Genomic DNA, 55,214 nt, shown 5'->3' on the forward strand with positions numbered 1-55,214 from the left:
TCGGAAACCCTGAAAACTTATAATTGTGAACGTTCAAGATGTATGAAACGCCACAAATTTACGACTGCTAACGCAGCCGGTCGCGGGCAGAGCGCGCTCCTACAAGGCGCGTTACTGCGTGGTTTTGGAGCCTGCGCCAATCTGCCAGATATACGGCGGTTCGGTGCCGTTGATTTCCCAGTCGCCGATGATGCGTTCCTTGTAGATCAGCGGGTTGTGCGAGGCGGCGGTGCGGGCGTTGCGCCAGTGGCGGTCGAGCTGTTTGCCGATGCTGGTGGCCGAGGCGCTCAGGGCGTTGAACAACTCGCTGGTGGCGCGCAGCACCAGATCACTGATCACTACCTGGCCTTGGGCCGACTCCAGCTCGGCCGCCAGGTTGGCCTGGCGCTCAGCCTCGACGTCAGTGCCAAAATGCGCCAGATAAGCCCCGTGCGAGGCCTCGGCGGCGCGCACCGCGGTGGCTTCGGCGGCATACACCTGCGCCGAGGCGCGGCCCACCACCTGCTGCACCAGCGGGTCGCGGTCCACCGATGAGGCATTGCCGTGGCTGAACACGCGGGTGCGCTGGCGGACCTGGCTGGAAAAGTCACGCACCGCCGCCCGGCCACTGCCGACCAGCACAGCCAGCAACACCAGTTGGTAGAACGCGGTCTGGTACTTGAAGCGCCCGGCAAAGGGCAGGATGTCGTGTTCGGCCACTTCGGCATTGACAAACACCGACGTGCCGCTGCCGGTGGTGCGCTGGCCAAACCCGTCCCAGTCATCCTGCAGCGTCACGCCCGGTTGGGCGGTGCGCGTGACGGCGATCACGTCTTCGCCGGTGTCGTCACGCTGGGCATACAGGTCGACCCAATCGGCGAAGATACTGCCGGTGCTGTAGTACTTGGTGCCATTGACCACCCAGCGCTCGCCGTCCTGTGACACCCGGGTGATCACCTGGCCCAGTTTGACGTTGCCGACTTCGGTCCAGGCATTGCCGACCAGTTCACCCCTGACGAAGCGTTCGAACCACAGTGTCTGGTCGGTGTGGGCATGGGCGTTGAGGCGGTCCTCGACAAAGGCAAAGTGGCCGCGCAAGGCCTGGGGGATGTTGGAGTCGGCCTCGGCCAGCTCGATCAGCAACTGCAACAGTTGCGTCAGCGAGGCGCCATCGCCGCCGTGCTCACGCGGCACGCGCACCGCGCCAAAACCTGCTTGCTTCAACCAGCGAATGGGCTCATGGGGCAGGGTGCGGCTGTGCTCGCGCTCCAGCGCCGTGTCGGCGATGCGCTTGAAGATCGGGCGGAACCGTTCGGCAAGTGTCGAATAGTCGGTGCCGGTGGACAGTTGGGGCAAGTGCTGCTGGACAGACATCGGGTATCTCCTGGATCAATGAGCGATACCGGGCTTTCGCAAGCTTCGTGCCTGACTGATAATTCGTTAAAAATCATAGGCTTGAATGTTTCAAGGTCAGGAGCATGCTGTGTCCGTTGCAGCAGCTTGCTGAAGTACTGTTGCCAGGCACACAGCGGTCTTGCGTACCAGGCCTTGTCATACCCCCTGCGCACTGTTCGTGGATCAACAGTTGTTTGACACCTTGCTGTTGGACAGACATCGTCCCACTCGTGTGATTTGTTTATATCTATTTGATTTAAAAGACTTTTATTGATTGGCACGGTTGCTGCTCTAGCGTCCTGTATCGAGGCATGTGCCTGGGAGGATGAAATGAGCAAGACAATCAAGGTCGTGGTGGTCTCCGGCAGCCTGCGCACCCCATCGCGAACCCACGGCCTGTTGCAGGCCGTGGCCCATCAACTGCAGCAGCGCCTGCCGGTCGAAGTGCACTGGGTGCGCGTCGCTGAACTGGCCGGCACGCTGGCCGGTTCGCTGGAGCGCGACACGGCATCACCGGCTTTGCTGCCGCACCTGCAGGCCATCGAAAACGCCGACCTGATCATTGCTGGCAGCCCGGTCTACCGCGCCTCTTATACCGGCCTGTTCAAGCACCTGTTCGACCTGGTCGACCACCAGGCGCTCAAGGGTGTGCCGGTATTGTTGGCGGCCACCGGCGGCAGCGACCGCCATGCGCTGGTCATCGATCACCAGCTGCGCCCGCTGTTCGGTTTTTTCCAGGCGCACACCTTGCCCTACGGCCTGTACGTCGTCGCCGAGGCTTTTACCGATTACCAGTTGCTTGAGGCCGCGCACCTGGCGCGCATCGAGCGGGCGCTCGACCCGGTCATCGCCTTCTTTCATCCCGCCGCGCTCAGCGCCGCCTGATTTTCCACACCTTCAAGGAGTCATCGACATGAGCCAACAACCGATCAAGTTCGCCTACTGGGTGCCCAACGTCAGCGGCGGCCTGGTGGTCAGCAACATTGAACAGCGCACCAGCTGGGACATCGACTACAACCGCACGCTGGCGCAGATTGCCGAGCGTTCGGGGTTCGACTACGCCCTGTCGCAGATCCGCTTTACCGCCGGCTACGGCGCCGAGTTCCAGCACGATTCGGTGACCATCAGCCATGCACTGCTGGCCGCGACCACCACCCTCAAGGTCATCGCCGCCATTTTGCCCGGCCCCTGGAACCCGGTGCTGGCCGCCAAGCAACTGGCGACCATCGACCAGTTCACCCAGGGCCGGGTGGCCATCAACGTGGTGTCGGGCTGGTTCAAGGGCGAGTTTCATGCCATTGGCGAGCCGTGGCTGGACCACGACGAGCGTTATCGCCGCTCCGAGGAGTTCATTCGTGCCCTCAAGGGCATCTGGACCCAGGACAACTTCACTTTCAATGGCGACTTCTACCGCTTTCGCAACTACACCTTAAAGCCCAAGCCGCTGCAGCAGCCGCACCCGGAAATCTTCCAGGGCGGCAGCTCGCGGGCCGCGCGTGACATGGCCGCACGCGTGTCGGACTGGTACTTCACCAACGGCAATACCGTCGAGGGCATCAAGGCCCAGGTCGACGACATCCGCGCCAAGGCAGCGGCCAATGGGCACTCGGTCAAGGTCGGCGTCAATGCCTTCATCATTGCCCGTGACACCGAGCAAGAGGCCCAGGCGGTGCTGCGCGAGATCATCGACCAGGCCAACCCCGAGGCGGTCAATGCCTTCGGCCATGAGGTCAAGAACGCCGGCGCAGCCAGTCCTGAAGGCGAGGGTAACTGGGCCAAGTCGACCTTCGAAGACCTGGTGCAGTACAACGACGGCTTCAAGACCAACCTGATCGGCACCCCACGGCAGATCGCCGAGCGCATCGTGGCGCTCAAGGCGGTGGGGGTGGACCTGATTCTTTCGGGGTTCCTGCATTTTCATGAAGAAGTCGAGTACTTCGGCCAACGTGTGTTGCCGCTGGTGCGCGAGCTGGAAGCCCATAAACTCAATGCGCCGGCTGTCGCCTGATGAACGTTCAGGCGCTGACCTTGCCCGCCTGGCTGGCGCATCAGGCCGGCGCCCGGGCACACGCCATTGCCCTGCGCCATAAAACGCTGGGCATCTGGCAGGCGTTCAGTTGGACGCAACTGCAGCAGCAAGTGCTGCGCGTGGCGGCCAGCCTGCAGGCCAGTGGGTTCCGGCCCGGCCAGCAATTGGTGATCCTCAGCCGGCCACGGCCCGAAGCGTTGATCGGCGCCCTGGCCGCGCAATGGCTGGGCGGGGTGGCGGCCTTGTTCGACCCGCTGCAAGAGACCGGTGCGCAGGGTGAGGTGCTGCGCCAGTTGTCGGTTGACTTTGTGCTGGCCGAGGGGCTTGAGGAAATCACCCGTTTGCGCGACTGGCGTCTGGAGCCGCACTGGCTGGTGTATGCCGATGCGCGCGGGCTGGTAGACGAGTTGTCGCGTGGTGGGGCTGTGGAGTATGCGCGTCTGCCCGCCATCGGGGATATGCCCGTGCCGATGCAGGCGCAGGCGGTGGACATGGCCTTTGTCTTCTATCAACTGGGCGCTGCCGGCCTGGAGCGGCAGTTTTTCAGCCACGCCCAGTTGCTCAAGGAGGCCCGGCCACTGGTCGAACAGCAGGGTTTGAGCGACCAGGAGCAGGCCCTGGCCGCCCGCGCCTTTGCCGCCAGTGGTCAGGCCCGTTACCTGTTGGCGCCCTGGCTGTTGGCCGGCTTTGTGCTGAATTTCCCCGAGCGCCTGGAAACCCGTGACCAGGACCGCCGCGAACTGGGCCCGACGCTGGTGCTGGGCACCCGTGAAACCTACGGGCGATTGTACGCCCGGGTGCTGCAGCGCCTGCCGCTGCCGGGCACGTTGCACCGACGCTTGCTGGACTGGGCACTGCAAGAGGGCTCCGGGCGGCTGGCCACCGGGATCGGTGAGGTGCTGATCCGCCGGCCGCTGCGCGATGTCCTGGGGGTTGGCCGTGTGCGCGTAGCCTTGCTGGCGGGACCGCCGCTGGATGAGCGGACGCAGCGGTTCTTTGCCGTGCTGGGGGTGCAGGTGTTGGGCTGGCCTGGCCGTGAGGTACTGGATGAGTCGGGTCGCTACAGCACCGAGCGTGCCCTTGGCCTGTCGGTGGCGGTATGAGTGCGCCGCCATTGCTGGAGTTGCAGGGCATTTCGTTGGCGTTCAAGGGCGTCAAGGCCATCAGCGACATCGGCTTTGCCGTGGCCGAAGGCGAGATCTGCGCCTTGATCGGCCCGAACGGTGCCGGCAAGAGTTCGCTGCTCAATGTCATCAACGGCGTTTACCCGCCGCAGCAGGGCAGCATTCGCTTTGCCGGGCAGACCCGACGGGTGATGCGCCCCCATCAGGCCGCGCAGCAAGGGATTGCCCGCACCTTTCAGAACATTGCGCTGTTCAAGGGCATGAGCGTGCTCGACAACGTGCTGACCGGGCGCCACCTCAAGCGCCGCGCCACCTGGCTGGAACAGGCCTTGCGCATGGGCCGTGCGCCAGCCGAAGACGACCGACAGCGTGAAGCCGCCGAGCGGGTACTGGCGTTTCTGCGTATCCAGCCATGGCGCGATGCGTTGGTGGGCACCTTGCCCTATGGCCTGCAAAAGCGTGTGGAACTGGCCCGGGCCCTGGCGGCCGAGCCGCGTCTGCTATTGCTCGATGAGCCGATGGCGGGCATGAACACCGAGGAAAAGGCTGAGATGAGCCGCTTTATCGTCGACACCAACCGCGAATTCGGCACCACCGTGGTGTTGATCGAGCACGACATCGGCGTGGTGATGAGCCTGTCGGACCATGTGGTGGTGCTCGACTACGGCCGCAAGATCGGCGACGGCCCCCCGGCCGAAGTGCGGCGTAACCCGCAAGTCATTGCCGCGTACCTCGGCGTACAGGCCTATGACAGAAAACAGGAAAACACGCATGGAATTTTTCTTTGAGGTGCTGATTGGCGGGCTGTTGGCGGGGGTGATGTATTCGCTGGTCGCCATCGGCTTCGTGCTGATCTACAAGGCCAGCGGGGTGTTCAACTTTGCCCAGGGCGCCATGGTGCTGTTTGCCGCGCTGACCTTTGTCAGCCTGCTGGAGCGCGGCGTGCCGTTCTGGCTGGCGCTGCTTATCACCCTGGCGGTGATGCTGGCCCTGGCGGTCGGGGTCGAGCGGCTGGTGTTGCGGCCGCTGGTCAACCGCCCGCCGATCACCCTGTTCATGGCCACGCTGGGCCTGTCGTACGTGATCGAAGGTGCAGCGCAAGCCTTGTGGGGCGCGCAGGTGCACGGGCTGGACCTGGGCATCAGTGACGAGCCGCTGCAACTGCACGGCATGTTGCTGTCGCCGTTCGACCTGTTCGCGGCTGCCACCGCAGGGGTGTTGGTGATCGGCCTGTCGCTGGGGTTCAACCGCACCCGCATGGGCCTGGCCCTGCGCGCGGTGGCCGACGATCCGCTGGCCGCGCAAGCGGTGGGCATTCGTCTGCAGCGGGTGTGGGTAGTGGTCTGGGCCGTGGCCGGGTTTGTCGGCCTGGTCGCGGGCCTGCTATGGGGCGCACGGCTGGGGGTGCAGTTTTCGTTGTCGCTGATTGTGCTCAAGGCGTTGCCGGTGTTGATCATTGGCGGATTTACCTCGATCAGTGGCGCCATTGTCGGTGGGCTGATCATCGGCGCTTCGGAAAAACTGGCCGAGGTCTACCTGGGCCCGGTGATCGGTGGCGGGCTGGAAAACTGGTTTCCCTATGCCTTGGCGCTGCTGTTTCTGCTGGTGCGTCCGGCCGGTCTGTTCGGTGAACGCGCGATTGAGCGCGTGTAAGGAGAAGTCAGCATGTTCTACCGGGAAGCGGGTCAGTTCAGCACAGGCTATGCCCAGGATCGCCGTTTTTTTCGCCTGCGCCAGGACCGTATCGCGGTGGCGCTGCTGGTGGCGGTGGCCTTTGGTGTGGTGCCTTGGCTGGGCAATGACTATTGGCTGAGCGCGATCCTGATTCCATTTCTGGTGCTGTCATTGGCCGGGCTCGGGCTTAACCTGCTGACCGGCTACGCCGGGCAGTTGTCGCTGGGCTCGGCGGCGTTCATGGCGGTGGGCGCGTTTGCCACCTATAACGCCGGGTTGCGCGTGCCGGGATTGCCGTTACTGGTGAGCCTGATGTTCGGTGGCCTGACAGCGGCAGCGGTGGCCATTGTGTTTGGCTTGCCAAGCCTGCGCATCAAGGGCTTTTACCTGCTGGTGTCGACCCTGGCGGCGCAGTTTTTCGTGCAGTGGGCGCTGACCCGCTTCAGCTGGTTTTCCAACCACAATGCCTCCGGGGTGATCAGCGCGCCGCCGTTGCACATCGCCGGCGTCGACTTGAGCGCGCCGGCCGGCCGCTACCTGTTGACCCTGGCGGTGGTGCTGGCGCTGTTCTGGCTGGCCGGTAATCTGGTGCGCGGCGAACTGGGCCGGCAATGGCGGGCGGTGCGCGATATGGACACGGCAGCGGCGGTGATCGGCATCCCGTTGCTCAAAAGCAAGCTGCTGGCGTTTGCCATCAGCGGTTTTTACCTGGGCATCGCCGGCGCGCTGTGGGCATTCACTTACCTGGGCACGGTAGAGCCGCATGGTTTTGATCTGAGCCGCTCGTTCCAGATCCTGTTCATCATCATTATCGGCGGGCTGGGCAGCCTCCTCGGCAACTTTCTGGGGGCGGCCTTCATTGTGCTGTTTCCCTTGCTGCTGTCGAACCTGGCCGCGTTGCTGCCGGCCGGGCTGATCGCCGCCGGCCAACTGGAAAACCTGCAAAAGATCGCGTTTGGCGCGCTGATCATCGTTTTTCTCATCAAGGAGCCGGAGGGCCTGGCGCGCCTCTGCACCACATTGCGCGAGCGCGCACGGCGATGGCCGCTGCGCTACTGAGCCAACCCCTGCCTGCCACTCTGACCTCAAACCAAGGATTCAACCATGATCAAACATGTAATCGCCGGCGGCCTGGCCCTGGCGCTGGGCCTGGCCGCGTCGTTTTCGGCCCAGGCCGAGCCCGAGCAGTACTTTCCGCTGCAAAGCTACCGGGTCGGCCCGTATGCCGCCGGGGGCACCGGTTTTTTCGGCGGCTTTATCGACTACCTCAAGTACGTCAACGCCAATGGCGGGGTCAACGGCGTCAAGCTGACCTGGAGCGAGTGCGAGACCGAGTACGTGGTCGAGAAGGGCGTCGAGTGCTATGAGCGCCTGAAAAAGGGCCTCAACGGCGCGCCGGCGGCGGCCACCAATCCGTTGTCGGTGGGTATCGCCTACGCCACGCTGGAGCGCTCGACGGCCGACAAGCTGCCGCTGATCACCATCAACCACGGGCGCACCGACTCCACCGACGGCAGCGTATTTCCGTATGCCTTCCCGTTGCAGTTGAACCCGTATTCCGAAGTGTCGGCGATCATCAACTGGATTGGCGACAAGAGCGGCGGGCTGGCCGGGCTCAAGGGCAAGAAGATCGTCACCCTGTACCACGGCTCGCCGTACGGCAAGGAAACCAACGAGGTGTTGCAGACCCTGGCCGACACGTACGGCTTCGAGCTGACCCTGCTGGAAGTGCCCCATCCTGGCAACGAGCAGCAATCGCAATGGCTGAACATTCGCCGCCTCAAGCCGGACTGGGTGATCCTGCGCGGCTGGGGCGTGATGAACCCGGTGGCGCTCAAGACCGCGCAAAAGGTCGGTTACCCGGCTGACCACATCATCGGCAATATCTGGAGCAACTCCGAAGAGGACGCCCTGCCGGCGGGTGCGGCGGCCAAAGGCTTTATCGCCATTACTACTCACCCTTCCGGCACAGCCTTCCCGGTGCTGCAGGGCATCCGGCAGCAGGTGCTGGACAAGGGCCAGGGTGATCTGGCCGACCCCAAGCGCTTCGGTACGGTGTATTACAACCTCGGGGTGGTCAACGGCATCCTCAATGTCGAGGCGCTGCGCATTGCCCAGCAAAAATTCGGCCAGCAGCCGCTCACTGGCGAGCAGGTGCGCTGGGGCTTCGAACACCTGAAGCTGGACGATGCGCGGCTGGCCGCGCTGGGCGCCAAGGGCCTGGTGCAACCACTGCAACTGTCGTGCGCCGACCATGAAGGCGGCGGCGCGGTGCGCTTCCAGCAATGGGACGGCGAGAAGTGGAACCTGATCAGCGACTGGGTGCAGGCCGACCGTGCCTTGCTGCGGCCGATCATCGAAGCCTCGTCGCACCAGTACGCCCGGGAAAAGGGCATTACCCCGCGCGATTGCAGTCAGGAAGGCTGATTGCCATATACCTGGCCGGGCCGGGTGCCCGGCCTTCACGTCGGAGGGGCGCATGATGTTGCAGGTCGACACTATCGAAGTGGTATACGAACAGGCGATTCTCGCCGTGGCGGGGGTGTCGCTCAAGGTGGATGAGGGCCAGGTGGTCGCGCTGCTGGGCGCCAATGGCGCGGGCAAGAGCAGCACGCTCAAGGCCATCAGCGGGCTGGTACGCGCCGAGCGTGGCGAGGTGGTGCAAGGTCGCGTGCTCTATCAGGGGCGTGAGGTAACGCGCCGTTCATCCCAGGCACTGGCCGGCGATGGGTTGGTACATGTATTGGAAGGACGGCACTGCTTTGCGCACCTGACGGTCGAGGAAAACCTGCTGACGGGCACCTTTGCCGGAGCCCGGCTGTCGCGCCGTCAAGTGAGTGATGAGCTGGCACGCATCTACGCTTGGTTTCCGCGCCTGAAAACCCGGCGCAAGAGCCTGGCCGGCTATACCTCCGGCGGTGAACAGCAAATGATCGCCCTGGGCCGCGCCCTGATCTCACGCCCGCGCCTGGTGTTGCTCGACGAACCCTCAATGGGCCTGGCGCCGCAACTGGTCGAGGAAATCTTCGACATCATCGCGGCGCTCAACAGCCGCGAAGGCGTGAGCTTTCTGCTGGCCGAGCAGAACGTGAACGTGGCGCTCCGGCATGCGCACTATGCCTACGTGATTGAAGGCGGGCGGGTGGTGGACCATGGCGAAGCCCGGCAGATGGCCGCCCGCGAGGACCTGCATGATTTCTACCTGGGCAGCACCGGAACCCAGTAGGAGCGCGCTTGCCCGCGACCGGCTGCGTTAGCAGTCGTAAATTTTCAGCGTTTCCGAGATTTTGCGGTCATGCGCTGTAGATTTTCAGCGTTTCCGAGATTTTGCGAGCGCTACGCACTCGGTCGCGGGCAAGCGCGCTCCTACGGCGGTCCCATGTCTGTGGTGTGCCGCCTTGGGGCTCAAGATCATATCGACACCTGCACCGGCCGCTGGCTGGCGGCCGCCTGCGCCGGTTTGCGCTTGTTCACCACCAGTTCGCCCATTCGAATCAGGTGGCTGCGGGTGATATTGCGCGACAGACCCAGCAGGCTGGCGGTGTGCACCTGGTTGTAATGACTGAAACGCCAGGCCGCACGCAGCAGGCTGTCTTCGACCTTCTCATGCAGGGCGCCACTGTGTTCTTCGAACAGGCGGGTGAAGGCGCGTTGCAACAATTGCTCGGCAGTTTCTTCACGCGGCTGGCTGTCGTTCTCACGCTCAATGCGCAGGCTGGACAGGTGCAGGTCTTGGGCGCGGACCAGCCCCTCGCGGCAGATCAGCAAAGTGTGGTGAATGACGTTTTCCAGCTCGCGGATATTACCCGGCCAGCCGTAAGCGGTCAGGCGCCGGATGGCATCGTCGGCCAGTGACACCTGCGTATAGCCCAGGCGGTGGCTGTATTGATCAATAAAGTGCCGGGCCAGCGGCAGCACATCGCCTGGGCGCTCGCGTAACGGGTAGAGCTGCAGACTGACCACATTCAGCCGGTAGTACAGGTCTTCACGAAAGTGGCCGGCATTGATGGCCTTTTCCAGATGCACGTTGGTGGCCGCCAGCACCCGCACATTGATCGGGATACTCTTGCGCGAGCCCAGGCGCACCACTTCTCGTTCTTGCAACACGCGCAGCAGCTTGACCTGGATGGCCATCGGCAGATCGCCGATCTCATCGAGAAACAACGTACCGCCACTGGCTTCCTCGAACCAGCCGGCCTTGGCCGCCAGGGCGCCGGTAAAGGCGCCTTTTTCATGGCCGAACAGTTCGGCCTCCACCAGCGAGGCCGAAAAGGCCCCGCAGTTGACCGCGACAAACGGACCGCTCTTGCGCGTGCTCAGGTTATGGATATGGCGGGCCACCAGTTCCTTGCCGGTGCCGGTCTCGCCGATGATCAGCACGCTGGCTTCACTGGGTGCCACTTGCTGCACATGGGCCAGCAAGGCTTGTGACTTGGAGTCTTCGAACACCTGGGCGGTGGCCCTGATCGAGGTGGCCAGGGACGGGGACGGGGGCAGGGTCAGCAGATTCATGGGCAATCCTTACGAGTAGAAGGACGGGGTGGGGCGCTTGGCATTCAACGCCCAGTCACCCAGTTCCTGGATGCGGTAGTCCACCGGGTCGTGCAGGGTCTGGGTGCGCAGGTTGCGCCAGTAACGGTCGAAGCGCAGCGACGCATGGGTGGCCCGGGCGCCGGTGACCTCGAACAGGCGGTTGCAGATGTCCAGCCCGTGGCGGGTGGCGGCCACTTTGGCGGTGCCCACCGCCAGCGCCAGTTGCGCGCGCGCTTCAGCGCCCAGGTCATGCTCCTTGCGCCAGGCGTCGTCCAGTTGGTTGGCGGCACGCTCGATCAACAGCCGCACGCTTTCCAGTCCGACCCAGAACTCGCCGTAATGCTTGAGGATATAAGGGTCTTCCTGGCTGCTGGCGGCGTTGGAGCGAAACCAGGGCCGGCTTTCCTTGAGCGTGTACTGGCGTGCTTCGTCAAAGGCACCTTCGGCGATGCCCAGAAACAGATTGGCAAAGTGCAGTTGCGCGATCAGGGGACGCAGGCTGGCGAACGGGGTGCTCAAGGGCCCCGGATTGAGCAGCATCTCGGCGTGCTCGACCCGCACACGCTCGAAGGTGGCGCTGCCGCTGTCGGTCTGGCGTTGGCCGATATTGTCCCAGTCGTCATGCAGGCTGATGCCGGTGCGGCCGCTGGGAATGGCCGCAATCAACAGCTTGCCGCCGGCGCTTTCATCGATGGCCGAGGCAATGAGCATCTGCGAGTCGCTGGCGCCGGAGCAGAAGCTCTTTTTGCCCGAGAACTCATACCACCCCTCGAATTTGCGCAGCACCGTGCGGGTGTCCAACGGGTTAAGGGCGTTGCCCCAGAACCAGTGGTTACGCGCCGTTTGTTCGAACCATGGTTGCCACTGCTCGGGGCTGGAAAACAGCCGCACCGTGGCCAGCATCAGATGATGAAAGCCAAAGACATGGGCCAGGGAGCTGTCGACCCGGGCCACTTCGCGTACCACCTCGAAGGTATCGTACCAACTGGCGCCCAGGCCGCCATGCTGGCGGGGAATGACCAGCGCCAACAAGCCACTGTCGCGCAATGCGTCTCGCTCGGCCTTGGGCGTGCCCCCCTTGGCATCACGCTCGACGGCGGTTTCGGCAAACCATGGCGTGAGTTCACGCACAGTCTGCAACGGGTTGGTCGGCAGGGTTTGCGGATTGAGGCTCATGGGCGGCTTCCCGGGCAGTAGGGCAGGGCGGATGGCATGGGGGATGTCCTTGGATAAAGAAGGTGCCAAGAGCAGAGCAAGCACTGTTCCATCTTTATCAAAGCCTTTAAAAACAAAGACTTGACGATAAATTTTGTGAGGGCAGGGTGTTGGGCGAGCTTACAAGTGTCGATACGCTGTTGCTGGGTCAACAGCGGTCGGGGTGTTGCTGCATGGACACTGCACGGCATTGGACAACCGGATGTTTTGCAGGGCTGCGGAACGATATCGGCTCCGGCCTCGTCAGAGTTTTACAACGACCGCGTTGTATCACCCCTGTATCACTACGGAGTTGCCCATGAACGTCAAGATCTGGCTCGCTGCTGCTTCTTTTGCCTTCGCCGGTGCCGCTGTTGCAGCGGACGCCATGCCAGCCATGGAAAAGAACGGCATGTTGGTCGATGCCAAAGGCATGACCCTGTACACCTTTGAGAAGGATTCGGACGGCAAGAGCGTGTGCAACGACAAGTGCGCTGAAAACTGGCCGCCTCTCAAAGCCAGTGCCAGTGATAAGGCCAGTGGTGAATGGACCGTGATCAAGCGCGACGATGGCAGCATGCAGTGGGCCTACGACGATGACCCGCTGTACACCTACGTGATGGACAAGCAGGCCGGCGACATGACCGGTGACGGCAAGGGTGGTAACTGGAAAGTCGCCAAGCCCTGATTTTTAACGCTTGGCCAAACCCGTTCTGCCTGCACAGGGCGGGTTTGATGGCGTTTAAACAAACACTGTCGCAATACCACCCCACATGCATTGAAAACTTAAATCTTCCCAACTCCACCTGTAACCCGGTAATCAGGTCAGGGGGGTCAAGCAGGGCGCTGATCGACCCTGTCCACACACCGGCCATTTACATACAGTGCATCTTCCTGCACACAGTAAATTCCCAATGGCCCTTCACCGCCGCCCGTGCAGTCCAGTGCCATGACATTCCCCAGGCGCTGCGGACAGGGCAGCCGGGTATGGCCTACGCATACGCGCCAGACACCTTCTACTCCGGCAGGCTGCTGTCTGAGAATGCGTTCGCGTCCCCAGAGCACGGACTGTTCGATACGCGGGTCATCCAAGTGCTCGATGAACGTCTGCCAGCCGAGCGCGGCCGGGATGTCGGCATGCAGGACGCCGACGATGCCGTGTGCCGATTCGATTTCGATCACCAGTGGCAGGCTTTGCAGCTTGCCAATGATCATGCCGCGCGATTCATCGGCAATATTCAGCCACCAGCGGGCGCCGTGGGCCGAGTAAGGCACCTGCGGGTGTTCCAGCCAGGCACGGATCAACATGTGTTCATGGTTGCCTTGCACCGCATGAAACCAGGGCTGGCCCAGCAGCGTCAGGCCCTCGATCACCTCAAGACCACGGTCGATCAGGTCGCCGACGCCGATCACCCGGTCAGTGGCTTTGTCAAAGCCCAATGCTTCGAGCCCCTGCAAGAGCTCAGTGATCTTGAAATGAATGTCGCCGACCACAAAGTCCCGGCCTTGGGTATTGCGCGGCAGTTTCAATAGCTTTGCATGCATGGGACGGATGTTCTCGCAAAGGGCTGTGCGGTATTGGAGGGCTGAAGCAGGCAATAAATTGCACCACATGTTGCACCTTAGCCCTGGTCGCTTCAGCATGGGGCATTTTCAGGGAGGAGTATCCATGCTCGCTTCATTATTTGCCGTTCTGGCACCGGTCTTTATTGTCGCCAGTATCGGTTATGCATGGGCGCGCAATGGACAGCATTATCCGACCGATTTCATCGCCCGACTGGTCATGACCATCGGTACGCCGTCGCTGGTGCTCTCGACCTTGAGCCGTACGCGGCTCGATTCCAGCGCGTTTCTCAGCATGGCGCTGGCGTGCGTGCTGTGCATGGCGGCCATGGCGCTGATCGGCCTTCTGGTCAGCAAGGCGTTTCGTCAGCATTGGCGCGTGCTGGTGCCGGCCTTCATGTTCCCCAATACCGGCAATATGGGCCTGCCGATCAGCCTGTATGCTTTTGGTGACCACGGCCTGGCGCTGGCGGTGGCCTTTTTCCTGACCCTTTCGATCTTTCAGTTCACCTTGGGGCTTGCCCTGGCCGGTGGCATTGCCTCGTTCAAGGACTTGCTGCGTAACCCGATCGTGATCAGCCTGGTGCTGGCCATCCCGATCATCTTTCTCGACCTGCAACTGCCGCGGTGGATGGTCAATACCGTCAACCTGCTGGGCGGCATGAGTATTCCGTTGATGTTGCTGACGCTCGGAGTCTCGCTGGCCAGTATTCGCTTGCATCATGTGGCCAGCGGCATGCTGCAGGGCGGCTTGCGCATCGTGCTGGGCGCGGCGGTGGGCTGGCTGGTGGGTATGGCGCTGGACCTGGAGCCGCTGGCGCGGGCCGTGCTGGTCACCCAGTCAGCCATGCCGGTGGCGGTGTTCAACTACCTGCTGGCGGTGCGCGCCAACCAGTCGCCGGAAAAGGTCGCCAACCTGGTGATGTGCTCGACCGTGCTGTCGTTTGCCTGGCTGCCGGTGCTGCTGGCGGCGTGGATGTAACACAGGCACTGTTAGGAGCGCGCTTGCCCGCGACCGAGTGCGTAGCGCTCGCAGAAATCTCGGAAACGCTGCAAATCTACGACTGCTGCGCAGCCGGTCGCGGTGGTCCGGCATTCCGGCAAGCGCGCTCCTACCCCGGCCCATGCTCACTGTGCGACAGCGTCACACCGACTGACAGCAGGTTTTCGATCTGGCGCGCCGCTTCCAGCATGCGTCGAGCCGAGCATCGACCGCCGCCAAGACCCTTTCGACATCGGCACCTTGCAACGCCGGGTGTGTGGCAGGCACCTCGCTGAACGAGTGCAGTGACAACATGATGCGCACCACAAGCAGGCGCATCAGGCCGTCACGTCAATCCGTGCCCGACCAGCGCTCTTTATAAGCTGGCGTTGATAGTCGTTGGGCGTGGTGCTGATCAGTTGCTTGAAGTCGCGCAGGAAATGCGACTGGTCGGTAAAGCCCAGATCCTGCGCCAGGTCGGAAAACGACAGCTCGAATCCGTTGCTGATGCAGCTCAATGCGGCCTGGCAACGGATGATGCGGCAAAAGGTCTTGGGCGTCATGCCGGTGTCGTGGCGAAACTGGCGCTGCAACGTGCGCTCGGTGTAACCGCTCAGGGCCTCCAGCTGGCTGATGCGAATGTCGCCCCGGTGCGCCAGCACCTTGTCGATGACCAGGGTGGTGAGCGCCGAGGTGGTGCGTGACAGGCTGGCGGGGGCAAAGCCGTTGAACAGCGCCATCTGTTCGTCGAACTGCACCTCGCGGGTAATGCTTTCGATCATGTCCTGGGCGTTAGGCAGCAGGTCTTGCAGGTCGATTTGCTGTTCGGCCAGATCCTCGGCCAGGTTCTGGGCAAAGCCCGGTATCACGCCTGGACGAAAACGCACCCCGAAGTAACAGTGCTCGTGTAGCAAATCCACCCGCTGGGCCTTCAGCGGGGTGCCGCACAGCTTGGCACTCGGCCGGCTGGCGTCACAGTCGAACAGAATGTCGACGCAGCCATCCGGCACCGCAAAGGTCAGGTCCGAAGGCGTGGCGATGTCCAGGGCATAAAAGTGCGAAATCGCCGGGTGACGGGTGTTGATGACCCGATAACGCGATGAATTCAGCACAAACCAGGGCTGTTCGCCAAGGTCGCGCGGGGCATGGACCGGTGAGGGTGAGGTCATGGATCTTGCACCTGAAAAGCGATCTGCACGTGAAGTCACGGTGTTCACGATTGCCATTGCATTGCAATTAGCGCACCAGTGGCCGTCTGCTCGAACATGTCGGGTTTTTACAATACGCCCGTCAGCGGCCTCCCTAGACTCGAAATCACCTGACCCGGACAGCTCAAGGCAGGCCGAATGCGGCGCCAGAGCGGCCGCCCACTATGTCTCAGTGCTTCGAGATAAACATGACCCACAATACCAAGATCGACTTTATCTACTTGTCTGAGCAGGACATGATCCGCGCCGGGGTGACCGACATGCCTTCGTGCGTCGACACCATGGAAGAGATGTTCGGCCTGCTGTACCACGGCGACTATCGCATGGCGGGGCCGAACAACGATTCGCACGGTGCCATGGTGACCTTTCCCGAACACTCGCCGTTCCCGACCATGCCCAAGCCTACTGCCGACCGGCGCATGATGGCGATGCCGGCGTACCTGGGCGGTAACTTCTGCACCGCCGGCGTGAAATGGTACGGCTCCAACATCGCTAACCGCGACAAGGGGCTGCCGCGCTCGATCCTGATGTTCACCCTCAACGATCCGGACACCGGCGCGCCACTGGCGCACATGTCAGCCAACCTGTTGTCGGCCTACCGCACCGGCGCCATTCCGGGTGTCGGCGCCAGGCACCTGGCGCGCAAGGATTCCAGGGTCATCGGCCTGCTGGGGCCTGGCGTGATGGGCAAGACCTCGGTGGCCGCGTTCATGGCCGTATGCCCACAGCTCGACACGATCAAGATCAAGGCCCGTGGACAGCGCAGCCTGGATGATTTCCTGACCTGGATCGGTGTCACCTTCCCGCAGATCGTCAATGTCCAGGTGGTCGACACGCTTGAAGAAGTGGTGCGCGGCTCGGACCTGGTGACCTATTGCAGCTCTGGCGAAGTGGGCGACCCCAATGCCTATCCGATCGTGAAGCGCGAGTGGGTCAAGCCCGGTGCGTTCCTGGCAATGCCGGCCGCGTGCAACATCGACGCCGGTATGGAACAGGCCGATGTGCGCAAGGTGGTCGACAACACCGGTCTTTACCAGGCCTGGTTCCACGAGCTGCCCAAGCCTGCGCACCACTGCGTGCCGGTGATCGGCGTGCGCTTCATGGACATGATCGCCGAGGGCTCGTTGCAGCCTGAACAGGTCGAGGACATCGGCAAGATCATCGCCGGCGACGCGCCGGGCCGTTTGAACGATGAAGAAATCATTCTGATGTCGGTCGGTGGCATGCCGGTCGAGGACGTGGCCTGGGGCACGGTGGTGTACCGCAATGCCATCGAGCGCGGCATCGGCATCAAGCTGAACCTCTGGGAAACCCCGGTTCTCAGCTGATCGAACATTTTTCATAAGGAAATACGGCATGACCCAGATCACCAAGCTCAAGACCGGTTCGAAATTCGAAGACATGGCCAGCTACTCGCGCCTGGTCGCTGTCGACAATTGGATCTTCGTGTCCAACACCGCTGGCCGCAATCCGCAAACCAAGGAAATCCCCGAAGACCTGGTCGAGCAGACCCACCAGGTGTTCGCCAACATCGAGGCGGCACTGGCGGCAGTGGATGCCAGCCTGGCCGACGTGGTGTGCTCGCGGGTATTCATTCAGGACCCGGCCGATGTGCCACAGGTGATGGACATCATTGGCCAGAAGTTTCGCGGCGTCGACCCGGCCAGCACCGTGACCTGCCCGCCACTGGGCTCGACCGTCTACAAGGTCGAGCTGGAAGTGACCGCCTACCGCGGTGCGGCACGCGCCGAAGTGACGCAGATCAGTCTCCTGTAGGAGCGCGCTTGCCGGTATGCCGGACCACCGCGACCGAGTGCGCAGCGCTCGCAAAATCTGCGAAACGCTGCAAATTTGCGACTTTAAATCTGCGAAACGCTGCAATTTTACGACTGCTAACGCAGCCGGTCGCGGGCAAGCGCGCTCCTACCCCGGCTCCATGTTTGCTGCGCGATAGCGCGGCGGGTGATTTTTTACCAGTTTTCCAGAGTCATAGACCCATGGCCCCTACCATTGCGCCTGTAAACACCTCCCATCCGCTGCCGGCCTCGACCACGGTGGTCATCATCGGCGGCGGCATCATCGGCCTGACGGCGGCCTTGACCCTGGCCGAGCGCAACATTCCGGTCGTGGTCCTGGAAAAAGGCCGGATTGCCGGTGAGCAGTCTTCGCGCAACCTGGGCTGGATCCGCAAGACCAGCCGCCATGCCGCCGACATTCCCCTGGCCCAGGCCGCCGACCGGCTATGGGCACAAATGCCCGAGCGGGTAGGGGTTGATGTGGGTTATCGCCAGGCCGGCATCATGTTCATCGCCCGTAACGAAGCGCAGATGGCGATGCATGAGCAATGGCTCAAGGGTGTGGAGCCGCTGGCGCTGGGCTCGCGCCTGCTGAGCAAGCAGGAAATTGCCCAGCATGTGCCAGGCGGGCAGGGCGACTGGCTTGGCGGCATCTACACACCGTCAGACGGCCGTGCCGAACCGACGCTGGCTGCCAGCGCCATTGCCAATGCAGCGATTGCCAAGGGTGCGGTGATCATTGAGCAGTGTGCGGTGCGCACCGTGCAGACCACGGGCGGGCGGGTCAGTGGCGTGGTCACCGAGCGCGGTGAGATTCGTTGCGAGCAAGTGCTGCTGGCCGGTGGCCTATGGTCGCGCCGTTTCCTGGGCAACCTGGGCATCAACCTGCCCACGCTGCCACTGACCTGCTCGGTGCTGCGCACCCGACCCATGAATGGGCCGACTGACATTGCCGTGGGCGCGCCGGACTTTTCCTTTCGCAAGCATATCGACGGGGGCTACATCATCACCCAGCGCGGGGCACTGGACGCTTTCCTGACCCTGGATCACTTCTTGTTGGGGAGCAAATACCTGCCAGCCTTGAAGTCGCAGCGCGACTTTCTGCGAATTTCCATGGGCAAGTATTTCTTCAAGGACCTGGCCCTGGCCCGCCGCTGGAAAGCTGATGCGGTTTCGCCCTTCGAACGTGTACGCATTCAGGACCCGGCGGCCAACAATGGACTCAACGACGAGGCCATGCGTAACCTGCGGGCAGCCTGGCCGGTGTTTCAGAATGCCGAGATCGAGCAGGCATGGGCGGGGACCATTGATATAACACCGGACTCCAATCCGGTTATAGACCAGGTGTCTGCAATTCCCGGCCTGGTGCTGGCCAGTGGTTTCTCGGGCCATGGCTTCGGCACGTCGCCGGCCGCCGGTCACTTGGCTGCCGACCTGGTGTCAGGACAGGCGCCGATCATCGACCCGGCGCCTTATCGTTTCACACGTTTTGCCTGAGACCAGGCTCAGCCCTTGCTGTGATTGGGTGAGCTGGGCGGTCTGGCGATACCACGGGGGCCGGCGATGCCCCAGATCGCCAGACCCACCAGCGGCATGGCAACTATCAGGACAGTCCAGCCGATTTTCGTGCCCGACGATTTGGTGCTGCGCCAGACGCTGACCACAGCCCAGATGTCCAGCAACAGGATGATGATCGTCAAGGCGATTGAGAACAGTGACGTTTCCATGAGGCAGCTCCTCGTGTAGCGCGTTTAAACGACCGGTACGACGCCTACCGACTCGACGATGGGGGCCTCGATATGGCTTTTGCCCGGCGTCAGAATGACCTTGCGGCAGTCTTCCTGGCGCTTGTCGAAAATCTTGTAGCCTTCGGCCGCCTGCTCCAGCGACAGACGATGGGTAATGATGGCTTCCGGCGCCAGCCGGCCGGTCTCGATATGCCCCAGCAGCTCGGGCAGGTAGCGCTGCACATGGGTCTGGCCCATGCGAAAGGTCAGGCCCTTGTCGAACGCATCGCCAAACAGAAAGCCATGAATGAACCCGGAGTAGACCCCCGGCACACTGACCACGCCGCCGCGCCTGACCGCCGCAATGCACTGGCGCAGGGCCTTGCCGCTACTGCCTTCGAGCTTGAGCGTGGCCAGGATGGTTTCGGTGGTACTGCCCTTGGCCTCGAACCCCACCGCGTCAACCACACCATCGACCCCGCGCATGCCTGGCGTCTGCTGGATGATGGTGTCGGCCGGGTCATCGTCCTCATCGAAGTTGATCGGAATCACGCCGTAGGTTTTCTGTGCATAGGCCAGGCGGTAGGCATGGTGGTCGACCATGAAAATGCGCTCGGCGCCCAGCATGCGTGCCACGGCGGCACATAACAGCCCCACCGGTCCGGCGCCGTAGATGGCCAGGCTGGAGCCATTACCGATTTCGGCGTTGGTGACCGCCTGATAGGCGGTGGGCAGGATGTCGGACAGAAACAGCACCTTCTCGTCTGCCAGCGTGCCCGGCACCTTGAAAGGACCGGTATTGGCCTTCGGCACCCGCACGTATTCGGCCTGGCCACCGGGCACGCCGCCGTACAGGTGGCTGTAGCCAAACAGTGCTGCACCGGCCGGAATGGCCTTTTTATTGAGGATTGCGCCGCGCCCGGTGTTGGTGGTTTCGCAGGCGGCAAACAGATCGTGCTGGCAGAAGAAACAGCTGCCGCAGGCAATCACGAAGGGAATCACCACCCGATCACCGGGACGGACCGCTGTCACGGCGGTGCCGGCTTCCTCGACCACGCCCATGAACTCATGGCCGAATATATCGCCGTGCTCGACCGCTGGAATCTTGCCTCGATAAAGGTGCAGGTCCGAGCCGCAGATGGCAGTGGCCGTGACCCGCAAAATGATGTCGTCCGGTTGTTGCAGGACCGGATCCGCAACGGTGTCGACCTTGACGTTGTGGGCGCCGTGATAGGTAAGTGCTCTCATATCGCTATCAGCCTGATCGTGGGGGATGATAGTTAAATGAGGCAGCGTCGAAGGGCTAAGTTCCGAGTAATGTTCCAGACGGAACATGCTCATGACAGATTTAAACCGTTCGTCTTGTAATGGGGCGCTGCAACGGATCAAGTGGCTATGACGGCGCGTCAAACGTGAGCCGGCTGCACGTATAAAAACCGAGTGCAGCCAGAAATAAACGTATTGAATGCGGAGTGCGCAATGAACCCTGCCGAAGTTGTCGACTACCTCAAGGCCCATTCCCTTTACCTCACCACCGCGGAATCCTGCACGGCCGGAAGAATCGTTTCGTTGCTGGCTGAAGTGCCGCACTGTGGCGAAGTCATGGAAAGCGGTTATGTGGTGTATTCGCCCGAGGCCAAACACCGGCTGTTGGGCGTCAGCCTCAAGACCATGGAGTTTTTTAACCTCACCAGCAATGAAGTGGCCCGGGAAATGGCCATAGGCGCACTGCGTGACAGCCCGGCCAATGTGGTGATTGCCACCACAGGGCTATGCGGCAGCGAAGACGTCGACGGCATTCCGGCCGGCACCGTGTGTTTTGCCTGGGGATTTGTCGAGGGCAAGCGCCTCAGCGTCTTTACCCGGCGCGAGCGGTTCTTCGGTGACCGGTCGAACCTGCAGAAGGAGGCGGCGCTCTATGCCCTGGACCGCCTGGCCGGCTTTCACCAGCGAATGCTGGCGGGCGAGTCAGGATAAGCCGGCCAGACGCCGACTTTATCGGGCGCGGCTGAGCATCGACACGATCACCTCATACAGTTCGGCCTTGGCCTGTGATGGCGACACCTCAGCGGATGCCGCGGCGTCCGACAGCGCTTCGGCGGCGCCGAGCATGGCGCGCAAATGCGCGGTCGACAACTGCCTGTTGCCGATAAAGGGCGCCAGCACAGCCCGGCATTTATCCATAAACGCTGCCTCATACGCCTGCTTGACCCGCGCCAGTTCCGGCGAGCTGCTGAGCGCGGCAAGTACGCCCGCGATTTCACGGCCTTGCTGCAGTACGCAGTCCACATAGGCATTGGCAATCACCCACGCCTTGGCCTCGGCGCTCGCTTCGCTGTGTTGCAAGGCTGCATCGAACAGCGCTGTCTGACGCTCGTCGAAATCCTGATACAGCGTGCACAGCAACGCCGGGCGATCCGGAAAGTGATCGTAGACCACCGGCTTGGTGACACCGGCCTGTTCGGCCAGATGACCCAGCGTCAACGCTTCGGTGCCTTGTTCACGAACGATTTTCCAGGCCACGCCCAGCAACTGGGCCAGGCGATTTTCCCGCGACAGGCGTTGGCGCGGCTGGGAACGGGCAGGTGAGGGCGGGCTTGACATCGCTATATACCAAAAGTAAGTTATCGAAACCTACCAAAAGTATATTGCGTCAGGCGCCGTCTCGCAATCGACTGATCATCCGCCCACAAGGAACCGCCCATGCACACGCTTATCGTTATTGCCCATCACGATGCCTGCTCCCTGACTCATAGCCTGGCCAGGCAAGTGGCCCAGGGCATTACCGACGCTGATCCGTCGCACAGCCATGAAATCCTCGACCTGGCCGCCAGCGGCTTCGACCCGCGATTTTCGGTGGCCGATGGTGCGGTTCATCGCCACAAAAGCCCGCCGCCTGCCGATGTCCTGGCCGAACAGGCGCGGATCGAGCGTGCCGATGCACTGGTGCTGGTCTATCCGGTGTATTGGTGGTCGATGCCGGCGTTGCTCAAGGGCTGGATCGACCGGGTGTTCTGCAATGGCTGGGCGTTCGATTTCAGCCCGGATGCCACACTGGTCAAGAAACTGGGCCACCTGCAGGTCCATCTGCTTGGCGTGGCCGGAGCCGACGCTGGTACATACGAACGGCATGGATACGGTACGGCAATGAAAACCCAGATCGATCACGGCATTTTCGATTACTGCGGCGCACCGGTCATAAGCTCCACGCGGGTGTTCGAATCGGAAACGCAGCCGGCAGCAGCCTCTCTCCAGGCGGCACACCAACTGGGTAGACGCTTGTTCCGAGATGCCGATAAGCCATCTGTCGTCAAACGCGACACAGCCGTTGAACAAGGCTGAATCGCAAGCAGTCCTTTGCTGTGCATGCAAGGTTTTCCATTGGCCTTTCAGGGCCTTCCAGCAAGGGGCGTTTCGATGCAGCTTATCCATTCCACTGCCCGGTTCCGGCCTTATCTCTCGGCGTCGGGAGGGTGGGGCTCGGCCCGTTCGGTCATGAACATTCTCTGGCGCGAGCAGGCATGGCGTCATGCCCCGGTCACTTTGTTCCGGTTGAATAAACCCAAGGGCGTCGCCTGTGTAAGTTGCGCCTGGGCCAAGCCGGCCCATCCGCTGGCACTGGAGTTCTGTGAAAACGGCGCCAAGGCCACGGCCTGGGAGCTGACCGCGCTCAGAACCGCCCCGGATTTCTTTGCCCGCCACACCCTGACCGAACTGCGCGGCTGGAGCGATCACGCTCTGGAGCAACACGGGCGGTTGACCCATCCGTTGCGCTACGACGCCAGGGATGATCGTTACCGGCCCACCAGTTGGGCCCAGGCCTACAAGGAAATCGGTGCCGAACTGCGCCGGCTGGCGCCCGATGAGGTGGTGTTCTATGCCTCCGGGCGGGCGTCGCTGGAAGCGTCGTTCATGTATCAACTATTGGCCCGGGCCTACGGCACCAATAACCTGCCCGACAGCTCGAACATGTGCCACGAAAGCACCTCGGTCGGCTTGCAGGAAAGCATTGGCGTGCCGGTAGGCACGGTCACGCTGGATGACTTCGAACACACCGACTGCATTTTCTTTTTCGGCCAGAACGTCGGCAGCAACAGCCCGCGCATGCTGCACCCGCTGCAAGCGGCGCGTAAGCGCCAGGTGCCGGTGATCACCTTCAACCCGTTGCGCGAGCGGGGCCTGGAGCGCTTCGTCAACCCGCAATCGCCGGTCGAGATGCTGGGGCCGGCGTCGACTGTGATCAGCACGCAATACCATCAGGTGGCGATTGGCGGCGACATTGCGGCCATCACCGGCATGGCCAAGGCGCTGCTGGACATGGACCGCCAGGCCCAGGCCGAACAGCGCCAGCCGGTGCTGGACCATGATTTCATCGCGCAACACACCGAAGGCTTCGAGGCGTTCATTGCCCAGGTCGAGCGCCAGCCCTGGGCTGTGCTGGAAAGCCGTTCGGGCCTGAGTCGCGGTGCGATGGAGGCCGCCGCCACCGTGTATGCGCGCAGCGAACGGGTCATGCTGGTCTACGGCATGGGCATGACCCAGCACCGTCATGGCGTCGAAAACGTACAGATGTTGGTCAACTTCCTGTTGCTGCGCGGCAATATCGGCAAGCCGGGTGCGGGCATCTGCCCGGTGCGCGGGCATTCCAATGTGCAGGGCCAGCGCACGGTGGGCATTACCGAAGACCCGGCCAAGGTGCCCAAGGACAAGATCGAGGCATTGTTCGGTTTCAAGGTGCCCGAGCGCATGGGCCGGGCCACGGTCGACACCTGCGAGGGGATTGTGGACGGCAGCGTCAAAGGCTTCATCGGGCTGGGCGGTAACTTTCTGCGTGCCATTCCAGATACGAGTCGCATGGAGCCGGCCTGGTCGCAGTTGCCGTTGAACGTGCAAGTGGCCACCAAGCTCAATCGCAGTCATTTGTTGCCTGGTACCCATATGTGGTTGCTGCCGTGCCTGGGGCACCTGGAAATGGACCGGCAAAACGGCCAGGAGCAGGTCTACAGCACAGAAGACAGCACCGGGTTCGTGCATGCCTGGAAAGGCACCCGGGAGCCGGCCGGCGAACACCTGCAATCAGAAGTGGCGATCATCGCCGGTATTGCGCAAGCCACCCTCGATGGCCAGGCCCGGATTCCCTGGGCGCAGTGGCAGGGCGACTATGCCCAGATCCGGGCAGCCATTGCGCAGGTGTACCCGCAGATTTTTCATGACATGGAAACGCGCATGTGGATGCCGGGCGGCTTTCACCGTCCCTTGCCGGTGCGCCAGCGTGAGTGGCTCACCGAGTCCGGCAAGGCGCAGTTCGTAGCGCCGCAGACCCTGAATGAAAACGACGATGTGCCCGGCACTGCTGACGACCGCCATGTCATTCAGCTCATGACGATCCGCAGCAACGATCAGTTCAACACCACCATCTATGGCTACGACGACCGTTTTCGTGGCGTGAAGGGCACCCGCAGCGTGGTGTTTCTCAACCGCAACGACATCGTGCGCCTGGGCTTTGCCCCTGGTGACTGGATCATGCTGCGCACGGCGGTCGAACCGGAAGTATTGCGTGAGGCCGGACCCTTGCAGATTCTGGCGTATGACATTCCCGAAGGCTGCGCGGCGGGGTATTACCCGGAGTGCAATGCGTTGGTTCCGCTGTGGCATCACGCCGAGCGCAGCAAGGTGCCGGCGGCCAAGTCGGTGCCGGTGACCCTGCATGCAGCGCCTCGTCAACCGCGTGAGCGCGAGGTGCCAGGTAGCGATCAGGTGGTCTGATTCAGCGCAGAGTCTGCTTTTTCATGGCGAATCTGCAGGATGGCCGGCAGCCGTTCTTCGATCCAGTCGACCATGGCTTCGACTTTTGCTGCAGCCTCACGGCCCAGCGGCGTGAGGCTGTATTCCACATGCGGCGGCACCACCGGGTGTGAGAAGCGCTGCACCAGGCCGTCGCCTTCAAGCCCTTGCAGGGTCTGGGCAAGCATTTTTTCACTGATGCCGCCGATCTTGCGTCGCAGGTCACTGAAACGATGCGTGCCGTCAATCAGCACCACCAGTACCAACACGCCCCAGCGGCTGGTCATGTGCTTGAGCACATGGCGCGAAGGGCAGTCGGCGCTCAGCACCTCGCCCCGGCGAAGTCTGGCGGCCAACGGCGTGTAAAGCTGTTCATCCACGGTCATGACACTTACCTTTTTGTGCGTACTTACTAATCGTAAGTGTGCGGCGTAGCATGCGGCTTCCTCTCATTCGAATCAAGGTGCTTTCATGATTGCTGTCACAGGTGCAACCGGCCAACTGGGCCGTCTGGTCATCGACGCGCTGCTCAACAGCGTAGCGCCCACGCAGGTGATTGCCCTGGTGCGTGACCCGCTCAAGGCCCAGGACCTGGCGGCCAAGGGTGTGATTGTGCGCCGGGCTGATTACTCCGAGCCGCAGACGCTCGACGCGGCACTGGCCGGCGTCAGCAAGCTGCTGCTGATTTCCTCGAACGAAATCGGCCAGCGCTCGGCACAGCACCGAGCGGTCATTCAGGCGGCCAAGACCGCCGGCGTGCAGTTGCTGGCCTACACCAGCGTGCTGCGGGCCGACACTTCGCCCTTGAGTCTGGCGCTGGAGCACCGCGACACCGAACAGGCGCTGGCCGAGTCCGGCCTGGATCATGTGCTGCTGCGCAACGGCTGGTACCACGAGAACTACACCGCCAGCGTGCCTGCTGCGGTTGAGCATGGCGCCATTCTGGGCAGCGCAGGTGAGGGGCGTATTGCTTCGGCCTCGCGCGCCGACTATGCCGACGCCGCTGCGGTGGTGCTGACCCAGGACGGTCATGCCGGCAAGGTCTACGAACTGGCCGGCGATGACAGCTATTCATTGACGGAACTGGCCGCAGAGGTGGCTGAACAATCGGGCCGGCCAGTGGTGTACAGCGACCTGCCGGAGCAACAGTACAAAGCCGCGCTGATCGGTATCGGCCTGCCCGACGTCTTTGCCGCGCTGCTGTCGGACTCCGACACCGGTGCGGCCAAGGGCGCGCTATTCGATGATTCGCGTCAACTGAGCCGACTGATCGGCCGGGCGACGACACCAATTGCCGTTTCTGTTGCCCAAGCCCTCAAGCACTGACGTTCACGGTGTGTCAGCCGGTGGCTTGAAGCGCCACCCGCTGGCGCACCCCCATCGCTTTGAAAGGGACTTGTTCAATGAAAGCCATCACCCTTCGCCTGCCTGCAGGCCTGGATAATCTTCACCTGGTCGACTTGCCTGATCCCGGCCAGCCGGGGCCGGGCCAGATCCGCGTGCGTGTGCACGCCAGCTCCTTGAATTTTCATGACTACGCGGTGGCCACCGGCAAGATGCCAACGGCTGACGGGCGCATTCCCATGGCCGATGGCGCAGGGGTGGTCGAGGCCGTAGGCGAAGAGGTGACTGAATTCAAGGTGGGCGACCATGTGGTGTCGTGCTTCTTTCCGCACTGGCGTGACGGGGCGCCGACCATTGGCGACTTCAGCACCACGCCGGGCGATGGGGTCGACGGTTATGCCCGGCAAGTCGTGGTCAAGCCCAGTCACTGGTTTACCCGTGCCCCCAAGGGCTATTCGCATCAGGAAGCCGCGACCCTGACCACCGCCGGGCTGACCGCCTGGCGTGCATTGGTGGTCAATGGCGGTATCAAGCCGGGTGACTCGGTGCTGGTGATGGGCACCGGCGGCGTGTCGATTTTTGCCCTGCAACTGGCCAAGGCCATGGGTGCCCTGGTGATTGCGACCTCGTCATCGGACGAGAAGCTGGCCCGGGTGCGGGCACTGGGCGCCGACCACACGATCAATTACCGCACGCAACCGCAGTGGGGTGAAGAAGTCCTGGCGTTGACCGACGGGCGCGGCGTCGATCATGTGGTCGAAGTGGGCGGTCCGGCGACGTTGGCGCAATCGATCACGGCGTGCCGGATCGGCGGGCATATCGCCCTGATCGGTATCCTCACCGGGGTGTCTGGCGAGGTGCCGACCGTGGCGTTGATGGCCCGGCAACAGCGTCTGCAGGGCTTGATCGTCGGCAGCCGGCAACACCAGCTGGACCTGGTCCAGGCGCTGGAATGCCTGAAGGTCAAGCCGGTGATCGACAGCGTGTTTGCCTTGGAAGATATCGCCAAAGCCTTCGCTCATGAGGCATCCGGCGCACACTTTGGCAAGATTGTACTGAGTGTCTAGACCGCCAGGGCCGGGTAGTCGGTATAGCCCTTTTCTTCACCCTGGTAAAAGGTAGTCGTGTCGAGCGGGTTCAGGTCGGCGCCTTTCCTGAAGCGCTCGACCAGGTCCGGGTTGGCGATAAAGGGCGTACCAAAGGCCACCAGGTCGGCGTCGCCGGTTTGCAGGGCGGTTTCGGCCTGGGCGGCATCGTAGCCACCGTTACTGATGTAGGTGCCGCCGAAGTGGCGCTTGAGCTCGGCAAAGTCGAAGGCTTCTGTGCCCATCCTCACCACATGCAGATACGCCAGGCTGTAGCGGCTGAGCATTTTCGCCGCCTGGTTGAACGTGACCTGCGGCTGGCTGTCGCTCATCGAGAAGTAATCGAACACCGGTGACAGGCGCACGCCGACGCGGCTGGCGCCAAAGACTTCGATCACCGCCTCGACCACCTCCTTGAGAAAACGCACGCGGTTCTCGGCCGAGCCGCCGTAGGCATCGGTGCGCTGATTGGTGCCATCGCGCAGGAACTGGTCGATCAGGTAACCATTGGCACCGTGGATTTCCACGCCATCGAAACCGGCCTGCCGGGCATTTTCGGCCGCCTGGCGAAAGTCGGCCACAACCGCAGCAATCTCGTCGATACCCAGGGCGCGTGGGACCTCGTAGGCCTTGAGCCCCTCGGGGGTGTACAGCTCGCCGTCGGCCTTGATCGCCGAAGGGGCCACCGGCTGGTTGCCGTTGGGTTGTACCAGGGCGTGCGACAGGCGGCCTACATGCCACAGTTGCAGGAAGATACGCCCGCCTTGCTGATGCACGGCATCGGTGATCTGCTGCCAGCCCTTGATCTGGGCGGCAGTAAAGATGCCGGGGGTACGCATGTAGCCCTTGCCCTGGGCCGAGACTTGCGAGCCTTCGGTGACAATCAGGCCGGCACTGGCTCGCTGGCGGTAGTATTCGGTCATCAGCGGCGTGGGGACGTCGCCATCGCCGGCGCGACTGCGGGTCATGGGCGCCATGACCATGCGGTTGTTCAAGGCAGTGGCGCCAAGCTGGACAGGCGAAAGCAGAAGATCGGGTGCGGTGGTCATGGTTTTGCTCGCTTGAATAAAGAATGAATAGAGAGGGCTGTGGCTTGGGCCTCAGGCGCCCAGCAGGGCGCCGATGCGCTGGATTTCAGCTTCGCCCTGCGCCAGGGTGGCGGGGCTGGTGTGCACCGAATAGTGCCCGGTCACCAGGTCATGGGGGTGCTTGATGGCCGAGCCCAGTACGAACGAGGTGGCGCCGTGGGCCACGAAGTCGATGCCTTGCTCGCTTTCTTCAAAGGCTGCCAGTTCACCGGCTTCGATCAGGCTGTTGGCGTGCAGGCGACCGGCATTGACCGCCACCCAGGCCACGGTGTGTCCGGCGGGTGGTGTGTAGTGCCAGTGCTCGCCGTCGCGCAGGTTGACCGCCAGGTAGTTGATGCCGGCAGGTGCCGGAATGGGGCTGCGGGCAGCACCGTACTGGCCGATCAACACCCGCACGGGTCCGTCTTGGGCAACGTCGGCCGGGTCGAGGTAAAGGCTCTGGGCCGGGGCGTTTTCCAGTGCCGCCGGCAGCGCCAGCCACAGCTGAAAACCCAGCATGGCGGCATCGCTGGCCAGTGTCGCGTCATGCCATACACCGTTGCCGGCACGCATCCACTCCACACCGCCGGCCGGCAGCACACCCGTTGCACCGGTGGAATCCTGATAGGCCACGTCGCCGGAGATCATGTAGGTGACCGTGGCAATGCCCGAGTGCGGGTGCATGCCGAAGCTCGACTTGGCGCCTTTGGCTTGCAGGCTGAAAATGTCCAGGAATACGAAGGGCTTGAGCACCTGGCCCAGATCGCCGGGGCTCATCAAACGGGTGATGGGGCCGTGGACGCGTCCTGATGTCTGACGAGCGATGCGGCGTTGGGCCTGGTGTTGAACGGAAAATGTGCGAGTCATGGGAAGGCGCTCTGCAAGTGGGAATGTCCGCAGCTTAAGCGTCTGGCAATTACTTTATTAGATGGCACAATTGGAGTGCACTCATCCATTTAAAGAAGTAGTGGTGTGACCTATGCTTGATCTCAACGATGTTGCCTTGTTCGTCCACGTAGTCCGTTACGGCAGCTTTGCCCAGGCCGCCCGGCTACTGGGCATGCCGGCCAATACCCTCAGCCGTCGGGTGCAGCAGCTTGAGGACCAGGTTGGCACCCGTCTGTTGCAGCGTTCGACCCGCAAGCTGACCCTGACCCAGGCCGGCCAGGCCTTTCACGACCGCTGCTCAAGCGCTGTCGAAGGCCTGATGGAGGCCGGGCAGCAATTGATCAGCGGCAGCCAGGAACCCAGCGGCACGGTGCGTGTGGCGGCGATGGCCGATTTTTTCGACTTTTTTCCGATGCAATGGGTGGCCGACTTTCTCGCCGCCCACCCCAAGGTGCGGCTGGATTTTGTCCTCAGCGACGCTCGTTGCGACCTGATTGCCGAACGCATCGACATTGCCTTTCGCGGCGGCATCCTGCAGGACTCCGGCTACGTGGGCCGCCAGTTACTCGAAGCGCGTCATGATCAGATGGTGGCCAGTCCTGCTTATCTGGACCGGCGTGGCATGCCCGCCACGCTGGAAGCCCTGGCTGAACACGATGCGGTCAGTTTCACTCAACCCGGCCACTTGACCACTTGGCGCCTCAAGGGCCCGGACGGCGCTGAACACGATGTGCGCATCGCCAGCCGCTTTACCGGCAACACCGCCCAGGCCTTGCGCAAGGCGACGCTGGCCGGCCTGGGCATCACCCTGTTGCCGATCACCATCGTCGCCCCCGATCTGCACGCCGGTCGCCTGGTGCCCGTATTGCCCGATTACTACCGCACCGGCTATGGCCTGCACGTTTTATACCCCAGCCGCCAGCATCTGCCGTTGGCAGTGTCGGCGTTTATCGAGCTGATCATGGAGCGCCTTGGGCGCCAGGGTTTTACAGCACGCGATTGAAAGGCGTGGCTTAACCCCGGCAACGGCTGTGACGAGCGTTCACAGCAGGTGTGAATTCTCAGCGGTATGAATGCGTCAACGCCCGCCGTAATCTTTGGGCGTTGCGCAACGGTACACAGGCCATCTGTAAACCGCGCTGCGACACTAAAAATGAAGCGCTTCATAAAATGATGAATTTTTAAGCCATAAGTAGGTTTTTAGCCGCTTTTTTATAACCATAAAAAATATGAATCGATTCATTTTTGAGCCATGCTTTTTTACCAGGAGATAACAATGAAGAAAAAATACTGGGCTACATCCCTCTGCGCGGCGTTGTCATTGAGCGCTTCAATGGCCTCCCTTGCCGATATAAAACTGGGAGCGCTCTATCCTTTCAGCGGGGGCTTGGCCTTGCTGGGTGATGAAAGTTACCGAGGGCTGGAAATAGCAGTGGCCGAGCGCAATGCGGCAGGCGGTCTCAAAGGCGAGCAAATCGAGTTGCTCAAGGCAGATGCCGTCGACGCAGGCCAGGCAGTGGGCGCGGCGCGCAAACTGACCTCGGTGCAAAACGTCACGGCAGTGTTTGGCAGCTATTCCTCGGCCTTGTCCTTTGCCGCCACGCAGGTCACTGAGCTGGCAGGGGTTCCGTATTTCGAGTTGGGCGCCGTGTCTGACAGCATTACCGAGCGCAATCTCAAGTATGTGATGCGCAGCAACCCGACGGCCAAGAACTTTGCCGAAGGCACTATTACCGCCATCACCAGAATCGTTGCACCGACGTTGAATGTAGATGCCAGGCAACTGAAGGTCGCGATCATTCACGAAGATGCGCTGTACGGCACCACCATTGCCGGGTTCCAGAAAAAGCTGGCCGAAGAGCAGGGGCTCAACGTGGTCGAGGTGCTGCCTTATTCGGCCAAGGCCGTCGACCTGTCCTCGTTGATTCTGCGCCTGAAGGGCGCTCAGGCCGACGTGGTGCTGCAAACCAGCTACCAGAACGACACCACGCTGTTCTTCCGGCAGATCCGCGAGGCTGGCTTCAAGCCCAAGGCCGTGATTGGCGCCGGCGGTGGCTACTCGATGCAGGACACCGTCAAGGTGGTCGGCGCGCAGAACATGGAAGGGGTGCTGGACGTCGATTTTCCGCAATACCAGACCAACGAAGCCGGTGCACCGGGCATCAGCGCCTTTGCCCAGGCCTACAAGGCGCGCTATGGCACTGAACCCCGTTCCGGTCATAGCCTGATCAACTATGTGGGCGCCAAGATCTTTCTCGATGCCATGCAGGGCGCCAGCTCGCTGGAGGCCGATGCATTACGCGCAGCAGTGGCCCGTGTCGATATTCCCGCCGGCCAGACGGCCTCTGGCATGGGCGCGCGCTTTGCCGCCAATGGCCAGAACGAGCGCGCCAGTACCTCGATCATGCAATGGCAGGACGGTGTGTTGAAAACCGTCTATCCCGAGTCGGCAGCCGTAACCAAGGCACGCTTTACCGATCACCCCTGAATACCGGCTCGTGGCAGGTCATCTCCCTGACCTGCGCAACCTGTCCGCTCGCCAAGAGGGCGTCTCGTGGAAATTTTTATCCAGCTGGTCCTGAACGGGCTGCTTTTGGGCGGCACCCTGGCCATCATCAGCATCGGCCTGACACTGATCTTCGGCATCGTACGCGTGGTCAATTTCGCCCACGGCGAGTTTCTGATGATCGGCCTGTATGCCGTCTACCTGATGAACAGCCACTTCGGGCTTCACCCCTATGTGGCAATCATCCCGGCCACGTTGCTGTTGTTCGCTGCCGGCGCGGTCATGCAGCGCTTCATCATCCAGCCTCTGCTCAGTGCCGAAGGGCATATCCAGATCTTTGCCACAGTCGGGGTGTCGATTGCCCTGATCAACGGTGCATTGCTGGTGTTCGGCGCGGACGTGAAGACCGTGCAGAACATCAGCGTCGGCACTGCGTCTGTGACTCTTGGGCCCTTGCGCGCCAGCAGTGGGCAACTGATCACCTTCGTGGTGTCGTTGATCATGGTCGCCGGGCTGCATGCCTTCTTGCACCACACCTTCCTGGGACGCGCGGTGCGGGCCACGGCGCAACACCGCAATGCGGCGCAGTTGATGGGTGTAGACGTGAAGAAAATCTACGTCTTCGCCTTTGGCCTGGGCTGCGCCTGCCTCGGCGTGGCCAGTGGACTGATTGCCCCGCAGTACCCGGTGTTTCCTACGGTCGGGACGTTTTTCGTGCTGACGGCGTTCGTCATTGTCGTGCTGGGTGGCCTGGGCAGTCTGTCGGGGGCGCTGCTGGGATCAATGGTGATCGGCATCGTCGACAGCCTGGCCGGGTATTACATCGCGCCAGATCTCAAGGAGGTCGTCTATTTCATGATCTTCCTGGCCATCCTGGTGTTCCGCCCGACCGGCCTGTTCGGCTCCGGCCGCGGCTCTGAATAAGGAAAAGGATCATGAACCTCCTGCATCCGCGTGTTTATGTCAGCGCAATTATCCTGGCGCTGCTGCTGGCGATCCCCCTGGGCGTGGGGTCGCCGTTCGTTTACCACCTGTTCATTCTGATTTGCAGCTACGCGGCCCTGGCCAGCGCCTGGAACATCGTCGGCGGCTTTGCCGGCCAGTTGTCGCTGGGCCATGCCGTGTTCTATGGCGTGGGGGCCTACACCACGACCTTGCTGATGATCAACTTCGGCCTGAGCCCCTGGCTCGGCATGTTCATCGGCGCGGCTCTGTCGTGCGTGGTAGCGGTGGTGATCAGTTGGCCGTGCTTCAGGCTGCGCGGGCCGTTCTTTGCACTGGCCACCATTGCCGTGCTGGAAGTGGTACGCCTGGTTGCGATCAATCAGCACGACATCACCGGTGGCGCCGCAGGTATTGGCGTACCGCTGCAACTGGGCATCGAATGGATGCTGTTCCGGCCTCGCTGGCCTTACCTGCTGATCGCGTTCGGCTTTCTGATCGTGACGCTGGCCGTGTCATGGAAAATCAAGACCTCGCGCCTGGGCTATTACCTGATTGCCGTGCGCGAGCGTGAAGATGCCGCCCATGCCGTGGGCGTCAACTCGGTCAAGGTCAAGCTGATCGCGGTAATCCTCTCGGCTTTCCTGACCAGCCTGGTGGGCAGTTTCCATGCGATGTACCTGACCTTCATCGAGCCGGGCTCGGTGTTCTCGCTGGACCTTTCGATCCAGATTGCCATGTTCGCCCTGATCGGCGGCCTGGGCACCGTATCGGGCCCGCTGATCGGCACGATCCTGGTGCTGCCACTGGCTGAACTGGCGCGCGGCTGGCTGGGTGACATGGGCAGCGGCGTGCACGGCCTGGTCTACGGCATTGTGCTGGTGGTCGTGGTATTGACCATTCCGCAAGGCCTGGTCGGGCGTTTCGGCGGCCGTGTATTCGCCTGGATCGATGCCTTGCCCGGCGGCAGGCAGCCGCTACTCAAGGAGACGGCGGGCACCATGCCCAGACCGGTACCGACGATCTCGGCCACCCGGGGCGAGCCGATCCTGGTCGCCGAAAACCTGCACAAGTTCTTCGGTGGTCTGCATGCCACCAATGACGTGTCATTGAGCCTGGCCGAAGGTGAGATCGTCGGGGTCATCGGCCCCAACGGTGCCGGCAAGACCACCGTATTCAACCAGCTCTCCGGGTTTTTGCTGCCCTCCAAAGGCTGCGTGAAGGTACGCCTGGCCAATGGCGAATGGATCACTCCCACCAGTCCGGCGGGGTTTGCCCGGGCCGGCATTGGCCGCACCTTCCAGATCGTGCAGCCATTTGCCGATTTGAGCGTAGGTGAAAACATCATGCTGGGCGCCTTCATGCACACCGCCGATGCCCATGAGGCACGGGCGATTGCCACCCAGGTGGCGCACCTGACCGAACTGACGGCCTTGCTGGACACCCGTGCGCGCAACCTGACCGTCGGTGGCATGAAACGCCTGGAGATGGCGCGTGCCCTGGCCACGCGGCCGCGCATTCTGCTGCTCGATGAAGTCATGGCCGGCTTGAACCCTGCCGATGTGGCCAAGGCGATCGAAGTGATTCGCCGGGTGCGCGATTCTGGCGTCAGCGTGCTGATGATCGAGCACTTGATGCAAGCCACCATGAGTCTGTCCGACCGGATTGTGGTGATCAGTTCCGGGGCTTTGCTCATGCAGGGCGCCCCGCAGACGGTCATCAACGACCCGCACGTCATCGAAGCCTATCTGGGCAAGGAGTACAGCCATGCTTAAGCTCACTAATGTGCATGCCGGCTATGGCGGCACCGAGATCCTGCGCGGCGTCAGTTTTGAAGTGAATGCCGGCGAGGTCATCACCATCGTCGGCGCCAACGGGGCCGGCAAGACCACCACGTTGCGCAGCCTGTGCGGCATCGTCGAACCGTCGCAGGGCAGCATCGAGTTCGAAGGGCAGCGCCTGGACGGCAAGCGACCGGATGAGATCGTGGCCGCGGGGCTGACCCTGATTCCTGAAGGTCGCCAGCTGTTTCCGTTTCTGAGTGTGCGCGACAACCTGCTGATGGGCGCCTACAAACGCAGCGCCCGTCAACATTACAAGAAGCGCTTCGACGATATCCTGGACCTGTTTCCCCGGGTGCGTGAGCGCCTGGGCCAGAACGCCGGCACCTTGTCCGGCGGTGAACAGCAGATGGTCGCCATTGCCCGCGGCCTGATGGCCGAACCCAGGCTGCTGATGTTCGATGAGCCTTCACTGGGCCTGTCGCCGCTGCTGGTGTCGCAGGTGTTCGAGATCATCGGCAAGATCCTGGCGCTGGGCACCACGGTGCTGATCGTCGAACAGAACATCGTGCATACATTGCGCATTGCCAACCGGGGTTATGTGCTGGAGAACGGCGAGGTGGTCCTCAGCGGCACCGGTCAGGAACTGCTCGACAATCCCCACGTCAAGCGCGCCTACCTGGGCCTTTGACCGGCAATGGATTTCATTGAATCGAGGATAACCATGGAAACGCTTCGGCATGCGGGTCGCGTCGTGCTGGTCACCGGGGCTGCCGGTGGCATCGGTGCTGCCATCGCCCGGCTTTATTGTGAGGAAGGGGCACGGGTCGGCTTGCTCGACTTCGATGCACAAAGTGTCAGCCGGCAAGCCGACAGCCTGCGCACCGAGGGCTACCAGGTGGCCTGGGCCCAGGCTGATGTGGCCGATTTCGGCCAGTGCCAGCACGCATGCGAGCAACTCGCGGGCGTGCTCGGGCCCATCGATACGCTGATCAACAACGCCGGGGTTTCGCCCAAGCACAATGGCGCCCCGTCACGCATCTGGGAGATGGATCCGCAAGAATGGGAGCGGGTGGTCGGGATCAACCTGAGCGGGTCATTCAACCTGGTGCGTGCCTTGACCCCGTCGATGGTGCAGCAGCGCTTCGGACGTATCGTCAATATGTCCTCGGTGGCGGGCAGCGCATTCCTGCCCATCGTGGCGGCGCACTACAGCGCCAGCAAGGCTGCGATCATCGGTTTTACCCGGCACCTGGCCGGTGAGCTGGGGCCGTTGGGGATCACGGCCAATGCCTTGGCCCCCGGTCGCATCGAAACCCCGATGGTGCAAAGCGTATCGGCCCAGGCCAACCAGCGCGTGGTTGATGAAACCCCGTTGCGACGGCTTGGCACACCTCGAGAAGTGGCCCAGGCCGCGTGCTTTCTCACCTCGGGTGACAGCGCGTTCATCACCGGCCAGGTGCTCGATGTGGCTGGTGGCTGGTTGATGCGCTAGAGCGGTCACGGTCGCGTCTGTCAAACTCCGGTGTATTGACCCGGCAAGGCTGATCCTTTGATGAAAACGCATGAAAAACCCAAGCTCAAGGACGTGGCGCAACTGGCCGGTGTCTCGGTAGGCAGCGCGTCGCGGGCGCTTTCGGTTCCGCACCTGGTCAAGCCCGGCACCTTGCAGAAAGTGCTGGCGGCGGTCGAGCGGCTCGGTTATGTCCGCGACGGGGCTGCCCGGGCGCTGGCTTCACGGCGCACCTACAGCATCGGGGCCGTTTTTCCGACCTTCAATAACCCGGCCTTTGCCGAGTCGGTTCAGGCCCTGCAGCAGCGCCTGAGCGCGCTTGGCTATCACCTGATCATTTGTTCCCATGAATATAACCAGGCCCAGGAGTTGATCAGCGTCAGAAACATGATAGAGCGTGGCGTCGAAGGCGTATTGCTGGTGGGGACCGAACACAGCGCCGCCGTCTATGAATCACTGAACGCTGCGCAATGCCCGTTCATTCTGATGTGGTCGCTCGATGGTCTGCACCCACACCATTGCGTGGGTTTCAGTAATGAAGAAGGCGGGCGGATGGTCGCGCGGCATCTGTTGAGCCTGGGCCATCGCAGCATCGCCATGATCAGTGGCGTGCTGGCTCACAACGAGCGTGCCCATTACCGCAAGCTCGGTGTGCTCAGTGAACTGGCCGGGCACGGCGTAACGCTCGACGAGACGCGTTTCATTGAGCAGCCCTTTACCCTTGAGGGCGGTCGTGCCGGGTTGCGCATGGCGATGGAACTTGAGCCACGGCCGACGGCGATAGTGTGCAGCACGGATGTCACATGCATGGGCGCTGTCGCCGAGGCGCGACTTTTGGGTATCCAGGTGCCCCACGCGCTGTCGATCACCGGCTTCGATGATATCGACGTTGCCGCCGTGTCCGTGCCGGCCTTGACCACCGTCCGGGTGCCGTTGTTTCAGCTGGGTATCAGCAGCGCCAATAATATAGTGGCGTTAATTGAAGGCAAACCCTTGGCGCGGCGCGAACGTATGTCAATCGAACTGGTGGTTCGACAAAGTACGGCGGTAGCACCTTGAAGAATAAACGTGGCGTGGATGCGTGACGAGCAGGGCATGTAAGACAAGGCAATCGTAAACCAGGCGGCGTGGCAAAGAGGGTGTGAATACAGGTCAAAGCCACGCCGTAGACGACATCCAGTGATCTGAGTATCGTTTTAAACAGAGGCGGCGACTGATCAAGTTACTGTGTTTGCATCGCCCTTAATTTAATAATCAACTACCCGTTCGGCCCACTTTTTTTAAATGATTAGTTGCGGTCAGGTACGCGACAGGTGTCGGCATTTTCTTGTCGCCTGCGCCCCTGCACGTCTTCAGGAAGTGGCCCGGTATTTCAGGAATCAATATGCACAAGAACTTTATTGCCGGTGAATGGATTGAGGGCGTTGATATCAATCTGAATATCAACCCTTCCGATACTCGCGAAGTCATCGGCGAATATGCCCGCGCCGACGCCACGCAGGCCACAATGGCCATCGATGCCGCTTTTGCGGCCACTGAGAGCTGGGCACGGGTCAGTGCCGAGGTGCGCAGCGATGCGCTGGACCGTATCGGCAGCGAAATCCTTGCCCGGCGTCAGGAGCTGGGGCAACTGCTGGCTCGCGAAGAAGGCAAGACCCTGGCCGAAGGCATTGGTGAGGTGGTGCGTGCCGGTCGCGTGTTCAGGTTCTTTGCCGGTGAAGCCTTGCGCCTCTCGGGCGAGCGGCTGGCGTCGATTCGCCCGGGCGTCGAGGTGGATGTCCGGCGTGAGCCCGAAGGCGTGGTAGGCATCATCACGCCGTGGAATTTTCCCATCGCCATTCCGGCCTGGAAAATCGCCCCGGCCCTGGCGTTCGGCAACGCGGTCGTGTTCAAGCCCGCCGACCTGGTGCCGGGCAGCGCCTGGGCCCTGGCTGAAATCATCGTGCGGGCCGGTGCGCTGCCGGCTGGCGTGTTCAACCTGGTGATGGGGCCGGGCTCGAAGGTCGGCGAGGCGCTGGCCACCTCGGCCAGGGTTCGGGCCCTGACCTTTACCGGCTCCACTGGCACCGGCCGCAACATCGGTATGGCGTGCATGGCGCGCGGTGCCAAGGTGCAACTGGAAATGGGCGGCAAGAACCCGCTGATCGTGCTTGATGACGCCGACCTGGAGCAGGCCGTTGAAGTCGCCGTGGCCGGTTCGTTCTTTTCGACAGGGCAACGCTGCACGGCGTCCAGCCGGCTGATCGTGCAAAGCGGCATTCACGACCGCTTTGTCGAGGCGGTCATCCAGCGCCTGGCGTCACTGAAGGTCGATCATGCATTGGCGCCAGGCTGCGACATGGGGCCGGTGGTCTCGCAGGCGCAGTTGCAGCAGGACTGCGATTACATCCAGCAGGCACAGCAGGAAGGCGGGCGGCTGGTGTATGGCGGTGAGCGGCTGGAACGCAGCACCCCCGGCCACTACCTGTCACCGGCGCTGATTACCGAAACGCACAACCAGATGCGCATCAACCGCGAGGAAGTGTTCGGACCGGTGGCCAGCGTCATTCAGGTCAGTGACTACGACGAAGCGCTGGCAATTGCCAACGACACCCCATTCGGGCTGTCTTCGGGCATCTGCACCACCTCGCTCAAGTACAGCAGCGATTTCAAGCAGCGCTCCACCGCCGGCATGGTGATGGTCAACGTCGCCACGGCCGGGGTCGACTACCACGCGCCGTTCGGCGGTCGCAAAGCCTCAAGCCATGGCGCGCGCGAGCAGGGCGGCTATGCCAAAGAGTTCTACACCACTGTCAAAACCGCCTACACCCTGGCCTGATGGAGTGAACGACATGCAGCAGATCACTGGCAACACACGGGTCTATGCCATCATCGCCGACCCGATCCATCATGTGCAGACGCCCACTGCAATAAACCGGCTGTTCGCCGCACGCGACGATGACCGGGTCATGGTGCCCTTTCACGTCAAGGCTCAGGACCTGGCCGGCGTCGTCGAGGGGCTGCGCAGCATTCAGAGCCTGGACGGCTTTATCGTTACAGTGCCACACAAGACCGCGATGCTGGAACTGTGTGATTCGGTGTCGGAGGCGGCCAGACTGGTCGGTGCCGTCAATGCCGTGCGTCGCGGTCCCGACGGCCTCCTGCACGGCGACATTCTGGATGGCGCAGGCTTTGTCTCGGGCCTGCGGCAAAAAGGCATCGAGCCGGCCCGGCGCTCGGTCTATCTGGCCGGTGCCGGAGGCGCCGGCAAAGCCATTGCCTTTGCCCTGGCCGAGGCCGGCATTGCCAGCCTGACGATCTACAACCGCTCGGCCGCCAAGGCCCAGGCACTGATCGAGCGACTGGCCGGCGTATTCCCCGACGTAGCCTTTACCGTGGGCACTGATAACCCTGCCGGTCATGACCTGCTCATCAACAGCACTTCGCTGGGCCTGACCCCAGGCGACAGCATGCCCTTTGACGTCAGTGGCCTGGTGCCTGAGCAGATCGTGGCGGAAATCATCATGCAGCCGGCCATCACCCCGTTGCTGGCTGCGGCCATGGCCAAGGGTTGCCGTATTCATGACGGCTTGCCGATGCTGCTGTGCCAGATCGAACTGATGGCCACCGCCATGACCTGCACCGGGAGCGAGTCGCCTCATGAACACATTTGATTACGTCATCGTCGGTGGGGGGACCGCCGGTTGCATCCTGGCCAACCGGCTGACGGCCTCGGGCAAGTATTCGGTGCTGGTGCTGGAGGCGGGGGGGGAGCCCAGTGGTTTCTGGATTCCGATCCCGGCCGGCTTCAGCAAGCTGCTGGTCGACAAACGCTATAACTGGCGCTTCAAGACCCAGGCCGAAGCCGGCACCTGTGGCCGCGAAATCAGTGTCCCGCGCGGCAAGGGGCTGGGCGGCTCGACGCTGATCAACGGCATGATCTATGTGCGTGGCCAGCCGGGCGACTATGACGCCTGGGAGGCGGCCGGTGCCCGGCACTGGAACTTTGCAACGCTCAAGCCCTATTTCAAGAAGTTCGAGACCTACACGCAGGGTGATGACAGCCGTGGCCGGGAAGGGCCCATGCACATTCACCAGGTCGACGAGCGCTACCCGATCGCCGATGCCTTTCTGCAAGCCGCCCTGCAAGACGGCCAGCAGCACAATCCCGATTACAACGGCGAGGAACAGACCGGCTTTGGCTACTATCAGGTCGCCCAGCACAAGGGCCGCCGCTGGAGTGTGGTCGATGGCTACCTCAAGCCGGCCCGGTCACGAACCAATCTGCATATCCGCACCCACGCCCATGTGCTGCGCCTGAACCTTGAGGGCTCCCGTTGCACCGGCCTGACCTATCGGCATCAGGGGCAGGAAAAGACCGTGGCGGCCCGTGTGGACGTCATTCTGTGCGCCGGTGCCATCCAGTCACCTCAACTGCTGGAACTGTCGGGCATCGGCCGGCCCGACGTGCTGGGCGCCTGTGGTATCACGCTCAGGCACAGGCTTGATGGGGTCGGCGAAAACTACATCGACCATTTCGCCACCCGGATGAACTGGCGCCTGAAAAACACCGTGACCCTTAACGAGATGGCCCGTGGCTGGCGGCTGGGGATGGCGGTGGCTGAGTACTTCACCAAGCGCACCGGTATTCTGACGCTGGGCACCGGGCTGGTGCACGGTTTCGTCAAGACCGAGCCTGAGAGGGTGACGCCGGACGTGCAGTATTTTGTCGTTCATGCCAGCTACGCCAATGCCGCCGAACGCATTCTGGACACCCATCCTGGCTTTACCATCGGCGTCAGTCAGTTGAGACCCAAATCCCAGGGCAGTATTCATATCCAGTCCAGCGATCCGGACATGATGCCGGCCATCAGGCCCAACTTTCTGACCTGTGAAGAAGACTGCAAAAGTCTGGTAGAAGGCATGAAGATTGCGCGGCGCATCATGCAGCAACCGGCCTTGCAGCCCTTTGTCGAGGCAGAAACCAGCCCCGGGCCTGAGACCGTCAGCGATCAGGACTGGCTGTCCTTTGCGCGGGAGAACGGCCAGACCATCTACCACCCCCTTGGCACCTGCCGCATGGGTGAAGACCCAGAGGCAGTGGTGGACTCAAGCTTGTGCGTGCGGGGGCTTGAGGGGTTGCGCATCGTCGATGCGTCGGTCATTCCGTCCATGGTGTCGGGCAATATCCAGGGTGCGGTGATGGTGGTGGCCGAGCGCGCCGCCGACCTGATTCTGGCGGCGGCGCCTGTCTGAAAAGACGGCCTGTTCACTTGGCCGGGCCCGTCGCCCAGGGATGCTCGGCCAGCTTGCGCTCAAGAAAATCACGAAACACCCTGATGCGCGGGCTCAAATGTTTGCGATTTGAATAAACCATGTAGATGGGCTCTTTTTCGTCCAGCGCATAGTCCTGCAGCAGCGGAATCAGCCGCCCGCTGGCGATGTCGGCACCAATATGAAACTGTGCAAGCTTGACGATACCGGCACCGGACAAGGCCATCTGCCGCAACAGATCGCCTTGGGCGAACGAGGCCTTGGCGCTGACCGGGATCAGGGTCTTCTGCTGGTCGATCAGAAATTCCCAGTTGTTCCAGGCACTCTTGAAACTGAAGTTGAAACAGGCGTGGTGGACCAGATCCTGCGGATGGGCAGGTTCACCGCAACGCGCCAGGTAGTCGGCCGAAGCGCAGATAAGCCAGGCACTTTCGCCGACTTTTCTGGCAATGCGCGAGGAGTCCGGCAGGACCCCGCTGTGAATGGCGATATCAAGCCCCTGCTCGAAATGATCGACATATTGCGGCCCGGCCTGGATATCCACGCTCAATGCCGGGTAGGTAGCCAGAAATTCCGGCAGCCACGGCAGGATCTGATGCCTGGCAAAGGTCGCCATGGTATGGATGCGCAATGTGCCACTGACCCGGTTCGGGAACGCTTCGGCCAGCGAATCGGCTTCTGCCATGGCATTGATGACTTCACGGGCGCTGACCAGGTACGCCATGCCTTCTTCGGTCAGCATCAAGGCACGGGTGCCGCGCTGAAAAAGCCGGACCTGCAGGCGGTCTTCCAGCCGGGTAATGAGCTTGCTGATGGCCGAGGGCGTCAGGCCGTTGGCACGAGCGGCGGCCGAGAAGTTGCCATGCTCGTTGGCCCACATGAACGCCAGCATTTGCGAGTAATTGTCCATTCAAGCACCTTGAGGGCAGTGAAACGACAAACGCGCCCGAGGCGCGCTTGTGTGCGGCCTGGTTTTTGACCGATCGTTCTTAAGGTAAGGCCTGCGTGCGCCACAGCGTAAGTGAGCAACGTCCGGAGCAAAAGCCCCGTCTGTTCATAGCGTCTGTGAAGGCTCGTCACACCTGCATGTCATACCAGCCCGTCCAGTGCCCGCAACGCCTCTTGATCCAGGGTCAATTCAGCCGCTGAAAGATTCTCCTGCAAGTGCACCACCGAGGACGTGCCGGGAATCAGCAGGATATTCGGCGCACGTTTCAACAACCAGGCCAGGGCGACACGCAAAGGGGATGCACCGATACGCCGGGCCACGTGCGAAAGCGTCTGCGATTGCAGCGGCGTGAACCCACCCAGCGGGAAAAACGGCACATAGGCAATGCCTTGCTCGCCCAGCGTCGTAATCAATGCTTCGTCCTGACGGTGGGTCAGGTTGTAGTGGTTCTGCACGCAGACAATGTCGGCGATGCCCTGGGCTTGGCGGATCTGGGTCGGGGTGACGTTGCTCACCCCCAAATGGCGGATCAGGCCTTGGTGTTGCAGTTCGGCCAAGGCCGTAAAGGAGGCCTCGATCGAGCCTTCTGCCGGCGCCTGATGGTTGCCCCAGGCGCGCAGGTTGACCACCTCCAGCGTGTCCATGCCCAGGTTTCTGAGGTTGTCATGCACCGCGCAGGTCAGTTCTGCCGTGCTTTGCGCCGGCAGCCAGGCGCCTTTGTTATCGCGTACGGCGCCGACCTTGGTGACGATCAACACGTCAGGCGAGTAGGGGTGCAGCGCTTCGCGAATCAACTGGTTGGTGACGTGCGGGCCATAGAAGTCGGCCGTGTCGATATGGTTGACGCCGGCCGCCACGGCCGCTTGCAGTACGGCGATGGCGGCCTTGTGGTCTCTGGGTGGGCCAAAGACGCCAGGGCCTGCCAGTTGCATCAACCTGTTCGAAGACTGGCTGGCGCCGCACCTGGCCAGCGGTGCGCTGGTGCCGGTACTCAAACCGTGGTGGCAAGCCTTTCCCGGGCCCTATCTGTATTACCCCGGCAGGCGCTATCTGCCGTCACCGCTGCGGGCGCTGGTGGACTTTATCAAGGACGCCAACGCTCAGGTCCCGACATGACGGTGGCCTGAGCGTCGGGCTGCGATCATTCGGCTTCGCGCCAGACCAGCTTGCGGGTGTCGTAGCCCTGCTTGCGTGCGGTGTCGAGCAGTTGCTCGCGCACTTCATCGGTGACCACGGCCGAGCGTGAGAGCAGCCAGAGGTATTCGCGGTTCGGGTGGCCGACCAGCGCCACGCGGTAATCCTGGTCATGGTAGAGCACCCAGTACTCGCCCTTGGTCAGGCCTGGCAGCAGGCGGCTGAACCAGTTGTCGAACTGCACCCACAGCTTGTCGGTCTTGCCCGGCACTTGCGGCTCGGCGATGCCTTGCACTTGATTGGTCTGCCCATCCTTTTCCCGGCAACTGTTGATCACGTCGATGCGGCCATCTTCACGCAGCGTGTACCTGGCTTCGGACTGTACGCAATTGCGCTGGAAGAACATCGGCAAGCGCGCCAGCTCATACCAGGTGCCCTGGTAGCGCTCCAGGTCCACTTGCATGGTGGCCGGTGCATTCTTGTCGTCGCTGCCGGAACCTGCGCATCCGACCAGCGTCAGCATCAGGCATGAGAGCAGCACAGTGGTACGCATTTTCATGAAAAACCTCTTGAGAGCGCTGTTGAAAGAGTGGGCCGCCAGGGCGCGTCTGTCTTTCGATACAAAGCAGGACGGAAAGTTGTACCGGTCTGGCAGGTAATGCCGAAAAAACTATACAAAGTCTATTATTTGTACAATATTTTCTGCGCCATTCAGCGCACCTGAAGACAAACGTGGATTCTCAAGAGGGCGGTACAGCATGGGCCAGGACACGCAAATGAACCTGCAACGCTTTGTGGCGCAGGCCAGGGCCGGGCAAATCGATCATCTGGAACTGTTCTCGCTGGAGGGCGGTTTCTATCTGCTGCGCGTGCAGTCACCGCACGGTCTGCAGTACCTGGTCGACAAACACGGCGAAACCGTGCGCTTGCGCTCGACCACCCATCTGCGCGACTTGTTGCAGGAACACGACCTGCCGGCACTGCCCTGTGTGCTGGTGCAGCATGTGGTCCACGACGAGATGTGCGGGCGGCGCGACGGGCCGATCGAACCCTTGCGCCTGCCCGTGAACCTGGAGCGTCAATGGTAGAAACCCGGGGCCCGCGTCTAGGCCTGGTGCTGGGCGATCAACTGTCGTTCAACCTGGCGGTATTGCAGGCACTGGATCCGCAGCGCGATGTGCTGTTGATGGCCGAGGTCGACGCTGAGGCACGCTACGTGCCCCATCATCCACAGAAGATCGTGCTGATCTTCAGTGCCATGCGCCATTTTGCCCAGGCCCTGCGCCAGCGCGGCTGGCAGGTGCACTACGTGACCCTGGACGCGCCTGATAACAGCGCCAGCATCGCCGGCGAATTGCAGCGCTGGCAGCAGGCGCTGGGTGCCATGCAGGTGCATGTCACCGAATGCGGGGAATGGCGCCTGGAGCAGGCGCTGAACGACAGCGGCTTGCCCCTGGTGTGGCATGCCGACAAACGCTTTTTATGCTCGCGCCAGGCCTTTGCCGGGTGGGCCAGTGGCCGCGCGAACCTGCGCATGGAGCCGTTCTACCAATGGATGCGCAAGCGCAGCGGCCTGTTGCTCGAGCCTGACGGCAGCCCCTCGGGCGGCGCCTGGAATTTCGACAGCGATAATCGCAAGTCGCTGCCACGCGGCCTGCGCGGACCGTTCCCGGCCCGTTTTGCGCACGATGCCATTACCCTGGAGGTGTTGGCCCTGGTGCGTGAGCGCTTCGCTGACCACTATGGCCGTGTTGACCGTTTCGACTACCCGGTGACCCACGCACAGGCGCAATCGCTCTGGCAGCACTTTCTCGAGTTTTCCCTGGCCGCCTTTGGCGATTACCAGGACGCCATGGCCGAAGGCGAGCCGTTCCTGTTCCATGCGCGCATCAGTGCGGCGCTGAACATCGGCCTGCTCGACCTGCGCCAGCTCTGCGCCGATGTCGAGAGCGCGTATCGACTGGGCCGCATCAGGCTCAATGCCGCCGAAGGGTTTATCCGGCAACTGATTGGCTGGCGCGAATACGTGCGCGGCGTGTACTGGTGGCGGATGCCCGAATATGCCGATCTCAACGCCTTCGGCAACCGGCGGCCGCTGCCCGGGTTCTACTGGACCGGCACCACCGGCATGCGCTGCATGGCTCAGGCGATTGACCAGACCCTGGAACTGGGCTACGCCCACCACATCCAGCGGCTGATGGTCACCGGCAACTTTGCGCTGCTGGCCGGCATTGCACCGCAGGCGATCTGCGATTGGTACCTGGCGGTCTACATGGACGCCTTCGACTGGGTCGAGCTGCCCAACACCCTGGGCATGGTGATGCACGCCGATGGCGGCTACCTGGGCTCGAAACCCTATTGCGCCAGTGGCCGTTACATCCAGCGTATGTCCGATTATTGCGGCGCCTGCCAGTACCGGGTGGAGCAGGCCGTGGAAGACGATGCTTGCCCGTTCAATTCGCTGTACTGGCATTTCTTGATGCGCCACCGCCAGCAACTGGCCGATAACCCGCGGCTGGCGATGGTCTACCGCAACCTGCAAGGCCTGCCTGAAAGCCGCCGCCAGGCGCTGTGGCAACGCGGTGAGACCTTGCTGGCCAGGCTCGATGCCGGGGAGGCGCTATGAAACGCTTAAAGAAAGCCGATCTGCCACACAAGACCTGTGTGACCTGCGGTTTGCCATTCAGTTGGCGCAAGCGCTGGGAAAAATGCTGGGACGAGGTGCGCTATTGCTCGGAACGTTGCCGGCGGTCTAAAAGCACACCTGATAGCCGCCTCTGATCCAGAAGACTCAATCCAGAAAACTGCGATCGAACAGGTACAGGCTGCCGGGCTTGAGGTTGTCGAGCGTCGCTTGCGGGCGGCCGCCTTCGCCGTTTTTCTTGCGGCCGGACTCTTGCAGGTAACCGGCCTCGGTCATTTTCATCAAGCGCTGGCGGATGCTGGTCTTGAGCACCGGGCGCTGCAGCACCAGGGAAAAGATGTTCACCGCTTCCGGGGCGCTGAATTCCGGGCCGAGAAACATCAGCGGCAGGCTGCTGTACATCGACTTGGAGAACAGCCGTTCATGGGCGCGGGCGACCAGTTGATTGTGGTCGAAGGGCAGCTTGAAGGCCCCTGAAGCAACCTCCTTGAGGGAAAAGAAGCCCTGGTGCGGCGCCAGTTCGATGTGCTCGCTGAAAATGGCCAGGTAGAACGTCGAGGACGACCAGCAGCGCGGATCACGAAACGCGTCGCCCACGGTGCCGACCTGCTCGGTCCAGGCCAGGGGCATGTCCACCTTGGGTGAGCGGCGCAGGCGCTCCAGGGCGTCATCGAGGGTGCGGTCCTCGACATCGCCATTGACCACGATGCCGGGCAGCGCCCAGTGGTTGGCGAAGGGCTCGTTGTCGCGCTGGTTCAGCAGGATCTGCAGGGCCTGGGTGTCGCGGCAGTAGCGCAGCACGCATAAGTCGATGGTGTGCAGATAGGCACTTCTTGGGGTGATGCGGTCTTGCATATCAGTGTCCGTGTGCGGCGTAGAGGCCGTAGTTTAGCGGATTCATACCCGGTGCCATCCAGTGCGGTGGCACCGGTTCGCCATTGATCAGGCGCTCGCGCAGGGTGCTGCTGCGCACGCCGATCTGTTCGTCGATGCAGATCACCGCAAAGCGTTCCAGCAATTCCCGGCCGCGATAGAAGCGCGGCAGTTGCTGGAGTACATCCGGGCCGACCACCAGCGCCAGCGCGTGATCCGCGATGCCCAGGCAGCGCGCCATATGGTCGAGCAGGGTATAGCTGTAGACCGGGCCGGGTTGCTGCGCGGCCAGGTGCTGCTCCGTATCGCTCACACAGATGTCAGCGGCACAGTCCTTTTGCACATGGGCGACGATGCTGCGCAGCCATTGCAGGCGCACCGCGTAATCGGCCATGCACTTGCCGTCCGGGTGACGAAAGCTGGGCATGACCATCACTTTGCGTGCCTGGCGCGACGCTTCGATCATGACCCGGGCGTGGCCGGCGTGGGGCGGGTTGAAGGCGCCGCCATAAAGCGCTATCTCATGCATGTGCACATCTCATAAAGTTCATGACGTGTACTTTATGGCCAGGCGGGCTTGGATGGAAGTCTTTTTTAACCTGTCTGTTTCAGGCCGCCATCTGTAGGAGCGACCAACGGTCGCGAAAAGCCAGCCTCATTCGAAACTCCCTGACGCTTTATAATCAGCGCTCGCGATCGATGTAGCTCCTACGAGCCTTGTACCTGCCGGTCGTATGTGTGGCCCGGAAAATTATCCAGTCCGGGGGTTGCTTTGTAAGTACACGACATGTACCTTTACTTCACGAGACGGAGGTACACGACATGAACCAACCACTGATGATCACGGCGTCTTTCGATGTCGATGCACAAAAAAGCTTTACGCCGCTGTGCCCGGATGAACTGCCGGTCGCCGGTGGTGATCAGATCGGCACCGAGCTGAACTTCATGGCCACCCTGGCCGGCCTGCGTATCGGCAGCAAGGACGCTCACAGCCCGCAAGCCCCTTGGGTCGTGGCACAGCACACACAGATGCTGCAGCCCACCGGGCTGGAGCATGCCGACCTGACCTGGGTCAGCCACTGCGTACCGGGCACTGAAGGCTTCACCCTGCTGGATGAACTGCCAGCCCCTTGTGACTACGACTATTTCGTCTGGAAGGGCGTCGAGCCCGAACTTCACCCGTACGGCGCCCTCTACCACGACCTGCACGGCAAGCTTTCGACCGGTGTGATCGAGTTTCTCAACAGCCGGGGCGTGCAACAGGTGATCGTCGGCGGCCTGGCCCTGGACTACTGCGTCAAGACCACCGCCCTGCAACTGGCAGGTGCAGGCTTCAAGGTGATTGTCCACCTGCCGGCCTGCCGCGCCATCAGCGAGCCGGGCGCGGCCCAGGCCATCGAAGACATGCGTAACGCCGGGATCGCCACTGCGGCCACCCGGGACCAGACCCGCCAATTGGCCGGTCAATAAGGAGCAATACTCATGGACAGTGCATTCGACCGCAGCAACGGCGTGATCCAGAGCTTGCTGGACACCGATTACTACACCTTCACCATGATGCAGGCGGTGTTGCACCAGCACCCCAACGTCGATGTGGAGTACCTGTTCATCGTCCGCTCCAAGGAGTCGCTCGGGCACCTGATTCCGGAGATTCGCGACGAGCTGGAAAAGCTGTCCGACCTGCAGATGCGTGAAGGCGAGCAGCGTTTTCTGTTCAACAAGCACTCGCGTGAATACCTCACGCCTGATTTCGAGCAGTTCCTGGGGCTGTTTCGCTTCAACCTGCGCTACATCCATGTCGCCGAGGTCGATGGCCAACTCAACATCCGCGTTCGCGGGCCGATGCTGCACTGCATCATGTTCGAGCAGCCGGTCCTGGCCATGGTCAGCGAGTTGCGCAACCGCGACAAATACCCGGACGTGGAACTGGCCGACGTCACCCGCCGGCTCTACCAGAAGTTCGAGTGGCTGGAAAACAACGCCAGCCCCGAAGAACTGGCCGAGCTGCGGGTTTCGGACTTCTCGACCCGTCGTCGCCTGTCGTTCCGCACCCAGCGCGAAGTGGTCGACATCATGCGCAAGGACTTTCCCGGGGTGTTCGTGGGCACCAGCAATGCGCACATTGCCTACGAGTTCGACCTGCCGCTGATCGGCACCATGGCTCACCAGTGGCTGATGGTGCACCAGCAACTGGGCCGCCTGCGCGAGAGCCAGAGCACGGCGCTGGAAAACTGGGTGCATGAATACCGTGGCCGGCTGGGCATCGCCCTGACCGACTGCATCAGCACCGACTTTTTCCTCAAGGACTTCGACCTGTATTTCGCCAAGCTTTATGACGGCCTGCGCCAGGACTCCGGTGACCCGATCGTCTGGGCCGACAAGGTGTTACAGCGCTACAGCGAACTGGGCATCGACCCCAAGACCAAGGACCTGATGTTTTCCGATGGCCTGAACTTCGAGAAGTGCCTGCCGATCCTGCGGCACGTGCGCGGCAAGGCCCGCTTCGGCTTTGGCATGGGCACCAGCCTGGCGTGCGATGTCGACGGTGTGGAGCCACTGAGCATTGTCATGAAGCTGGTGCGGGTACACGGTGAGCCGGTGGTGAAGTTTTCCGACGACCCGATCAAGAACGTCTGCGAAGACGCCTCGTTCCTGCAATACGCCGCTCAAGTCTTCAGTGTCGACTTGAACAACCAATGAAGGGAGAACCCACCATGAGCACCGCACTGCAAGCCGATATAGCCCGCGAACTGGGGATCAACCAACAGTGGCCCGCCGGCAGCGAAGCACGTGAAGTTGCCCGCCGTACTGCCTTTATCCAGCAGGTGTTACAGGATTCCGGCTGCAAGACCCTGGTGCTGGGCATCAGTGGTGGCGTCGACTCGCTGACCGCCGGGCGCCTGTGCCAACTGGCTGTGGAACAACTGCGTGAACAAGGCCACGATGCACGCTTTATCGCCGTGCGCCTGCCGTACCGCACCCAGGCCGATGAGCGCGATGCCCAGGCGTCGCTGGACTTCATTGGCCCGGACCTGATCACCACCAGCAACATTGCCGAAGGCGTCGATGGGTTGATGGCTGCCATCAGTATCGAGGGCCTGCAGCCGACACCCGAGCAGGTCGACTTCGCCAAAGGCAACGTCAAGGCCCGGGCACGGATGGTCGCGCAGTACGCCATTGCCAACTTCACGAATGGCCTGGTGGTGGGCACCGACCATGCCGCCGAAGCGCTGATGGGCTTTTTCACCAAGTTCGGTGACGGCGCCTGCGACCTGGCACCGCTGTCGGGCTTGACCAAGAGCCAGGTGCGCCTGTTGGCCGATGCGCTGGGGGCGCCGGCGCACCTGGTGCACAAGGCACCGACGGCGGACCTGGAAGAACTGCAACCGGGCAAACTCGATGAAGTGGCCTACGGCTGCAGCTACGCCGAGATCGACGCCTACCTGATGGGCGAGGAGGTGGTGCCGGCGACACGGGCATTGATCGAGGATGCCTACCGGCGTACGGCGCACAAGCGCGCACTGCCGTGTGTTCCTGACGCTGCTTGATTCACGGCCTCAGCCCAGCATGCGGGCGGCGCCCACCGCTTCGCATGCCGCCTGCAAGTCCTGGCCCTTGAGCCATTGGCCGTAATAGTCCTTCAGTTCATCTTCCCAGCCGGTGACCTCTTCCAATACCTTCTCGGCCTCGTCACGCGACAACGCAAAGTGCGCATGATGGCTGAGCAGGTTGGCGCGACTGATCTGGCTGCCACTACGGCCCACGGCCATGGCCAGGGTCTTGGCAGGGCCTTCTTCTAAAATCGGCAGCACGTCGTAAAGCGGCGACAGGCGCCATTGTCCGTCAAGCAGCAGGATGGCGTGGTTGCGCGGGTGGTCGTCGCTGTTGCCTACCAGCGCGTTGTAGCACATGCGCCTGAACAGCTCTTGCAGGTCGTGGTCCGGCACCCCGCGCCGGCGCATCTCGTCGGCCACCGCCGCGTAACGCCAGTCGGGGTGATGGGCTGCATGCCAGTCGGCGTCCAGCAGCGTCAGCGCACTGAGCATCGGGATGCGGCGGGCGCCATCGGCCAGAGGCGTGCGATCAAAGCGCTTGATCAGCAACGTGGTCGGGTTCTCGGCATGCAGGGCGGTGCTGGCCACGTTCAAGCCCTTGCTGGCGGCAAAGTTCATGCAGGCAAATTCGATGGCGGGAAAATCATACTCATCGTAGCGGTCGCGCGGCTTGGCCAGGATCAGCATGCCTTGGTCCTGCAGCGTGCGCTTGGGCCGCGCCCCGCCCAGGGACGAGCGTTGCTGGCGAATGTTCAGCAGCCTGATCGATTGCTCGTCCAGTTGACCGTCGTACACCGCTTCACAGGCTGCGACGAACTTCGCCAGGCCCTTGAGCGTGGGCACCGTGCTCTCGCCCAGGCCCGCAGGAGGCACGGTGGACGTACCGACCATGAGGTTGCCGATGCGGTCATGGTTGGGGGACTTGAGCAGGTAATCGATGGGCGCCAGCGCCTGGCCGTAGGCGCGGTGCAGCAGACGCTCGCCCCAGCCATCGGGCATGGCGTCATTGATGAAGCCTGGTATGCCGCGGTTCTTGACGATGCCGGTGTAAGGCTCGGCGCGCAGGGGGTAGTGAATCGGGTCGGGCACCCAGCCGCCGCGGGCGACGTGGTCAGGCGCGTAGACGAATTCGCCCTGACGACCGCTCAGGGTCAGCCGGCCCAGGGTCAGGACCTCGCCGCTGTGAGGGTCCTGCATGTACACATAGGCGCGCGACATCAGAAATCCCCCGGCTTGGGTTTGCTCAGCCTGACGCGCCTGGATGCCAGGCTGGCGTGGGCATCTTCATCCTGGGTGAAGCGTGCGATCTCGGAGCTGTGCTCGATGCCGTCCAGCGTATTGAACGCCACTTCGGTCAGGCCCAGGCGCCACAGCACCAGCATGAACGAGCGCAGGTCGACTCGCTCCGAACCGCTCTCGATCTTGCGTAGCGTGTGGGGCGAGACGCCGATGGCCTGGGTCAGGTCGGCCTGGCGCAAGCCTTGAGAAAGACGTCGTGCCTTGACCAGAAGCCCGATTCTGCTGAGCCTGTCGGCACAGGCAACGGGGAAATAGTCGTTCATAGTGTTTGCCTGAGTGAGCCTTAGACCAGATAAGGTGAATGCTAGCATGTATTACGCTGGATTCTGCCTTTATAAAGTTAACTAGATTTAATCTTAAAGTACTTAATGCTCGCCTTCATTAGCCTTATAAACGCTAATCTAGAGGGTGTACCGTTTCTTGCAGGCGCAGCTTCAGCTGCATCGAGTGCGCAGCGCTCGTAGAAATCTGTGAAACGCCACCTATTTACGACTGCTAACGCAGCCTATCGCGGCTGAAGCCGCTCCTACCCTTGGGCTGGTTTCAGCGCAACAGGCGCAAGCGCCGTTCATTGACCCAATAGGGTGCGTAAACGCTTGAATAAAGGGCGTTCAGCACAGCAAAAATCATTTTTACGGCAAATTGATGTGCACGATGCACATAGCCGCATAGTCCCCGCGCCTCGTTTTTTCCCGAATCCAGACCTCTGCGAAAGCGGCCTGGTAATTGCTCCTGTTCTTGTGCGCTTCTTACTCACACCCGCACGCCAGCAGGAGAAGAAAAATGAGTTCATCCGGTGATTTCCCGTTAACCGAAGCCCCGGCGTCTGCACGCAAGGGCCTGTTGTCCATTTCGATGGTGCTGTTCAGCTTTACCTTCTTCACCGGCACCATGTTTGCCGGTGGCAAGCTGGGCATGGCGTTCTCGTTTGTCGACATGCTGTGGATCGCCGCCATCGGCAACAGCCTGCTGGCCCTGTATGCCGCCGCCTTGGCGTTCATTGCCTCGCGCAGTGGGCTGAACACCGTGCTGATGGGGCGCTTTTGTTTTGGTGAGGCCGGCAGCCGGCTTTCGGATTTCCTGCTCGGCTTTGCCGAACTGGGCTGGTACGCCTGGGGCACGGCGACCGTGGCCATTGTGCTGGTGAAAATCCTGGGGCTGGCCGAGGGCCTGACCGTCCCGCTGATGATCGTGTTCGGCTTCGGTTTCAGCCTCACGGCGATCGTGGGATTCAAGGGGCTGGACCGGCTGTCGCGGGTCTCGGTGCCGCTGATGTTCATTCTGCTGGTGGTGTCGATGGTGATCGCCACCCGTCATGTCGGCGGCTTCGCCGGGCTGGCGGCGGTCATTCCACACGAGACCATGACCTTTTCTGCCGCAGTGACCATGGTGTTCGGCACCTTCGCCAGCGGCGCCACCCAGGCCACCAACTGGACCCGGCTGTCGAAGACCGGGCGGGCGGCGATCATTGCCAGCGTCATCAGCTTCCTGGTCGGCAATGGCCTGATGGTGGTGGCGGGGGCCTGGTGTGCCATCGTCTACCAGCAGGCCGATATCGTCGAAGTGATGATCCTGCAAGGGCTGTCGTTTGCCGCCGTGATCATGCTGTGCCTGAACCTGTGGACCATCCAGGGGCCGACCATCTACAACGTGTCGGCCGCCGCCTGCCACCTGCTGCGCAGTGAGCGCCGCCGGACCATGACCCTGGTGGCCGCCGCCGTGGGTGTGGTGCTGGCCATCGGTGGCATGTACGAGATGCTGATTCCGTTCCTGGTGTTGCTGGGCTCGATTATTCCGCCGGTGGGTGGCGTGATCATGGCGGACTTCTGGTATCGCCATCGTGGCCAGTACCCGCTGCTGGCCACCACCACACTGCCGCGCTACAACTACAGGGGCCTGACCGCCTACGCGGCCGGGGCGCTGGTGGCGTACAGCTCGCCGTGGGTGGCGCCACTGGTAGGCATCGCGGTGGCCGCCGTCTGCTATATCGGCCTGCTGCAGTTCAGTGGCCGGCGTGCGGCCGTGGGCTCGGTGTCGGGGCCGCAATGAGCCTGACCGTCGAAGAAGTGCTCAGGCTGCCGGGGCTCGAGCCGCTGACGGTACGGGCCAGTGCACGCTGCCTGCACCGTACCGTTCGCTGGCCGTATGTGGCCGAGAACGAAGGCATTGCCGAATGGGTCATGGGCGGTGAGCTGGTATTCGTCACCGGCATCAACCACACCCGTGATGAAGCCAACCTGCTGAGCCTGGTGGAAGACGGCGTGGCCATGGGCATTGCGGGCCTGGTGATCCTGGTCGGCAGCTCATTTATCCAGCGTATCCCGCAAGCCGTCATTGACCGGGCCGAGCAGCACGGCTTGCCGCTGATCGAGCAGCCTTACCTGCTGAAAATGGTCTTTGTCAGTCACACCATCGGCACGGCCCTTGTGCATATGGCCCAGGCCCGGCGTTCGCAGCAGGACATCCTCAGTCAGTTACTGAGTGGCGATTACCCGAGCCTGGCGATTGCCCGACAGCGCGCCGCGCATGCGCAGTTGCCGGTGGACGGCCCGCGCCGTCTGGTGGCGCTGCGCCTGTCTTCGGTGAGCGTGCTGTTCGAGCAGCACAACCCGGTACTGGCCGAGCAGCGTTTGCAGCAAACCCGGCAAGCCTTGCAGGACCATCTTGAAACCTGGAATCGCAGCCTGCATGAACCGCTGCCGGTGATCCAGCAGGGCGACCTGTTCATCCTGCTGTTGCCGGAATCCGCTACCTGGCGGGCCGACCTGATGGGCCTGTACCAGAATGTCACGGCGCTGATCGGTGACCTGACCCTGTTCATGGGGCTGGCCACGCGTGTCGAGGACTGCGGGCGTTATCGCCAGGCTTTGAACGAGGCCCGCCAGGCGCTCGATGTGGCCGAAACCCTGCACCCGGCCAGCGGCTTCTGCGATTTCAGTGAACTGGGCGTGCTGCGCCTGTTGCAGGGCATCGGTGATCGCTCGGTGATCGACCACTTTGTGCAGCAGACCCTAGGCGCCCTGATCGAGCCCTCGCGCAAACAGCCGTTTGCACTGATTGAAACCCTGGACGCCTGGCTGCAGGAAAACGGCAACGGCCACAAGGCCGCCAACCGCCTGGCGATCCACCGCAACACCATCAACCAGCGGCTCCAGCGCATCGAGCAGCAAAGCGGCCAGTCGCTGGAAGACCCTCTTTTTCGTATGAATGCCTCGGTCGCGCTGCTGGTGTGGCGCATGACCAAAGTCCAAAGCAAGGAGTCGACATGAACATCATCAACGCCCGCCTGCGCGGCAAGACCGGCCTGTTCCGCCTCGAAATCAAGGACGCGAAGATTGCCGCCATCGTCGCCCAGGCGGCGGCTGTGCCGGCCAGCGGCACCACCGACCTGGAC

At 62.2% G+C, this 55,214-nt stretch carries 55 protein-coding genes and 1 pseudogene (1 of these 56 cut by a window edge); 38 read left to right on the forward strand and 18 right to left on the reverse strand.

Features of this window, described 5'->3' with window-relative positions; all coding sequences use genetic code 11:
• Positions 1-111: 111 nt before the first annotated feature.
• Positions 112-1,353: an acyl-CoA dehydrogenase family protein gene (locus tag DGA31_RS04170; protein ID WP_109511643.1), complete on the reverse strand. Its 1,242-nt coding sequence runs from the start codon at positions 1,351-1,353 to the stop codon at positions 112-114.
• Between the two features lie 351 nt (positions 1,354-1,704).
• Here DGA31_RS04170 and msuE point away from each other — a divergent pair, with 351 nt between their 5' ends.
• Genes msuE through DGA31_RS04210 form a run of 8 tightly spaced genes read left to right on the forward strand, consistent with a single transcriptional unit; the run spans position 1,705 to position 9,427 of the window.
• Complete coding sequence (gene msuE / locus DGA31_RS04175; RefSeq protein ID WP_109511644.1) at positions 1,705-2,259, forward strand: FMN reductase; 555 nt, start codon at positions 1,705-1,707, stop codon at positions 2,257-2,259.
• Between the two features lie 22 nt (positions 2,260-2,281).
• Positions 2,282-3,382 (forward strand): dimethylsulfone monooxygenase SfnG, encoded by a 1,101-nt coding sequence (sfnG, locus tag DGA31_RS04180; protein ID WP_161959150.1) that lies wholly within the window; start codon positions 2,282-2,284, stop codon positions 3,380-3,382.
• Positions 3,382-4,506 (forward strand): AMP-binding protein, encoded by a 1,125-nt coding sequence (locus DGA31_RS04185; RefSeq protein ID WP_109511646.1) that lies wholly within the window; start codon positions 3,382-3,384, stop codon positions 4,504-4,506. The genes sfnG and DGA31_RS04185 overlap by 1 nt, the downstream gene beginning before the upstream one ends.
• Positions 4,503-5,315 carry an ABC transporter ATP-binding protein gene (locus DGA31_RS04190; protein WP_109511647.1) on the forward strand — a complete coding sequence of 271 codons (813 nt, stop codon included), beginning with the start codon at positions 4,503-4,505 and terminating at the stop codon, positions 5,313-5,315. The genes DGA31_RS04185 and DGA31_RS04190 overlap by 4 nt, the downstream gene beginning before the upstream one ends.
• The gene (locus DGA31_RS04195; protein WP_109511648.1) at positions 5,299-6,180 is read left to right on the forward strand and encodes a branched-chain amino acid ABC transporter permease; all 882 of its coding nucleotides are present in this window, start codon (positions 5,299-5,301) and stop codon (positions 6,178-6,180) included. Before DGA31_RS04190 ends, DGA31_RS04195 begins: the two co-directional genes overlap by 17 nt.
• A gap of 12 nt (positions 6,181-6,192) precedes the next feature.
• Complete coding sequence (locus DGA31_RS04200) at positions 6,193-7,260, forward strand: branched-chain amino acid ABC transporter permease (protein ID WP_109511649.1); 1,068 nt, start codon at positions 6,193-6,195, stop codon at positions 7,258-7,260.
• A 45-nt stretch (positions 7,261-7,305) separates the two neighbouring features.
• Complete coding sequence (locus DGA31_RS04205) at positions 7,306-8,628, forward strand: ABC transporter substrate-binding protein (RefSeq protein WP_109511650.1); 1,323 nt, start codon at positions 7,306-7,308, stop codon at positions 8,626-8,628.
• A 52-nt stretch (positions 8,629-8,680) separates the two neighbouring features.
• Positions 8,681-9,427, forward strand: coding sequence for an ABC transporter ATP-binding protein (locus tag DGA31_RS04210; RefSeq protein ID WP_109511651.1), 747 nt, complete (start codon positions 8,681-8,683; stop codon positions 9,425-9,427).
• Positions 9,428-9,612: 185 nt separating this feature from the next.
• On the opposite strand, the gene DGA31_RS04215 is transcribed toward DGA31_RS04210, so the two are convergent.
• The gene (locus DGA31_RS04215) at positions 9,613-10,713 is read right to left on the reverse strand and encodes a sigma-54 interaction domain-containing protein (protein WP_109511652.1); all 1,101 of its coding nucleotides are present in this window, start codon (positions 10,711-10,713) and stop codon (positions 9,613-9,615) included.
• A gap of 9 nt (positions 10,714-10,722) precedes the next feature.
• Entirely contained in the window at positions 10,723-11,910 is a 1,188-nt protein-coding gene (locus DGA31_RS04220) for an acyl-CoA dehydrogenase family protein (RefSeq protein ID WP_109511653.1), read from the reverse strand.
• 337 nt (positions 11,911-12,247) lie between these two features.
• Between DGA31_RS04220 and DGA31_RS04225 the strand changes: the two genes are divergently transcribed.
• Complete coding sequence (locus DGA31_RS04225) at positions 12,248-12,616, forward strand: COG4315 family predicted lipoprotein (protein WP_056839492.1); 369 nt, start codon at positions 12,248-12,250, stop codon at positions 12,614-12,616.
• A 146-nt stretch (positions 12,617-12,762) separates the two neighbouring features.
• Here DGA31_RS04225 and DGA31_RS04230 read toward each other — a convergent pair whose 3' ends face one another.
• Positions 12,763-13,473 (reverse strand): metallophosphoesterase, encoded by a 711-nt coding sequence (locus tag DGA31_RS04230; protein WP_152034991.1) that lies wholly within the window; start codon positions 13,471-13,473, stop codon positions 12,763-12,765.
• Between the two features lie 124 nt (positions 13,474-13,597).
• Here DGA31_RS04230 and DGA31_RS04235 point away from each other — a divergent pair, with 124 nt between their 5' ends.
• A complete protein-coding gene (locus tag DGA31_RS04235; RefSeq protein ID WP_056839490.1) occupies positions 13,598-14,473 on the forward strand; it encodes an AEC family transporter in 876 nt (291 codons plus the stop codon).
• 338 nt (positions 14,474-14,811) lie between these two features.
• Here the strand turns inward: DGA31_RS04235 and DGA31_RS04240 are convergent, their stop codons facing one another.
• Complete coding sequence (locus tag DGA31_RS04240; RefSeq protein ID WP_109511655.1) at positions 14,812-15,642, reverse strand: helix-turn-helix domain-containing protein; 831 nt, start codon at positions 15,640-15,642, stop codon at positions 14,812-14,814.
• A gap of 227 nt (positions 15,643-15,869) precedes the next feature.
• Between DGA31_RS04240 and DGA31_RS04245 the strand changes: the two genes are divergently transcribed.
• The 3 genes from DGA31_RS04245 (at position 15,870) to DGA31_RS04255 (ending at position 18,974) form a co-directional block, all read left to right on the forward strand.
• Positions 15,870-17,009 (forward strand): ornithine cyclodeaminase family protein, encoded by a 1,140-nt coding sequence (locus tag DGA31_RS04245; protein ID WP_109511840.1) that lies wholly within the window; start codon positions 15,870-15,872, stop codon positions 17,007-17,009.
• A 28-nt stretch (positions 17,010-17,037) separates the two neighbouring features.
• The gene (locus DGA31_RS04250; RefSeq protein WP_109511656.1) at positions 17,038-17,457 is read left to right on the forward strand and encodes a RidA family protein; all 420 of its coding nucleotides are present in this window, start codon (positions 17,038-17,040) and stop codon (positions 17,455-17,457) included.
• Positions 17,458-17,678: 221 nt separating this feature from the next.
• Entirely contained in the window at positions 17,679-18,974 is a 1,296-nt protein-coding gene (locus DGA31_RS04255) for an NAD(P)/FAD-dependent oxidoreductase (protein ID WP_109511657.1), read from the forward strand.
• A gap of 8 nt (positions 18,975-18,982) precedes the next feature.
• Here the strand turns inward: DGA31_RS04255 and DGA31_RS04260 are convergent, their stop codons facing one another.
• Both DGA31_RS04260 and DGA31_RS04265 read right to left on the reverse strand, forming a co-directional pair.
• The gene (locus DGA31_RS04260) at positions 18,983-19,204 is read right to left on the reverse strand and encodes a PLD nuclease N-terminal domain-containing protein (protein ID WP_109511658.1); all 222 of its coding nucleotides are present in this window, start codon (positions 19,202-19,204) and stop codon (positions 18,983-18,985) included.
• A 24-nt stretch (positions 19,205-19,228) separates the two neighbouring features.
• Entirely contained in the window at positions 19,229-20,452 is a 1,224-nt protein-coding gene (locus tag DGA31_RS04265) for a zinc-dependent alcohol dehydrogenase (RefSeq protein WP_056839471.1), read from the reverse strand.
• Positions 20,453-20,683: 231 nt separating this feature from the next.
• On the opposite strand from DGA31_RS04265, the gene DGA31_RS04270 reads away from it, so the two are divergent.
• Positions 20,684-21,181 (forward strand): CinA family protein, encoded by a 498-nt coding sequence (locus DGA31_RS04270; protein WP_056839470.1) that lies wholly within the window; start codon positions 20,684-20,686, stop codon positions 21,179-21,181.
• A gap of 18 nt (positions 21,182-21,199) precedes the next feature.
• Here DGA31_RS04270 and DGA31_RS04275 read toward each other — a convergent pair whose 3' ends face one another.
• Positions 21,200-21,808, reverse strand: coding sequence for a TetR/AcrR family transcriptional regulator (locus tag DGA31_RS04275; protein ID WP_109511659.1), 609 nt, complete (start codon positions 21,806-21,808; stop codon positions 21,200-21,202).
• Between the two features lie 99 nt (positions 21,809-21,907).
• On the opposite strand from DGA31_RS04275, the gene DGA31_RS04280 reads away from it, so the two are divergent.
• Positions 21,908-22,546, forward strand: coding sequence for an NAD(P)H-dependent oxidoreductase (locus DGA31_RS04280; protein WP_109511660.1), 639 nt, complete (start codon positions 21,908-21,910; stop codon positions 22,544-22,546).
• Between the two features lie 75 nt (positions 22,547-22,621).
• Complete coding sequence (locus DGA31_RS04285; RefSeq protein WP_109511661.1) at positions 22,622-24,970, forward strand: FdhF/YdeP family oxidoreductase; 2,349 nt, start codon at positions 22,622-22,624, stop codon at positions 24,968-24,970.
• Here the strand turns inward: DGA31_RS04285 and DGA31_RS04290 are convergent.
• A complete protein-coding gene (locus DGA31_RS04290; RefSeq protein WP_109511662.1) occupies positions 24,958-25,374 on the reverse strand; it encodes a winged helix-turn-helix transcriptional regulator in 417 nt (138 codons plus the stop codon). The genes DGA31_RS04285 and DGA31_RS04290 overlap by 13 nt on opposite strands.
• Before the next feature lie 85 nt (positions 25,375-25,459).
• Here DGA31_RS04290 and DGA31_RS04295 point away from each other — a divergent pair, with 85 nt between their 5' ends.
• Both DGA31_RS04295 and DGA31_RS04300 read left to right on the forward strand, forming a co-directional pair.
• Complete coding sequence (locus DGA31_RS04295) at positions 25,460-26,314, forward strand: SDR family oxidoreductase (RefSeq protein ID WP_109511663.1); 855 nt, start codon at positions 25,460-25,462, stop codon at positions 26,312-26,314.
• Between the two features lie 77 nt (positions 26,315-26,391).
• A complete protein-coding gene (locus tag DGA31_RS04300; RefSeq protein WP_109511664.1) occupies positions 26,392-27,399 on the forward strand; it encodes a zinc-dependent alcohol dehydrogenase family protein in 1,008 nt (335 codons plus the stop codon).
• Here the strand turns inward: DGA31_RS04300 and DGA31_RS04305 are convergent.
• Both DGA31_RS04305 and DGA31_RS04310 read right to left on the reverse strand, forming a co-directional pair.
• Entirely contained in the window at positions 27,396-28,466 is a 1,071-nt protein-coding gene (locus tag DGA31_RS04305) for an alkene reductase (RefSeq protein WP_109511665.1), read from the reverse strand. The genes DGA31_RS04300 and DGA31_RS04305 overlap by 4 nt on opposite strands.
• A 51-nt stretch (positions 28,467-28,517) precedes the next feature.
• Positions 28,518-29,351, reverse strand: coding sequence for a pirin family protein (locus tag DGA31_RS04310; protein ID WP_109511666.1), 834 nt, complete (start codon positions 29,349-29,351; stop codon positions 28,518-28,520).
• Between the two features lie 112 nt (positions 29,352-29,463).
• Between DGA31_RS04310 and DGA31_RS04315 the strand changes: the two genes are divergently transcribed.
• The 10 genes from DGA31_RS04315 to DGA31_RS04360 all read left to right on the forward strand — a co-directional run bounded on the left by DGA31_RS04315 (position 29,464) and on the right by DGA31_RS04360 (position 41,349).
• Positions 29,464-30,375 carry a LysR family transcriptional regulator gene (locus tag DGA31_RS04315; protein WP_109511667.1) on the forward strand — a complete coding sequence of 304 codons (912 nt, stop codon included), beginning with the start codon at positions 29,464-29,466 and terminating at the stop codon, positions 30,373-30,375.
• Positions 30,376-30,705: 330 nt separating this feature from the next.
• Positions 30,706-31,860 carry an ABC transporter substrate-binding protein gene (locus DGA31_RS04320; protein ID WP_241509520.1) on the forward strand — a complete coding sequence of 385 codons (1,155 nt, stop codon included), beginning with the start codon at positions 30,706-30,708 and terminating at the stop codon, positions 31,858-31,860.
• 66 nt (positions 31,861-31,926) lie between these two features.
• A complete protein-coding gene (locus tag DGA31_RS04325; RefSeq protein WP_109511669.1) occupies positions 31,927-32,802 on the forward strand; it encodes a branched-chain amino acid ABC transporter permease in 876 nt (291 codons plus the stop codon).
• An 11-nt stretch (positions 32,803-32,813) separates the two neighbouring features.
• Positions 32,814-34,595, forward strand: coding sequence for a branched-chain amino acid ABC transporter ATP-binding protein/permease (locus tag DGA31_RS04330; RefSeq protein ID WP_109511670.1), 1,782 nt, complete (start codon positions 32,814-32,816; stop codon positions 34,593-34,595).
• A complete protein-coding gene (locus DGA31_RS04335) occupies positions 34,588-35,292 on the forward strand; it encodes an ABC transporter ATP-binding protein (RefSeq protein WP_056839445.1) in 705 nt (234 codons plus the stop codon). Before DGA31_RS04330 ends, DGA31_RS04335 begins: the two co-directional genes overlap by 8 nt.
• 33 nt (positions 35,293-35,325) lie before the next feature.
• Positions 35,326-36,096: an SDR family oxidoreductase gene (locus DGA31_RS04340; protein WP_109511671.1), complete on the forward strand. Its 771-nt coding sequence runs from the start codon at positions 35,326-35,328 to the stop codon at positions 36,094-36,096.
• Between the two features lie 60 nt (positions 36,097-36,156).
• Positions 36,157-37,173, forward strand: a complete 1,017-nt coding sequence (locus tag DGA31_RS04345) for a LacI family DNA-binding transcriptional regulator (protein WP_109511672.1) — start codon at positions 36,157-36,159, stop codon at positions 37,171-37,173.
• 325 nt (positions 37,174-37,498) lie between these two features.
• The gene (locus tag DGA31_RS04350) at positions 37,499-38,932 is read left to right on the forward strand and encodes an aldehyde dehydrogenase family protein (RefSeq protein ID WP_109511673.1); all 1,434 of its coding nucleotides are present in this window, start codon (positions 37,499-37,501) and stop codon (positions 38,930-38,932) included.
• 13 nt (positions 38,933-38,945) lie between these two features.
• On the forward strand, positions 38,946-39,767 hold the full coding sequence (locus DGA31_RS04355) for a shikimate dehydrogenase family protein (RefSeq protein WP_109511674.1): 822 nt from the start codon (positions 38,946-38,948) through the stop codon (positions 39,765-39,767).
• A complete protein-coding gene (locus tag DGA31_RS04360; protein ID WP_109511675.1) occupies positions 39,754-41,349 on the forward strand; it encodes a GMC family oxidoreductase in 1,596 nt (531 codons plus the stop codon). The genes DGA31_RS04355 and DGA31_RS04360 overlap by 14 nt, the downstream gene beginning before the upstream one ends.
• Before the next feature lie 13 nt (positions 41,350-41,362).
• Here the strand turns inward: DGA31_RS04360 and DGA31_RS04365 are convergent, their stop codons facing one another.
• Both DGA31_RS04365 and DGA31_RS04370 read right to left on the reverse strand, forming a co-directional pair.
• Entirely contained in the window at positions 41,363-42,277 is a 915-nt protein-coding gene (locus DGA31_RS04365) for a LysR family transcriptional regulator (protein ID WP_109511676.1), read from the reverse strand.
• A gap of 179 nt (positions 42,278-42,456) precedes the next feature.
• Positions 42,457-43,248, reverse strand: a complete 792-nt coding sequence (locus DGA31_RS04370; RefSeq protein WP_109511841.1) for an oxidoreductase — start codon at positions 43,246-43,248, stop codon at positions 42,457-42,459.
• Between DGA31_RS04370 and DGA31_RS04375 the strand changes: the two are divergent.
• Positions 43,247-43,432 (forward strand): annotated as a pseudogene (locus DGA31_RS04375) (LysR family transcriptional regulator); the annotation flags it as partial. The gene DGA31_RS04370 and the pseudogene DGA31_RS04375 sit on opposite strands and share 2 nt — an antisense overlap.
• A gap of 25 nt (positions 43,433-43,457) precedes the next feature.
• On the opposite strand, the gene DGA31_RS04380 reads toward DGA31_RS04375, so the two are convergent.
• On the reverse strand, positions 43,458-44,009 hold the full coding sequence (locus DGA31_RS04380) for a lipocalin family protein (protein ID WP_109511677.1): 552 nt from the start codon (positions 44,007-44,009) through the stop codon (positions 43,458-43,460).
• Positions 44,010-44,226: 217 nt separating this feature from the next.
• Between DGA31_RS04380 and DGA31_RS04385 the strand changes: the two genes are divergently transcribed.
• The 3 genes from DGA31_RS04385 to DGA31_RS04395 are packed head-to-tail and all read left to right on the forward strand — an operon-like array spanning position 44,227 to position 46,231.
• Entirely contained in the window at positions 44,227-44,538 is a 312-nt protein-coding gene (locus tag DGA31_RS04385; protein ID WP_109511678.1) for a DUF6482 family protein, read from the forward strand.
• On the forward strand, positions 44,532-46,076 hold the full coding sequence (locus tag DGA31_RS04390) for a cryptochrome/photolyase family protein (protein ID WP_109511679.1): 1,545 nt from the start codon (positions 44,532-44,534) through the stop codon (positions 46,074-46,076). The genes DGA31_RS04385 and DGA31_RS04390 overlap by 7 nt, the downstream gene beginning before the upstream one ends.
• Complete coding sequence (locus tag DGA31_RS04395; protein WP_109511680.1) at positions 46,073-46,231, forward strand: DUF2256 domain-containing protein; 159 nt, start codon at positions 46,073-46,075, stop codon at positions 46,229-46,231. The genes DGA31_RS04390 and DGA31_RS04395 overlap by 4 nt, the downstream gene beginning before the upstream one ends.
• 10 nt (positions 46,232-46,241) lie before the next feature.
• Here the strand turns inward: DGA31_RS04395 and DGA31_RS04400 are convergent, their stop codons facing one another.
• Both DGA31_RS04400 and DGA31_RS04405 read right to left on the reverse strand, forming a co-directional pair.
• Complete coding sequence (locus tag DGA31_RS04400; RefSeq protein WP_109511681.1) at positions 46,242-46,949, reverse strand: NUDIX hydrolase; 708 nt, start codon at positions 46,947-46,949, stop codon at positions 46,242-46,244.
• A 1-nt stretch (position 46,950) separates the two neighbouring features.
• A complete protein-coding gene (locus tag DGA31_RS04405) occupies positions 46,951-47,496 on the reverse strand; it encodes an adenylyltransferase/cytidyltransferase family protein (RefSeq protein WP_109511682.1) in 546 nt (181 codons plus the stop codon).
• Positions 47,497-47,789: 293 nt separating this feature from the next.
• Between DGA31_RS04405 and DGA31_RS04410 the strand changes: the two genes are divergently transcribed.
• From DGA31_RS04410 to nadE, 3 genes are read left to right on the forward strand one after another with little or no spacing between them, the layout of a single operon-like run.
• Entirely contained in the window at positions 47,790-48,437 is a 648-nt protein-coding gene (locus DGA31_RS04410; RefSeq protein ID WP_109511683.1) for an isochorismatase family protein, read from the forward strand.
• Between the two features lie 12 nt (positions 48,438-48,449).
• On the forward strand, positions 48,450-49,667 hold the full coding sequence (gene pncB / locus DGA31_RS04415; RefSeq protein ID WP_109511684.1) for a nicotinate phosphoribosyltransferase: 1,218 nt from the start codon (positions 48,450-48,452) through the stop codon (positions 49,665-49,667).
• A gap of 14 nt (positions 49,668-49,681) precedes the next feature.
• A complete protein-coding gene (gene nadE / locus DGA31_RS04420; protein ID WP_109511842.1) occupies positions 49,682-50,515 on the forward strand; it encodes an ammonia-dependent NAD(+) synthetase in 834 nt (277 codons plus the stop codon).
• Positions 50,516-50,524: 9 nt separating this feature from the next.
• Here nadE and DGA31_RS04425 read toward each other — a convergent pair whose 3' ends face one another.
• Positions 50,525-51,739 (reverse strand): type II toxin-antitoxin system HipA family toxin, encoded by a 1,215-nt coding sequence (locus DGA31_RS04425; RefSeq protein ID WP_109511685.1) that lies wholly within the window; start codon positions 51,737-51,739, stop codon positions 50,525-50,527.
• Entirely contained in the window at positions 51,739-52,083 is a 345-nt protein-coding gene (locus DGA31_RS04430; protein WP_109511686.1) for a helix-turn-helix domain-containing protein, read from the reverse strand. Before DGA31_RS04430 ends, DGA31_RS04425 begins: the two co-directional genes overlap by 1 nt.
• Before the next feature lie 520 nt (positions 52,084-52,603).
• Here DGA31_RS04430 and codB point away from each other — a divergent pair.
• The 3 genes in view from codB to codA are tightly spaced (each overlapping or abutting the next) and all read left to right on the forward strand, a layout consistent with a single transcriptional unit that may run on beyond the window.
• The gene (codB, locus tag DGA31_RS04435; protein WP_056839414.1) at positions 52,604-53,869 is read left to right on the forward strand and encodes a cytosine permease; all 1,266 of its coding nucleotides are present in this window, start codon (positions 52,604-52,606) and stop codon (positions 53,867-53,869) included.
• Entirely contained in the window at positions 53,866-55,089 is a 1,224-nt protein-coding gene (locus DGA31_RS04440; RefSeq protein WP_109511687.1) for a PucR family transcriptional regulator, read from the forward strand. The genes codB and DGA31_RS04440 overlap by 4 nt, the downstream gene beginning before the upstream one ends.
• Positions 55,086-55,214: the beginning of a cytosine deaminase gene (codA, locus tag DGA31_RS04445; RefSeq protein WP_109511688.1), read on the forward strand. Its footprint extends 1,131 nt past the window's final position; 129 of the gene's 1,260 nt are visible here — the first part of the coding sequence; its start codon is at positions 55,086-55,088; its stop codon lies beyond the right edge, outside the window. Before DGA31_RS04440 ends, codA begins: the two co-directional genes overlap by 4 nt.

It is taken from the genome of Pseudomonas ovata, assembly GCF_003131185.1.
GTDB lineage: Bacteria > Pseudomonadota > Gammaproteobacteria > Pseudomonadales > Pseudomonadaceae > Aquipseudomonas > Aquipseudomonas ovata.

What these genes read in the sequence shown, in the direction of transcription:
- DGA31_RS04170 (WP_109511643.1), bottom strand. Translation starts at nt 1,353, where the DNA reads ATGTCTGTCCAGCAGCACTTGCCCCAACTGTCCACCGGCACCGACTAT.
- msuE (WP_109511644.1), top strand. Translation starts at nt 1,705, where the DNA reads ATGAGCAAGACAATCAAGGTCGTGGTGGTCTCCGGCAGCCTGCGCACC.
- DGA31_RS04185 (WP_109511646.1), top strand. Translation starts at nt 3,382, where the DNA reads ATGAACGTTCAGGCGCTGACCTTGCCCGCCTGGCTGGCGCATCAGGCC.
- DGA31_RS04190 (WP_109511647.1), top strand. Translation starts at nt 4,503, where the DNA reads ATGAGTGCGCCGCCATTGCTGGAGTTGCAGGGCATTTCGTTGGCGTTC.
- DGA31_RS04195 (WP_109511648.1), top strand. Translation starts at nt 5,299, where the DNA reads ATGGAATTTTTCTTTGAGGTGCTGATTGGCGGGCTGTTGGCGGGGGTG.
- DGA31_RS04200 (WP_109511649.1), top strand. Translation starts at nt 6,193, where the DNA reads ATGTTCTACCGGGAAGCGGGTCAGTTCAGCACAGGCTATGCCCAGGAT.
- DGA31_RS04205 (WP_109511650.1), top strand. Translation starts at nt 7,306, where the DNA reads ATGATCAAACATGTAATCGCCGGCGGCCTGGCCCTGGCGCTGGGCCTG.
- DGA31_RS04210 (WP_109511651.1), top strand. Translation starts at nt 8,681, where the DNA reads ATGATGTTGCAGGTCGACACTATCGAAGTGGTATACGAACAGGCGATT.
- DGA31_RS04215 (WP_109511652.1), bottom strand. Translation starts at nt 10,713, where the DNA reads ATGAATCTGCTGACCCTGCCCCCGTCCCCGTCCCTGGCCACCTCGATC.
- DGA31_RS04220 (WP_109511653.1), bottom strand. Translation starts at nt 11,910, where the DNA reads ATGAGCCTCAATCCGCAAACCCTGCCGACCAACCCGTTGCAGACTGTG.
- DGA31_RS04225 (WP_056839492.1), top strand. Translation starts at nt 12,248, where the DNA reads ATGAACGTCAAGATCTGGCTCGCTGCTGCTTCTTTTGCCTTCGCCGGT.
- DGA31_RS04230 (WP_152034991.1), bottom strand. Translation starts at nt 13,473, where the DNA reads ATGCATGCAAAGCTATTGAAACTGCCGCGCAATACCCAAGGCCGGGAC.
- DGA31_RS04235 (WP_056839490.1), top strand. Translation starts at nt 13,598, where the DNA reads ATGCTCGCTTCATTATTTGCCGTTCTGGCACCGGTCTTTATTGTCGCC.
- DGA31_RS04240 (WP_109511655.1), bottom strand. Translation starts at nt 15,642, where the DNA reads ATGACCTCACCCTCACCGGTCCATGCCCCGCGCGACCTTGGCGAACAG.
- DGA31_RS04245 (WP_109511840.1), top strand. Translation starts at nt 15,870, where the DNA reads ATGACCCACAATACCAAGATCGACTTTATCTACTTGTCTGAGCAGGAC.
- DGA31_RS04250 (WP_109511656.1), top strand. Translation starts at nt 17,038, where the DNA reads ATGACCCAGATCACCAAGCTCAAGACCGGTTCGAAATTCGAAGACATG.
- DGA31_RS04255 (WP_109511657.1), top strand. Translation starts at nt 17,679, where the DNA reads ATGGCCCCTACCATTGCGCCTGTAAACACCTCCCATCCGCTGCCGGCC.
- DGA31_RS04260 (WP_109511658.1), bottom strand. Translation starts at nt 19,204, where the DNA reads ATGGAAACGTCACTGTTCTCAATCGCCTTGACGATCATCATCCTGTTG.
- DGA31_RS04265 (WP_056839471.1), bottom strand. Translation starts at nt 20,452, where the DNA reads ATGAGAGCACTTACCTATCACGGCGCCCACAACGTCAAGGTCGACACC.
- DGA31_RS04270 (WP_056839470.1), top strand. Translation starts at nt 20,684, where the DNA reads ATGAACCCTGCCGAAGTTGTCGACTACCTCAAGGCCCATTCCCTTTAC.
- DGA31_RS04275 (WP_109511659.1), bottom strand. Translation starts at nt 21,808, where the DNA reads ATGTCAAGCCCGCCCTCACCTGCCCGTTCCCAGCCGCGCCAACGCCTG.
- DGA31_RS04280 (WP_109511660.1), top strand. Translation starts at nt 21,908, where the DNA reads ATGCACACGCTTATCGTTATTGCCCATCACGATGCCTGCTCCCTGACT.
- DGA31_RS04285 (WP_109511661.1), top strand. Translation starts at nt 22,622, where the DNA reads ATGCAGCTTATCCATTCCACTGCCCGGTTCCGGCCTTATCTCTCGGCG.
- DGA31_RS04290 (WP_109511662.1), bottom strand. Translation starts at nt 25,374, where the DNA reads ATGACCGTGGATGAACAGCTTTACACGCCGTTGGCCGCCAGACTTCGC.
- DGA31_RS04295 (WP_109511663.1), top strand. Translation starts at nt 25,460, where the DNA reads ATGATTGCTGTCACAGGTGCAACCGGCCAACTGGGCCGTCTGGTCATC.
- DGA31_RS04300 (WP_109511664.1), top strand. Translation starts at nt 26,392, where the DNA reads ATGAAAGCCATCACCCTTCGCCTGCCTGCAGGCCTGGATAATCTTCAC.
- DGA31_RS04305 (WP_109511665.1), bottom strand. Translation starts at nt 28,466, where the DNA reads ATGACCACCGCACCCGATCTTCTGCTTTCGCCTGTCCAGCTTGGCGCC.
- DGA31_RS04310 (WP_109511666.1), bottom strand. Translation starts at nt 29,351, where the DNA reads ATGACTCGCACATTTTCCGTTCAACACCAGGCCCAACGCCGCATCGCT.
- DGA31_RS04315 (WP_109511667.1), top strand. Translation starts at nt 29,464, where the DNA reads ATGCTTGATCTCAACGATGTTGCCTTGTTCGTCCACGTAGTCCGTTAC.
- DGA31_RS04320 (WP_241509520.1), top strand. Translation starts at nt 30,706, where the DNA reads ATGGCCTCCCTTGCCGATATAAAACTGGGAGCGCTCTATCCTTTCAGC.
- DGA31_RS04330 (WP_109511670.1), top strand. Translation starts at nt 32,814, where the DNA reads ATGAACCTCCTGCATCCGCGTGTTTATGTCAGCGCAATTATCCTGGCG.
- DGA31_RS04335 (WP_056839445.1), top strand. Translation starts at nt 34,588, where the DNA reads ATGCTTAAGCTCACTAATGTGCATGCCGGCTATGGCGGCACCGAGATC.
- DGA31_RS04340 (WP_109511671.1), top strand. Translation starts at nt 35,326, where the DNA reads ATGGAAACGCTTCGGCATGCGGGTCGCGTCGTGCTGGTCACCGGGGCT.
- DGA31_RS04345 (WP_109511672.1), top strand. Translation starts at nt 36,157, where the DNA reads ATGAAAACGCATGAAAAACCCAAGCTCAAGGACGTGGCGCAACTGGCC.
- DGA31_RS04350 (WP_109511673.1), top strand. Translation starts at nt 37,499, where the DNA reads ATGCACAAGAACTTTATTGCCGGTGAATGGATTGAGGGCGTTGATATC.
- DGA31_RS04355 (WP_109511674.1), top strand. Translation starts at nt 38,946, where the DNA reads ATGCAGCAGATCACTGGCAACACACGGGTCTATGCCATCATCGCCGAC.
- DGA31_RS04360 (WP_109511675.1), top strand. Translation starts at nt 39,754, where the DNA reads ATGAACACATTTGATTACGTCATCGTCGGTGGGGGGACCGCCGGTTGC.
- DGA31_RS04365 (WP_109511676.1), bottom strand. Translation starts at nt 42,277, where the DNA reads ATGGACAATTACTCGCAAATGCTGGCGTTCATGTGGGCCAACGAGCAT.
- DGA31_RS04370 (WP_109511841.1), bottom strand. Translation starts at nt 43,248, where the DNA reads ATGCAACTGGCAGGCCCTGGCGTCTTTGGCCCACCCAGAGACCACAAG.
- DGA31_RS04380 (WP_109511677.1), bottom strand. Translation starts at nt 44,009, where the DNA reads ATGAAAATGCGTACCACTGTGCTGCTCTCATGCCTGATGCTGACGCTG.
- DGA31_RS04385 (WP_109511678.1), top strand. Translation starts at nt 44,227, where the DNA reads ATGAACCTGCAACGCTTTGTGGCGCAGGCCAGGGCCGGGCAAATCGAT.
- DGA31_RS04390 (WP_109511679.1), top strand. Translation starts at nt 44,532, where the DNA reads ATGGTAGAAACCCGGGGCCCGCGTCTAGGCCTGGTGCTGGGCGATCAA.
- DGA31_RS04395 (WP_109511680.1), top strand. Translation starts at nt 46,073, where the DNA reads ATGAAACGCTTAAAGAAAGCCGATCTGCCACACAAGACCTGTGTGACC.
- DGA31_RS04400 (WP_109511681.1), bottom strand. Translation starts at nt 46,949, where the DNA reads ATGCAAGACCGCATCACCCCAAGAAGTGCCTATCTGCACACCATCGAC.
- DGA31_RS04405 (WP_109511682.1), bottom strand. Translation starts at nt 47,496, where the DNA reads ATGCATGAGATAGCGCTTTATGGCGGCGCCTTCAACCCGCCCCACGCC.
- DGA31_RS04410 (WP_109511683.1), top strand. Translation starts at nt 47,790, where the DNA reads ATGAACCAACCACTGATGATCACGGCGTCTTTCGATGTCGATGCACAA.
- pncB (WP_109511684.1), top strand. Translation starts at nt 48,450, where the DNA reads ATGGACAGTGCATTCGACCGCAGCAACGGCGTGATCCAGAGCTTGCTG.
- nadE (WP_109511842.1), top strand. Translation starts at nt 49,682, where the DNA reads ATGAGCACCGCACTGCAAGCCGATATAGCCCGCGAACTGGGGATCAAC.
- DGA31_RS04425 (WP_109511685.1), bottom strand. Translation starts at nt 51,739, where the DNA reads ATGTCGCGCGCCTATGTGTACATGCAGGACCCTCACAGCGGCGAGGTC.
- DGA31_RS04430 (WP_109511686.1), bottom strand. Translation starts at nt 52,083, where the DNA reads ATGAACGACTATTTCCCCGTTGCCTGTGCCGACAGGCTCAGCAGAATC.
- codB (WP_056839414.1), top strand. Translation starts at nt 52,604, where the DNA reads ATGAGTTCATCCGGTGATTTCCCGTTAACCGAAGCCCCGGCGTCTGCA.
- DGA31_RS04440 (WP_109511687.1), top strand. Translation starts at nt 53,866, where the DNA reads ATGAGCCTGACCGTCGAAGAAGTGCTCAGGCTGCCGGGGCTCGAGCCG.